This window comes from Bdellovibrionota bacterium, from assembly GCA_035292885.1.
In the GTDB taxonomy this organism is placed as follows: Bacteria; Bdellovibrionota_G; JALEGL01; order JALEGL01; family DATDPG01; genus DATDPG01.
In genome coordinates this window covers 1-51,855 of sequence record DATDPG010000021.1, presented here as the reverse complement: position 1 = coordinate 51,855, position 51,855 = coordinate 1, and the positions used below count along the sequence as shown (strand labels likewise).

Genomic DNA, 51,855 nt, shown 5'->3' with positions numbered 1-51,855 from the left:
CTGTTGAGAATTCTTGGCCCGGTCCTGCGCTGCCACGAGGAAATTTCTGAGTTTTTGCGCCTGGGAGTTCAATTTCTGCCGCGGTATGTACCCCGTCATGACACTAATCCCCAGCCAGAGAATAATTCCCGCGATCGTCAGGGAAACCATCAGCTCGAGCAACGTTACGGCTGCTAGAGTGATTGTCCGCCGAGCTTCTTTCGTATGCAGTCGTCCCATGGGTCGGTAGCTACCGTGTAAGGTGGATAAGGATCGTGCGGCGCGCAATTGAACGGCTCATGACTGAGGGCGTTTGTAGAACTGACTCCAGACGGAGGCATCAACATGCCGTAGATTCCGAGATCGTCCGGTTGGCGGCTCATCGTGGTTAGAGCCGCCTGATTCATGAGGGAGGCTGTTTTTACGGGGGCGAGCGCCATCACAAAACGGGGGACCGATCCCATCGGTTCGTGGGTGAATTTGCCGATCTTACTGGTCGCGGCGGGATCGGGAGACGAAACCTCAGAATAATAAAGTTCAGCGTAGGCTTGCCCCACGGGGGTCGGTTTCCGGATACCAAGCCCTTGGACACCGCGCAAAACATAACTCGTGAGTCCGGACTCCTCGCTTAAATTATCCGCCCCCACATTGTATTCCGTGGCCCATCCGCCCCCAGCCCCGGGGTTCATAGAGAGGAGGCGAGTGATGACAGTGGTGCCATTCGCAACAGCGGTAACAATGGCATCGATATGACTTTGCGAGAAAACGTAAAAATTGAATTTGCTAGTAAAAATGAGCCGGTTCGTGCTGTCGACATCCATTCCGGTGCACGTTCCGTCCTGAGCGTAAAATTCTGCGTAGCTCCCCAGTTTAGCGTATTCGGGGGGCGATCCTTTGTCGTCTTGAAACGTCGATGTCAATGGGTTACCGGAATAGAGTGCCCCCTTCAAATCTGTCCAACTATTGGCCCAGGTCGGGTAATCCCAATCGTAACATTTATAAAGATGGTCCCCCGAAGCGTTGATGGCCATGGCCGACAATAGTTTTCCGGACAGATAATTCAAATTCGCGAGCGGCCACATGTCGGGAAATTCGTCGATAATCGAATACGTCGCCGAAACGGTCGGTGCACTCGTTGGGTTAACGACCGTCGTTTGATAGACCTGGGATCGATTAAAGAAATCATCTAAAAGGATGGCCGCGGTTCTTGTATAGCTCCCGAAATAGATCGTGTTACCGGTAACCGCAACGTTGCTCGTATCGGCCATGTAATAGAGGTGCTGTCCGGAGCGAGCGGGGGCATTGACAGCCGGGGGCTGTGTCGCGTTTTCGTCACCAAGAACTTGATACGTAGGGGTAGCGCTCCAATTGATTTTGTTGTTTGGATCGAAACCTTCTCGGGGAATGTGAAAAAGAATGGCTCTGCGTGTTCGTCCCGCGTCCATGTCTCTCGCGTAACCGCCGATGACGATGCCGGAGGAGGCCACTGTAGCTTTCATGGGAATAAAGTTAAGCGGGTTTCCTGGGTTGCTGACGGAGTTCCATTTCAGAATCCAATCCTTCTTCACCGAGCCGTCCGTAGAATCGATCACCGTAATATGACCGATTGAACTTTCGATCGGATTGGCGAGTGCCGACCATTCGACCGTCGGCACGTAAAGATAAACATTCCCTCCTTTGTCATCGACCGCAAGCTGGCCGACACCACGCCCGGAAATGGTCGCGAGATTCGGGGTCAAGAGGTTGGTATCGGTCGGAAAGGCGTCCGTATTGCTGCGCGAATCGAATTTCACTTTGAACTTAAACGGAACGTCGACCACCTTTCGTTTTCCGTCGGTGGTGCGGGTTTCCACGGCCCCTCCGACGTTAATGTTGATGGCCGTAACGTCTCGTTTATCCTTATCCGTGGTAAGACTCGCCTTTTCAGTCCCGGCGACATCGAACGTGAAACTCAACGTCCGGGCCGGGAGGGAGGAGGAGGTGTCCACACCTAACGTCGCGGACGAACTCACGTATGTGTAAATCGAGCCGATATCGGATGCGACGGGGGCAAGGCCGCCAATTCCGGATAATGGAAAAACCAACCCGACCGCTCGGCTGGTGAGTTGACGGCCAATCAGCGCGTTTGCGGGGATGTAACGCGTTCGCCCGTCGTTCGGTGACTGAGCAGGCAACGATACAATATTTCCCCCATCGGTCTTTCCAGTCACAGAATCGGTGTGGCAGCTCGTCAGGTTGCTGTAGTAGTTGAGGCTTAAGCCGGGGGCCCAGAGGATTGTCCAGTTCGGATAAGTTGTGCCTGGGACATAGGAAAATAGGTCCGTCGCATCGACCAGTGGCGAGATCGGCACGCACCAGCCCACGCCACCCAAAAAAGGAGGGGTCGGACTGAGAGGATTTAATCCCGCGGCCCAGTCATACGGCTGAGTCAATGTAAATAACTTTTTGGTTCGTTCGGGAAACCAAACGCTCAGGCGCTGGTTTGGAGTGTACGGAATATTTGGACTGGTGGAGTAATTAAGGACGGAGATGGAAGGAAAACCGGATTTTATAAGGCTGATGTCCGCGAACTTGATGTCGCGTCGAATGCCCTCCAGGGCTTCCGCCGCCGTTCCTTGATATGTGGAAAGGTCTTTTTGACTGACTTGGACCGATAGCGTGCTGGTAAATACCTTGTACGCAAAGGCGCCAAGAATCGCCGAAAGCGTAATCCCGACAAGGAGTTCGATGAACGAGAACCCTTGTGGACCGAAATGCATTTTTATTACCATGATGACACTCTATCGTTTCGAGGGAATTGAAGGAGATTCCGGAGATCGTTTCCATCTCTGGGGTGGGGCGTGCTTGAGGTAAATTGAATTTAAATCAGCTTGCGAGGCGTTTCTCTGGAGCGCTTCAGCCTCGAGTCGGCCTAACTTCTGAGCGAGTTCGCGTGGAAGGTAGGGTGCCAATCCTTCGCCGGGTATGTCTGCACCCTGCTTGAGTTTAACGCGCACTCCTGTCTTAGGGTCATACGTAACGTCGTCGATGTCCGCTATCCTTACGGGGAACATGAACGGCCCATCGATCAACATAACCTCTTCGGGATGCTCGGCCCCCGCTTCAGCCGCCGTTTCCGAAGGGGCGGATGGCGCAGTTGATTTCCGCCCCGCGGCGAGGCTGTCCAGATCCACAACGATCGGCTGTGGTGTTCGCCGATAGTAGAGAATCGTAAGACCGATAAATATAATCGAAATGGTCGTCATGATAATGGCGGAAGTGGGAGAGAGGAACGGAACGGGATGCGAAGACTGAGGTTCCAGGTCCTGTAACATGTCATCCGCAATTTGCTCGGCGGCGCTCGTGCGATCCGGTGGCTGCTGATTTCGCAGAACATCGACCATGACGGTTTCGAGTTCCGCGCGAATTTTATCCGGGTCCAAGAATTGAACACTGATGCCTGTGTCGGTGGCCCGAACCACGGTCCCGAGAAAACTGGGGGGGTTGGGAATTTTCTCGGCCAACGATGTTCCCGAAAGATCGAGAACGAATCGAATCACTTCCCCCTTGTCGATGGGAGGAACCCCCGGCATGAAAAGACCGCCGGAGCTCAAGTTGTAGAGGTATTCACGGATGAACAAGAGATCGCTTCCGTACGACACGGAAAGCGTATACTTCGGCGCCGGACCTTCTTCCCTGGGAGCGGACTCTTTGCGGAATTTCGCGGCGACTTCCGCGGTCCACGCCGATAGCCGTGCTTGGTCCCCTTTCTGCATATCCATAAAGGCGACGATCATCCCGTCGGGTGTAATCCGCGCGACACGGCCATGGAAATCGAAACCTTCGTTCAAGCTTTTGAACTGATGGGATTTTTGAATTTGGAGAAGAACAGCGGAATCAATCGGCAAAATGTTTTCCGTGAGGACGTAACTTCCCGAGACGCTAATATCCTTGAGTCGAACTTTCTCGAGAAGGGGCTGCACGACGCCCTCGATATTAAACTCGTGGATGTTATAGCGTGGATAGGTGAGGCGCCGCATTCGGCGCTTCGTGAGAGCGTCGACCAGTTTTTTCATCGATTCTCGGAAGGGCGGATTTTCGGAAAACTCGATGCTGAACCCGCGCGGCTGCGTGCTTTTCACGATTCCGTTCCACGAGAGCCCCTGCGCGAATGAGGCCCAATCGAGCGATTCGAGGATTTCAAATCGAAACTCGATCTTTTCTCCCGCGCTAACGGTAAGATCGGAAACCACGCGCATACCGCCGAGGCTGATGTCGAACATCTTCCCCTTTCCGCTGTTTTTTCCCGTTAACCAAACGCCGATATTGAATTCCGGGGCCATAACACGCGGATGAACGCGCGCCATTTGCCCCATGCGCTCTTGCAGATGTTTGAGAAGCTGGGTCCATCGGTTTTGTTCGGAGAGTTCAAATTCCTCAATGCGGAGGACGAGCCCGGTGATCTCGCTCTGCTCGACGGTCACCGGGACTGAAAGATCCCGGGTTAAATGCTCGAGCTCAAAGTCCTGCGGAAGGGAGAAGGTCACCTTTCCGCCGTTCCCTTCGCTCAAGGTGAAGAGAGGGGCGAGAACGATCTGATCTTCTTCCCCCCCGAACCAGTCGAGTTCGGTCGATTTCGCTCCAGGGGAAGCGATGGTAGCTTTGAGGCGAAGAGGGCTTAGGTCCATAGTTATCTATTCGTAGCGCGCGAGAAGAACAGATACGATGTTATCGCCTCGATCCGCGGTGGCGAAATCAATTTCTTGGTCCCCATTGAAGTCAGCCAGAGCGATTGACTCCGGATAGTTCCCCGTTAAAAGCTCACGACGGATTCATGCCCGAGCGTTCGTGTGTCGTCAACATCTCTCCGTCGAATTCCGGACCCGGGTCTTTCATCAAAGCCCTCCGCTTCGCCTGCTCCACGACCCGTACGGAGCCTTTGTGCGGGCGTATCCGACGCCGTGTGACCTTCATGGCTAGCACCCACCGCAGGTTGGAATATCCCCCCTTTCATTTCCGGATCGCACCCGGAAGCGATAGGATAATCGGCTGCATGACTCCCGCCGGCTCTGCAAAGCTAAATGCCTTGTTTTTTCTGTGCGGCGTGGTCGCCGCCCTCAGCGTCGCGTTATACCTACGTCTCCCCTCCCGGACGCCGAGGGAGCCACAGGTCGCCAGATTGGATGCCGTCCAACAAGTCAAAAACATTCTAAAACTCGGTGTCATTGAAGCGCGGGTTTCGCAAATTTACGAAGTCCGCAGAGAAAATTTGAAAATCCAACAGCTCCCGGTCCCGTGGACCGGACAGCGAAGCGTCATCGCCACCAAGGGTACTGCCCAAATTGGCTACAATCTTGAAAAGGCCGAAATCATCTCCGATTTGGCGTCAAAAAAGGTAGAGGCAAAGCTGCCGGAGCCGGAAATCTTGTCGATCGACCTCGACTTCCACTTTCTTCAAGAGGAAGACACCTTTTTGCGTCGCCTTACACCCGGCGACCGAAATAAGATTCTGGAGGCGGTGAAGATTGAGGTTCGACGCGACCTGTTGAGTCCGGAATTGAAATCGGGCGTCGAGAAGCGAGCGCAGGAACTCATGACCGACTTCGCGACCGTGTACGGCCTGCAGATTCAATTGAAAAAGCTCACACCGCCTTCGTAGGCCGGGCAAGGAGCCTCTCACGGAAAATAGAATTTCATCCCGCCGCTGATAAAGTTCGCGCTGTCGTGAAGATCGATCCCGCCTTCCAGAAGGAGATGGAAGGGTCCGCTTACCGTAAACTCCGCCCCAAACACCACCTCCACCGGAAAAGCGACATCGTTGCCGCTCGGGTTGTCGACGAACACCACGGCGTCGTCGATCCCGCCGTAGAGCGTGACTCTCCCGAAGTCATTGTGAACGATCAAATGACTATCGATCGCCCCCTCTCCCAGCGTGCTTCCCCCCACGGCGACATAGAGGCCGGGATATCCTCGCCCGTCCCGGACGAGAGGAATATCGAGCATTCCCCCGAAATAGACGTCGTCGTCGTTAAACTGGCTGCGTCCGAACCCGATCTTTACGTGAAGTCCATATCCGCGGCCGACGCCAAAGCCACCATGAAGGAAAAACGAAGCGTCCGTGTCGCCGTTGAATGCAATTTCAGGTTCCATCCCAAGCGAAAACTTTCCACCGTTCAGAGGTGCGCTCCGGAATACTTCCGCCTGCGCGGTTCCAGCGAAAAGCGCCAAAATCCCTGCGCACACGTATGTTGTTGTCGGCGAATGCACGCCGGTACCTCCCTTACCTAAGGATGTTGATACGTCGGAAGTTTTGCGCTTACGCGTTTCGCATCATCTCATAACCTCGAATTGCTTACTCCTTGAAGCCACGATTGACAAGCCGTTCGAAACATAGATTCCCCCGATGGAATCCAGCGGTATCGCTTTCCCCGCTGATCGAGGAAGAAGGCGTGTCGAGGCCCACGGGGCCCCGTCGAACTTTCCGATGATGGTACTTAAGGTCCGCTGGTCCATGGCGTCAAATCCTTCTTGATCGAATTCAAGCATCACAAGACCCTTTTGGTCGGGAAACTTTTTGCGTACCGTGGAAAAGATTCGTCCGAGGTTTGCGAAGCCTCAACGCTGTTACAACTCCGCATGATCTGAGGGCATTCGCAGGTCGGACGTGTAGAATCCGGTACGGCGATCGATGGAAGAATTTCTGGGCGTCAGCCATGAAGCGATACTTTTTGCTTCTACCATAACCGTTGCGGCGGGAATGCTCTGGTTTGTGGCTCGGAGAATGGTACGCCAAAAGCGCGACACGCAGACATATGAAGAATCGGTCCGGCAACAGTTGCACATCGCCCCTACCCTCCATCCGGTGATCGATCCGAACACGTGCATCGGCAGCCTATCTTGCATCAAAGTCTGCCCCGAGGGAGACATCCTGGGAATCGTCGAAGGAAAAGCCGCTCTCATTGAAGCGTCCAACTGCATCGGCCACGGGCGCTGCGAACTCGAATGCCCCGTGGACGCGATCCGCCTGGTCTTTGGTTCGAGCGAACGCGGCGTGGACCTTCCGGAAATCGACCAATTCTTCGAAACCAGTCGGGCCGGCGTTCATGTCGTCGGTGAATTGGGTGGAATGGGACTTATCAAGAACGCCATCACCCAAGGATTACAGGTTGCAGCGCATTTCAAGAAGATCCTGGGTCGGTCGAACGAGGAAGGTACGACGGACGTGGCCATCATCGGGGCCGGCCCAGCCGGAATGGCGACGGCACTGGCGTGCAAGGAAGCGGGGCTCAAGTTCCGACTTCTGGAAAAGGAAGAAAAATTCGGAGGCACGATCGCGAATTATCCCCGCCAGAAGTTGGTCATGACGGAAAAGGTGAAACTTCCCTACTTGGGATGGTTTGGCCGGCCGGAAATTTCAAAAGAAGATTTGCTCTCGACTTGGAATAAGGCATTGCGTGCCGGCGAGGTTCAGGCCCATACCGGCATCGCGGTGACCGGCATTCAAGGTCAGGACGGAGCCTTTAAGGTCGTCACGAACAAAGGGGCTCTTCGGGCACGAAAGGTGGTGCTGGCCATCGGCCGAATGGGCACGCCGCGCAAGTTGGATGTGCCTGGCGAGGAGCTTGAAAAAGTGACCTACCGCCTCATCGACCCGGAACAATACAACGGGGCGAACGTTCTCGTGGTCGGAGGAGGAGATTCGGCGCTCGAGTGCGCGATCATGTTGGCCGAACAATCGAGCGCGAAGGTATCCGTCTCGTACCGCGGTCCAGCGTTCGGGCGCTGTCGGCCGGCGAACAAAGAAAAGATGGATGCCTTGATCGCGCGAGGAAAAATCCGCGCATTGATGAGTTCCAATGTGAAAGCGGTCCGCCCGAAAGCGGTCACATTGGATGTCCGGGGATCTTCGGTCGAGCTTCCCAACGATTTCGTGATCGTCCAGGCGGGAGGGATTGTCCCCACCGAGTACCTCAAGCAATTGGGAATCGAAATCAAGCGATATTTCGGAACCGAGCGAATACCGACGGCGCGAAGACCGTCCGGCTCCTCGCTCGATCTTTCGCGGGTCACCCAAGAAGTGGTCTTGGAAGAGAAGAAGAGGCGGTCAATGATCGTCGGCCTAACCGTCTTCGGCATTCTCATTGTCGGGTATCTCACCTACGTCGGGTTGAACTACTATCGCCTCCCGATCGCGGAGAGGGTCCGCTCTCCGCTCCATGAATCGTTGCGACCCGGAGGAAACTGGGGGCATGGAGTCGGTATCGTCGCCACGCTCGTCATGCTTTCTAATTTTCTCTATCCCATTCGCAAACATGCGCGATGGATGAAGGGAAAGAAATCGATCCGGAACTGGCTGACGTTTCACATGTTTGTCGGCTTAATGAGCCCGATCGTGATTTTGTTTCACGCGGCGTTTCAATCCAACAACATGGTGGCCACGCTTTCCTATGTCTCCGTACTCCTGGTGGTCAGCTCGGGAATCGTCGGTCGATTCATCTATGGCCTGATTCCGGTGGAGGGCGGAAGATATTTGGAAGCTGCCGAACTTCGATCGAGGATGGAGCAGCTCGCAAACCACCTCAATCCCTACTTGGAGCAAATGGGGAAACCCAAACTCGTCCACGAACTCCTGCAATCAGCTACCGCGCCTATTCCCGCGTCAGCCTCGTTTTTCGGAACGCTTGTCTCCGGACCGTTCGAAAATCTCACCTTGCGGAGACATCTCCATTCCTGCCGACGCCTATTTGCCGACAGGCTGGCATTCAACGATTTCAAGAATACGGTTCGGCGCCTCTCCAAAATGCGGCGCCAGCAGTTCTTCTTTCGCAAAGTTAAGGGATTCCTCTCGTGGTGGCGAGCCATTCACGTCGTATTGGCGGTTTTTCTCGTGGTCGTGATCGCGCTTCATATTTATACTTCAACACGGTTGGGGTATCGGTGGATTTTCTAAACTGGCGATACGCGCTTCTCTTTCTAATCGTATTCGGATTGTTGCCGACAAAAACTTTTGCGGAGTTCAACCTCATCTCGCCGGGTCCTTTGGCCCAACCGCACGCGTTTGTCGAAGGAGAGGGGAACTGCCTGAAATGCCACCAAGAGGGAAAACAGGTCGTGGGCGGCGAATGCCTGACCTGCCATACCGAGCTGCAAGAAAGAATCCGCCAGACAAAGGGCTACCACGGGCGGTTAGACCAGGTCGCCGACCGATGTGGAAAGTGCCATCCCGACCATGCGGGACGCACGTTCAAATTGATTCATTGGGAAAAAGGAAAAGAGAATTTCAGCCATGAAGATACCGGATATTCGCTTCGAGGAGGGCACGCGAAGGTTCCGTGCGCCGGGTGCCACGATATCCGGCGAATTAAAGATTCGATCGTGAGGGAGATCCTTGCCAAAAATCCCGGGAAGGAAACCTATCTCGGTCTGACTACGGCCTGTGCTTCGTGTCATTTCGATGAGCATCGAGGCCAACTGTCCGCCACATGCGAGAGCTGTCACGACGAAAATGAATGGAAGAAAGCCCAGAAATTCAACCACCGGACGACCCGGTTCCCTCTAGTGGGCAAGCATCGGCCCGTCCCTTGCGAAAAATGCCATCCATGGCAAAAGGACACGACAACGCCGGCGAAGTCCTTTCCCACACCGCTTCGGAAACAATTCTTAGAACTGAATGGAATGCCGTTTTCCAGTTGCGAGAGCTGCCACCGGGACGTGCATGAAGGAAAATTCGGCAAGACTTGTGAAACCTGCCACACGCCAAACGACTGGCACGAACTGATCAATAAAAAGGTGAAAGGGCGAGAGTTTCACGAGAAAACTCGTTTCCCGTTGCGCGGCGCGCACGCGTCGGTCGAATGTCGCTCGTGCCACGGCCCCTTCGGAAAGACGCCGGCGAAATTCAAGGGGCTCAAGTTTGAAAGATGTTCGGATTGTCATATCGATGCCCATGTGGGCCAGCTCACAGCTGCTCTCTGGAAAGATTGCAGCGATTGCCACAACGTAAATTCCTTTTTGCCGGTGGAATTCGATCTACCGGATCATATGAGAACGCGATATCCGTTGGAAGGTGGACATCGAGCGATCGCGTGTCCTCTTTGCCACGCTCAAAAGAAAGAATTGGCTCGAATGGTTCCTGAGACCGCAAAAAGGTCCCTAAAGAACCAAGGCCGGCCACTGAAGGTAAGCCTTGCCCTGTTCCATTACACAAAATCGTTACAAGTTTGCGAAACCTGTCACGTCGATCCGCACAAAGGACAATTCTTTCAAACCAATCCGGTAAAACGGTGCGATCAATGCCATCAAGTGACCTCGTTTAAAGAGCTCCGATTCGACCACAATCGGGACAGCCGCTATCCGTTGACCGGAAAGCATGCAAAGATCGCCTGCGCCGGTTGCCATCCCTCCGAAAAGCAGGGAGCGAGATATCGGCCCATCGCGTTCGCGTGTGAAACCTGCCACCGCGACGTTCATTTGGGGCAATTCAAGGCGCAAACTTCTTCCGCGGGAGTTTGCGAACGCTGCCACACGACTGAGGATTTTAAGAAGAAACTTCTCTTTGATCATAACGACAAGCGTTTCACGACGTTTGCCCTAGAAGGAAAACATTCGTCTGTTAAATGCGAGAAGTGTCACTTCTCCGTGACCGTCGCCACGAATGTAAGAGCGGTTAAATACAAACCGTTCCCGCGGATTTGCGAGGGATGTCATGTCGATCCGCATAAGGGAGCGTTCAAGGATTTTCTCCCGTGAGGACCACGTTTAAATATCTTGTTCTCTGTCTTGGACTCATGGGTTCGCGCGCGCTCGCGCAGACTTCTTCGGTTGAACCGTGCGAAAAATGCCATAGCTCTTCGGCCTGGGAATTCGCCGCGTTCAATCATTCGAAAACCGGTTTTCTCCTCAAAGGGAAACATCAGGCCGTTTTGTGCCGGCGATGTCATGAAAGCGGTGCCTACGAAAAACGCATTGATCAGACGTGCCGTGCGTGTCATCAGGATATTCATGCCGGCCAGCTCGGAATGAACTGCGAGAAATGCCATGATGAGAACAGCTGGATTGGCAACTTCGGGCCCGAAGCGCACCGAAGAACCAATTTCCCTCTCACCGGCCGGCACGCACTAATTCCGTGTGAGGAATGTCATATGGAAAAGCGTGAAAAAACATTCTCGCGCGCGGCGCTTGAATGTTACGCCTGCCACCAGACGGACTACTTAGCTACCGCCTCCCGCAGTCTTGACCATGTGGCGTTTGGTTTTGGAACGAATTGCCGCGACTGCCACCACCCCACGCGATGGAGGCCGGCCACGTTCCCGGGGCACAACAGTTGCTTCCCAATCACGCGCGGTCCGCACTCGAAATTTGCTTGTCTTGAATGCCATAGCTCACTGGCGGGTATCACCGTCTCAGGAGCCTGTTCAACCGGGACGTTTTTCTGCGGAAATTGCCATACGAGCGCGCATTCTCAATCGAAAATGGACGACAAACATAAAAGCGTGGCGGGATATCAATATAAGGATCAGAAATGTTATTCCTGCCACCACGCTAACAATTGAATTTATTGAATCTAAAGTCGGCCGGAGAATTCGAGACCGGCGATGACACCGAACGGTCCGCTGCCATCCCGAAGGTCGGCGTAAATGCGGCCGGAAAGCCACGAAAGCAGAGAGAGATCGAATGCCGAGTAGGCACCCCATTCGTCCGTAACTTGATCCGCTTCCGCTTCCTGGGAATACGAGGCGCGGCCCATCCAACGAAATTCCTTCGTAAATTCTTTTTGAGGGGAGAGATAGAACATTCTTCCACGCAGCCACCCAAATTCTTCCTGAACCCCGAGCGTAACCTGGCTTCTTGATCCCATCACGTTGGAAAAACGGCCTTCCGGCCCTGCATAATAACGATCGAGCGAATCCCCTCCTTTCTCACTCGCGTACCCACCCATCAGTCCCAGGGTCATCCACGAATAAAGATCGTATAAAATGGTCCCGTCTGTGTGCCGTGAGCCTTCAGCGACCGGCGCACCCACCTCGACGGTTTGCCGTTGCAAGAGACGGCCGTCCAACAATATACGGAGCGGATCGATCGGACGAAAGCCGATGTCGACCCGTAACGCATCGAATGTCGGTCCGCCAAGATCCCCGCCAGTTAGACCGGCCTTTGCGTCGACTCCAAAATCGACCCAGCGTTTCCATGAGGCGGTCCATAACGTTTGCAGTTCCACGCGATTGCCGAAATCGTCCGACTTCGCAAGACCGACACGAAAATCCTCTTTCACAAGGAGGTCCTTGGTCATGACGATATCCTGTTGATAGTAGGCGCCAGCGAGCCAAGGGTTCTTTTGTGGATAAAGCGTGGTGATATCGGGAAGTAATCCTCCGTAGATTCCCACTTCAGCTCCACGGTGAATCCGATATCCACTCTGGATCCCGTCAAACATGACTATTCCGGGTAGCGCGTACGGCCGCATCCGGCCGGCGGCGACACGGAACGGATCCGTCGTCGGTCGATGCTCGACCAACGCTTGCCACAAATAAAGCTGAACCGAATCGCCCGGGCGGAAGCGACGCGTATCCGGCCGTTGGCTCCAGAACCACGTGGACAGATCCACGGATGCGTCCCAGCCTTTGCCGAGAGAAGCGCTAAAGACCGAAATGTTCGCCTGCTCCCGTTGATAAGACGTTGAGCCGGTCGAATACCAGGTGTCGTGGCCTACCGACCCACTGACCGGGATCGGAACGAACTTTCCCGCCAGCACTTCCCTGTGGACGTACGTGATTTTTTGAAAAACCGCCGAACTGATTTGGTTTCTCCGCCGGATTTCCTCCGAGCTTTCGATGGGGAGCGTTGTGGAGCGTTCCACGGTTTCCGGAATGGGGACTTCCCCCCACCCCTGAAGGCGATCGCCAACACGAGGAAGAAAACCGACACACATAGCGGAACGGTCGGACACTTGGGACACACGGCACGGTGCGGGCGCGGCGCGACCCGAAAGGGCTCTCAACTCAACTCCCGTCACGACGCCGTCCAAGCTCCCGACATCGATATAGGCTTCATGAATCGTTACATAGACCACCCTTGCTTCGATGGCCTTTCGCGTCCTTTTGGGTGTGAAAATTGTCTTTTGGTCTTGAATATTCTCTTTCTGGCCGGAAATTAATGCCTTAGTCGGGACCCACGCTTCGAATTTCATACCTCCAAAATTCACCCTGATTCTGGACCAGGGGCCTCGAGTCTCGAGACGATCCACCATCTGGTTCTTCTGCAATCGTAGCAACACTTCGCTTTTGGAATTGGGTTCGGCGAATACCGGCAAATTGTTGACGGTGACGGTCCTCGGCTCCGTTCTCGCTGAATTTGGAAGAAAGAGTGCCAAAACCAAGAAAGAAAGTGGGAACGTCCGCATGGTGCCCATCAATTATTGCGACGGTTTCTCGGTTAGTCCATCATTGTTGACGTGAGAGTCACACTCTCTCGGGTCGTCTGCATTTTGCTGGTGAGCAGTTGTTCGGATTCGAACGACGGATCCACCCCCACTCCGACTCCGACACCCACCGAACCTGTGACTTTTTCCACGATCCAATCCGAAATCTTCACTCCATCTTGTACCCAGTCGACCTGCCACGATTCCTCCGCGGGTGGCGGGCTGGATCTTACGTCCGCAGCGGTTTCGTACGCTCAGTTGATCAATGTCCCGGCTCAGCAAGTAAATGCCGCGGCTCGTGGAAAGGTCCGTGTCGTTCCGGGAGATCCGGTCAACAGTTTTCTCGTTCAAAAGTTGGACTCTACTCTCGAGCCGGACGAGGGGGAGGTGATGCCGAGGAATACATCCGGTCTCGCGAATTCTAGGATCGATCAAATTCGAACCTGGATCAACGACAGCGCTCCAAACAATTAGGGCCTCCATCCGGTTTCGTGACAACCTGACTGAGTGCAGGTGGCGGCGACATTGTTATAGCTTTGGGTATGGCCGCTATTGTGGCAAGGGAGACAAGAGTAAACATTAAAATCGGTCGCTTCGAACGGTTTGCTTGCCTGGCTGCTGTTATGGCACTTCCGGCATTCTCGATTGTAGTGCTTGGGCGTGCTTCCGGGTTTGCTGGCGGAAGTTTTCTGAATTTCAAAAGGGAGATGGGTGCTTACTCGCGCGACGTTCGAATCGGGATGACAGTCGAGGCAATCCGGCGTCAAGAAAGCATAGTCTTTAACCGAAAGCAGGATATTCGGATTCACGTGTTGGAGGTCGGTTTCGGGCTTGCTATGTTCCGTCGAACCATCCGACATGTGGCAATCCACACATGCAACAACTTGACGATTCGCCGGATCGACGTGGCAGTTCGAACAACTCGCCACAACGTGCGTTGTTCCAGGCGCGATGGGAAAAATCAGAGCGTGATTGACTGTGGACGAGGCGTCGGCCGTGCCTTTTGGGTGGCATCCGTAGCAGGATGAGCCATCATACGAATAGCCCGATATCGCCGTATGATCTCCGTCCGTCGTTGCCTTTGGATGGCACACTTCGGTCGCGCATCCGAGAACCGATCGTTTGGTGGCATCCAAGTGACAGGTGGAGCAATCGATTCCCGCATGTATGGTACCCGCACTAATCGGAAAAAACGTTTCGTGGTTGATGGCCGCGGAGGTACCGTCGGGGTGGCAGCTGTAACAAGCATTGCTATCGTATGTGAATCCGGAAATCCCCGAGTGTTTGGACGTTGTCGAAAGCTGTTCATGCTCGTGGCAATCGATACATGAAAACTGTAAAAAAGTGTCAAAGTTCCCGTGGCAGTCGTTGCATGTCGTCGAAGCGTGGACGCTGGCCGCATTGACAGGGAATCGAGAATGGTTGTCGGTCGAAGCCGCACCATTCGTAAGTTCTGAGTCTCTGTTGGAAGAAGACGAGAGAGAACATCCCGAAAAAATCAGGCCGAGTCCGGCTATAAGAATCCGGCAATGTACTCGTTTAGTCATAATCCGAGTCGCCTTTACGTTCTCTTCATCTGGGTACCCCTGGTCCATCCGAAGGTTTTGGTTTCTTTTGCAAGAAACAGACAAGCTACTCGCATATAATATGCTTGAAATTATAGAGTATTCCACCCAGAAACCAGAGTTCCGTCCGCAAGAAGGTTTTAGGACTCCGCAACTTTTTCGCAAGCGTAATTGCCCTGGACTTGCTGAATGAATCCGGCCACGACATTCTCGTTCCCGTGAAACGCTCCGGGGCCGAAACTTTAAAGGAATACGGCCTTTCCATCGGCTTTGACCGCATTGGCATCACAACGGCGGACCCTCCCGCGGACTTTCGCCGTTACCTCGACTGGATAGAACGAGGCGGCGCAGGCGATCTTTGGTATCTGACCGAACCTTCCCGAGTCGAAAAACGGAGGGACCTTCAGCGAGTCCTGCCCGGCGTCCGGACCGTAATTGTCGGCGCCATTTCATATGCGCCGCAAAGCAACCACCAACCTACAAACGCCAAGTTCGCTCGTTATGCTTGGGGACTCGATTATCACAAGGTCGTTCTTGAAAAATTGGAACAGCTCGCCGCTTGGCTGTCAGAACAAGTCGATGCGCCGTTTCGATATCGGACGTACGTGGATACCGGGCCGATTCTCGAACGAAGCCTGGCCGAGCGGGCGGGAATCGGATGGATCGGCAAGAACACCTGCCTGATGAGTGAAGAGACCGGCTCTTATCTTTATTTGGGTGAACTTCTGTCGACGCTCGATCTTCCGACGGACGCGCCGGCGCTCAACCGGTGCGGGACGTGTACGCGTTGTCTGGACGCCTGTCCGACCCAAGCGTTGGAAGCGCCGTATCAACTTCGATCCGACCGCTGCATCTCCTACCAGACGGTCGAGAATCGAAACGGCGAGATTCCTGAACCGATCGCTCAGCGACTAAACGGCTGGGTTGCCGGCTGCGACATCTGCCAGGAGGTCTGCCCCTGGAATCACGAACCGTTTCCGATGCGATTGGAAGCCCTGCGTCCTCTGCCGCATCTCCGTCTTTCCCTTCAGGAACTTTGTACGCTGTCAGAAGACGATTTTCACAGACACTTTGACTCCACGAGTTTTCGAAGAATCGGCAGATCCGCCCTCGCCCGGAACGCAAAAGCGGCCCTTCGAGATTGCGGCTCATTTGCTGAAATGCGGAGCTCGGGCAGGCGGGATTGCGCTCCGGCACGGTGAGCGTATAGTTTTCGCCGAAAAAACGGGATTTCTACGACAAAAACACCGGAAAAACTGCTGCATAACTACCTGATTCGCCAACTGAATTTGGCGCCAGGGGTGGTGGCGCGGGAGGACGCACCCCTCGAAGAAGTGGTGGAATCGATGCGGAAGGAAAAGGTCGGTTCAGTGGTCGTCATCTCCCGAGGAAACGCCGCGAACAAGGTCGTTGGGATCTTTACGGAACGGGATCTATTGATTCGCGTGATGAATGAAGCGATCACCTGGAACGAACCGGTCCGGAAGTTTGCGACCTCCCCCGCAACACTCATGAAAGCCGACGAACCGCTTCGAAAAGCAATTTACGTCATGCGGAAGAAAAACATTCGACACATACCGATCTTCGAACAGGATGATTCGCTGCTCGGCGTGTTGTCGGTACGAAATATCATTCGACTCCTGGCGGAACATTTTCCCGCCGAAGTCATGAATCTTCCGCCCAGATTGAACCAAAAAATGCTGACCCCCGAAGGAGGATGAATCGAATTATGTCGGACCCAGGCCAAGCCAAGGACGTGAAGGCCGCACAGGCGCGTTCGTCGAAAAAGACGGTTACTCAAGAACTTGATTCCGTGACGATCCGATTCGCCGGTGATTCCGGCGACGGGATGCAAATCACGGGAACTCAGTTCACGCAGACCTCGGCGATCATCGGAAACGACATCGCCACGTTTCCGGATTTCCCCGCGGAAATCCGCGCACCCGCCGGTTCGCTCCCCGGTGTAAGCGGATTTCAGCTCAACTTTTCGAGCCATGATATTCGAACGCCGGGCGATCAGCCGAACGTCCTGGTCGCGATGAATCCGGCCGCACTCAAAGTTCATCTCCGCGATCTGGAGAAGGGCGGAATTTTGATCGTCAACACCGACAGCTTCACGGAACTAAATCTCAAAAAAGTGGGGTACGACAAGAACCCCATGGCGGATGAGTCGCTCTCCGGCTACCGGGTCTTTGAAATCCCGATGAACAAGCTGACCGAGGAGTCGCTCAAAGACTTGGGTCTCTCCAAAAAAGAACAGGACCGCTGTAAGAATTTTTTCGCACTCGGACTCATGTTCTGGCTCTACGATCGAACGATGGAGCCGACGCTGCGGTGGATCGACGACAAATTCTCCAAAGTTCCCGCGATCGCCGAAGCGAACCGCCGGGCATTGAAGGCGGGCTACTATTACGGCGAGACCGCCGAGGCCTTCGGCACGCATTACCGCGTTCCCGAGGCGCCATTGGCCCCCGGCCTTTATCGCCAAATTACGGGAAACGAAGCGACCGCGCTCGGAATGATTGCGGCCGCTCAGCTGTCGGGAAAGCCGATTTTTTACGGCAGCTATCCGATTACGCCGGCCAGCGACATCCTGCATGAACTCTCCAAACAGAAGCATTTCGACATCCGAACGTTTCAAGCGGAAGATGAAATCTCGGCGATCGGCGCCGCGATCGGTGCTTCGTTCGGCGGGCACCTCGGTGTGACCGGAACGAGCGGACCGGGCGTCGCTCTCAAGTCGGAAGCGATCGGCCTCGCCGTCATGACGGAACTTCCTTTGGTTATTATCAACGTTCAGCGAGGAGGACCCAGTACCGGCCTTCCGACGAAGACCGAACAGGCGGACCTTCTGCAAGCGTTGTACGGGCGGAACAGCGAATGCCCCGTTGCGGTCGTCGCTCCGGGAACTCCCGGCGAATGCTTTTCGTTCGTCACCGAGGCGTTTCGGATCGCCACCAAGTACATGACGCCGGTATTCTTTCTCTCGGACGGTTATCTCGCCAATGGCGCCGAGCCATGGAAAGTCCCCTCGGTTGAGTCGCTCAAGAAGTTTGAGATCAAACATCTGGTGGATGCGAAAAATTTCCAACCCTACCAACGGGATGAGAAGACCCTGGCACGGCCCTGGGTAGTGCCCGGGACAAAGGGGTTGGAACACCGGATCGGCGGCTTGGAAAAGCAGGACATCACCGGAAACGTCAGCTACGACCCGATCAACCACGACAAGATGGTCCGTCTACGGGCGGCCAAGATCGAGCGAATCGCACAGGACATTCCCGACATCGAAATCTACGGGAAGCCATCGGGAAAAGTATTGGTGGTCGGATGGGGCAGTACGTACGGCGCGATCACGACGGCCGTTGAGGCCCTTCAGCAAGAAGGGAAAGCGGTCTCCAGTATTCACATCCGTTATTTGAATCCAATGCCCAAGAACCTGGGCGAAGTCCTAAAGCGCTTCGAAAAGATACTCGTTCCCGAGCTGAACCTAGGGCAGTTGAAACTCGTGCTTCGACACAAATTCCTGGTCGATGCGATCGGACTGAACAAGGTCCAGGGACAGCCGTTTAAAATTGCGGAAGTGAAAGAGGCGGTGGAAAAACTAATATGACTGAACCTCTAAATTTGACCCGAGACGATTTCGTCTCCGATCAAGAAGTCCGATGGTGCCCCGGGTGCGGCGACTACGCTGTTTTGGCGTCGATCCAGCGTCTGATGCCGACGTTGAACATTCCGAAAGAAAACCACGTGTTCATCTCAGGGATCGGGTGTTCCAGCCGTTTCCCTTATTATATGAAGACGTACGGCTTCCACAGCATTCACGGGCGGGCGATGACTCTTGCCACGGGACTAAAAGTATCCCGGCCGGAATTAACGGTATGGGTGGTCACCGGAGACGGCGACGCACTTTCCATCGGCGGGAATCATTTCATCCATTGCCTGCGGAGAAACGTCGGCCTCAACATCCTTCTGTTCAACAACCGGATCTACGGCTTGACGAAAGGCCAGTATTCCCCCACCTCGGAGAAGGGGAAGAAGACCAAATCATCTCCGTACGGATCGATCGATTACCCCATCAACGCGCTTTCTCTGGCCCTGGCTGCCGAGGCTACGTTCATCGCGCGAACGATCGACGTCCATACCCAACATCTCACCGAGACGGTTCGCAGAGCGGCGGGCCACGAAGGGGTATCGTTCGTCGAGATTTACCAGAACTGCAATATTTTCAACGACGGCGCCTTCAAGAACCTCACCGAACGTGAATTTCGTGACGATCGGTTGTTGGCATTGGAGCATGGAAAGCCGATGCTTTTCGGAGCGGATCGGAAAAAAGGAATCCGCCTGAAGGACAACCGACCGGAAATTGTGACGATCGGGGAGAACGGCGTGACGGAAGCCGACATCCTCGTTCATGACGAACATGCCGAGAACCCGACGATCGCCTATATGCTGACGCGGATGGACTACCCGAATTATCCGGTGCCGATCGGCGTCGTGCGGAGCGTCCAAAAGCCGACGTACGAGGAAATGCTCCACGGCCAGATCGCAGAAGTGAAAACCATGAAGGGCAAGGGCGATCTCGGCAAGCTCCTCCGCGGTTCCGAAACCTGGGAGGTTAAGTAACATGCTCTGTTCCTTCTGCGGGTACGAGAATCTGGAGGGGGCCGATCATTGCGATGAATGCCAAGCCTCGCTCACGCATGAAGGGGGAATGCCGAACCCGACGGAGGGATGGCAGAAAAAGATCATGAAAGACACGATTCGGAAGGTCGGTGTCCGTGAACCTCTGATCACCAAACCGAGCGGCACGGTCAAGCAGGTCGTTCAGAAGATGAAAGAAACGGGGAACGGCTGCGTCTTGGTCATGGAGGACGGAAAACTGGCCGGCATCTTCACCGAGCGGGATCTTCTTCATAAATTGGGCCGCCCCGGTGTCGATCTATCGGATTATGCGGTCGAACAAATGATGACGGCTTCCCCGGAAGTGCTGAGCGAGGACGACACGATCGCATACGCATTGAACAAAATGGCGATGGGGAATTTTCGACATGTGCCGATTGAAAAATCGGACGGTTCGTTCTACACGCTTTCCGTCCACGATGTCTTGCGTTATGTCTTTTGAAGAGAACACCGTGAAGAAAAAATTGGGCTCTATATTTATGTTCGCACTTATCTCGGCCTGTCTCGAGATGCCGGCTCCGCCGTCCCGAGCGGAAGAGATGGGGCCATGCCAAAAAGACGCCGACACGCTTTGCAAGGGAGTCGAACCGGGCGGAGGCCGAATACTTCAATGTTTGAAAAAGCAGGAGACGCTTTCGGACTCCTGCAAAGTCGCGCTTAAAGGCGACTGATTCTACCGTTGCGGGTTACGTTGCGAAGGGGCGCAGTTTTTCCCAAATGAACCGTGCGTCTCCCAGCGCTCGCTCGGCGTCCGCCTTCTTATAGAACTCGCTCGGCGTTAGATCTTCCGATCCGTAAAACGCGAGTTCTCGATCTCGCCTCATCTGCCGTGAAATCTCGGCAAAGCGTTCAAGATGGGGTTGAACATCTTTAGAAAATCGCTGCCGATTTTCGAGAAGGATATCCCCCACGTCGTGAATTCTTGGAATCTCAATCCGTCCCGTTCGAAGGAGGGCTTTGAGCATCAGCTCCACGGCTTCCTGTGCCTCTCGAACAACATCGGCGAATGCGCCACGCGAAAAGAGGAGGTCCACCGCCGCCAAGCGATGCTCGGCCCGGATTAAATAATCTTTGGTGAGGGACCGGTTTTTCATTCGGTCCTCACCCAATACGGATGCCCGTGAGACCATTTCCGAAGGAGCTTTTGTTCCGCCATCTGTCCTCGAAGATCCATGAGCAGCTTTCCTGTCCTTTCGGAGCGGTCCCAAAGGACGACCCCTTCAAGAGCGGCTTCGAACCAGAGGCTTCCGACCTTTTGAACATCGAGGGGGAGGGCGGCAAAATGGGGAGATAACCGGCGATCTGAAGGTTGTGAAAAGGCATGTGCCCAACGGTGGTAGAGGTCGGAAGTTAAATTTTTCCCAGCCGATAACACGATGAGAAGATCAACGTCGGAAAGTGCTGACTCTTCTCTTCGGGCCGCCGAACCAAAGAGAACGATCGCTTCCAGATCGTCACCGAGCGAGTGGCGTATACGTCGTACGAGTTCATTATTAGGTTGATCGACTTCCGAAGCGTGCGTCGGAATCGAAGTTCCGCGTGCAATGATCCGGTTTAGTAGTCCATTCAGGGAGATTTCTTCCCGGCGGGAGGCGTCTCGAAGCTTGCCGTGGAGCTCCCCTGGGATTCGAAGAAGAATCCGTCCGTTTCTTTGAGCGGCCATGATTGATATCATGATATCACTTAGAAACTAGACTTACAATACCTTGATATGGGAGCGAAATTTTACGTCTAACGATAAGATTCAGTTCCAAGCGACCTTCTACGCGTGCGTAGGAAGCTCGGTGCGCATCGATCGATTCTTGATGTCACGAATATCGTCGCCGCGGAGTTCTTTAAATGCACCCGACACAAAGAAACGGACCATTTTCTTTCTCCAGGCCAATTCGAAATCGGTATTGTCCATCGGCTTAGAAGGTTTGAAGCACGATTCGGATACGGCGGCGATCGCATCATCCGTCAGTTTTTTCCCTCGAAGTATTTCTCCGGCCTCTTTCTGCCAAAGCGGGCTTGATGCCACCGAGCCGAGAACGATTCGAGCCTCCTCCACGATTCCTTTCGACACCTTGACCGCAGCGGCCACGGATAGAACTGGAAAATCGAACGATCCGCGTCGCCGGAGCTTCCAATACGTGCTCTTCCAGCCGCTGGAATCCGGAATCGACACATTGGCAAGAAGCTCGCCCGGCTTTCTCGTCAAATAGCTCATACCATCATCCGCGTAGAACTGATCCAGATCGATCGTCCGTTCCCCTTGTCTCGAGACCAGCGTGACTTTCGCGCGCAAAGTGATGAGTGCGGGCGCCGTGTCGGTGGACGAAACGGCCCAGCAGCGGGGACTGGAGGGTGCGACCCAACAGATCTTTCCGTCTTTTTTCATACAAAAGTCGATCGCTTTCCTCCATTCGTATCCTTGATCGTAATAATTACAGCGCGTGTCCAGGCAAAGATTGCCCCCCAGCGTCCCCATGTTCCGAAGTTGGGGTGTAGAGACCTGAACCGCTGATTTGTAAAGCGCTCCATAAGCTTCTCGAACGCCATGGTTGTCAACCACATCGGTCAAACTCAGCATCGGCCCGAGCTGAATTCCGCTCCGATCCACCTTGGTTCGAAAGAGCGATTCAATTCCGCGTAACCCGACGACTACTTTGGGTGTCTGCTGCCGCCGCTTCATGTTGGGAAAGAGATCGGTCCCGCCCGCCAGAGGCATCGCGTCGGGACCTTCGCTCTGAAGAATATGCGCAGCTTCTTCGATGGTTTTCGGACCAACGTACCGAAATTTCGGAAGGCGCATCATTTTCGTTTCTCCTGCCCCACGGCCCGGCCGTCTCCGCCCTCCCAGGGAAGCGTCACATGTAACGGTTTCGGCCACGGTACCGACGGAATCGATTTTGGCCCGTAGCGCCCTGCGTTTCCCTTCGCCTTCTGTTCGAGAGCTTTAAGAATCTTTTCCGGTGTGACCGGGATTTCATCGATTCGCACACCGACAGCGTCATACACGGCGTTCGCCACGGCCGGTGGCACGGGAAGGAGCGGCCCCTGGCCCACTTCCTTGGCGCCGAAGGGCCCCCGGCTGTCTCCCTCTTCAATCAAATACGTCACCACCTCCGGCATTTCGTAAAACGTCGGGCTTTTGTATTCCAGCATCGAAGGGTTCTTATGTACGAGTGCCTTGGAAAGATGGTTGGGCAGACGCCTGAACACCTGTTCTTCCATCAACGCCTCACCTAGCCCCATGTATACGCTGCCTTCAACTTGACCACGGGCCAACGTGGGATTGATCGATTGGCCGATATCGTGAGCGATCCATACTTTAGGGATATGAATCCAACCGGAATCGACATCGACTTCCACATCCACGACGCAAGCACTATACGAATACGTGGGGGACGGCCCCACTCCCGCTCCCTTATATTTGGCGGCAGAATCGGGCGGACGATACGAACCGACCGTCCCGATCGTCCCGAATTTCGATTCCGCCAAAATCACCGCTTCGGCGAAATCCACGCCGCTTTCCGGACGTTCGAGATCGAATACGCGCCGCTTTTCGAAATGAAGACGCGAAAGCGGGACATTCAGTTTTTCCGATACGGCTTGCGCTAGCATTTCCCGGGCACGGTCCGCGGCCTGAATCGCGGCATTTCCCATCATCAGTGTCACGCGGCTCGAATAGGAACCGAGATCCACCGGCGTCAGGTCGGTATCTCCCGTGACGAGACGGATGTCGTACGGATCCACGCCCAGGACTTCGGCCACGCACGCGGCCAGAACGTCGTCCGAACCTTGTCCGATCTCCGTCGCTCCGCACAATGCCGTCACTCCGCCCCCGCGATCCAATTTGAGCTGGACGCCCGAATGCGGCATCGCGTTCCAATAGATCGGGAGCCCGGCGCCGCTCAAATACGAGGAGCAGGCGAGCCCGAGTCCCCTCCCCTTCGGCAATTTTCGAAATTTCTCTTTCCAACGAGAACCTTCGACCACCTTTTCGATACAACTTTTAAGACCGATCGTATTCACATAAAGATAGTTCGCCGTCAGCGAATCCGGTTCCACCAGTTGGCGAAGGCGAAGTTCGGCCGGGTCCATTTTCAGTGCCTCAGCGATCTTGTCGATTTGAACTTCTTGTCCGAACCTCGGTTGCGGTGTGCCGTGACCTCTCTTCGGACCACACGGCGGCTTGTTCGTAAACACGCGACACCCTTCGAATTGATACCTCGGGATTTTATACGTCACGGTTTGGAGAGCCCCGGTGTAAAACGTGCTCGCCACGCCGTAGGAGCCGTACGCACCCCCGTCGATCACCGTTCGAAGCTTCATCGCCGTAATCGAACCATCCTTTTTGACGCCCGTTTTAAATTGCATGAGGACCGGATGGCGCCCCCGGTGGCAATAGAACACTTCCTCGCGGGTCAGGCAGATCTTCACCGGTCGGCCGGTCAAGAGCGCGGCTTTGGCGACGACAATTTCATGATTGAACGGGTCGCTCTTTCCCCCGAATCCGCCGCCGTTGGGCGTCGCGATGACGCGAATATGGGCAGCCGGCATAGCCAACGCCTTCGCAAGAGCGCGATGGACGTAATGAGGCGTCTGCGTGCTCGACCAGACGACCAGTTTTCCGTCCGGATCGAGGGCAGCAACCGAAGCGTGCTGTTCGATCGCGAGATGCGTGTTCCCTTCATAGAAAAAACAGTCCTCGAACAGGTGATCCGCTTCTTCAAATCCCTTGTCGACGTCGCCGAATTGAAGCGAGACCAATTTATGGATGTTTCCTTCGTCACCGTAGTCATGAATGCGCGGTTCCGGATGAGACAAGGCATCCTCCGGATCCGATATCGTCATGAGCGGTTCGTATTCCACCCTGATGCGATCCAGAGCTTCCGTGGCCGTGTCTTCATCGAGAGCGATCGCCGCGGCTACAGGATCGCCGACAAAACGGACCCTCTCCCGGCAAAGGGCATGTTCGTCCTGGCTCACCGGCAGGATGCCGTACGCGATCGGAAAATCCTCGCCCGTCAGGACGAGTTTGACGCCGTCGACCTTTTTGGCATTAGAAACATCGATATACACGATACGACCGTGAGGAACTTCGGAACGTAAAAGCCGGCAATAAAGCATCCGGGGAAGAAAGATGTCGTCGGCGAATCGGGTCTGGCCCGTCACTTTCGCGCGCGCGTCGACGCGCCGGCGGGCCCGGCCGATGATTTTAAACTTGTTTTTCATCGCTTTTGGGCGATTTTCTGGACGGCCGCCTGCACGGCTTCAAGAATCTGCAAGTACCCCGTACAACGACAGAGATTTCCCGATAACGCTTCCCGAATGTCTCCCGGCGAGGGATGAGAATTCTTGTCCAGCAGTGCCTTGGCCGTGCAGAGAATTCCGGGCGTGCAATATCCGCATTGGGCCGCCCCAAGATCGGCAAAGGCTTCCTGCAGAGGATGCAGGTTTGCGTCTGCGGCCAATCCTTCGACGGTCGTAATTTCTTTGTCCTGAAATTCCAAAGCCAGGGCGAGACAAGAGAGGATAGATTTACCATCGACGAGTACGGCACAAGCACCGCATTCGCCCAATTCACATCCATGTTTCGTACCTGTGAGCCCAAGATCCTCGCGCAGGAGTTCCAGGAGCGTCTTGTGGGGCGCAAACGCGATTTCCGCCCGTTCTCCATTGACGTTGAACATGCCGTGGACGCGCTCGCGCACCTTGCTCGTAGCTTTGAAAGACATCGGGGGCCCGTAAATTCACACGCCGTTCGATTGACGTCAAATTCAATTTCGGCGGATTTTTTTCAGTAAATTTTCCCAACCATTCCTACGTCTATTGAAAACCAGCGCTGCCTCCCTTGCTCCGCTGAGAGATCTCTACTGAACGTCGGGAATTTCTTATCGTTCAATGGTTCCCTGAAGACCGTACGGCTCGTCCCTTAACAATCACCGCTTGAAAGCTTACTTCGATGCTGTCTCGAAATCATACGGGTCCCCTGGCGGTTCAATGCACCATCGCCTCTGATCCATCACAAAACGATTTTTCGAACGGACCTCTAAGTCGTTGAAAATACAAGACTCGAAAAAAAACCGAACGGGAACAAATCGAGTCGTTGACCCGGTGAGGTGACATGAATATGGTCCGCCTCGACAGGCGAGAGATCGCCGGAAGAGGGGCCGGAAACAGGCCACTATCTCCCGAAAGGAGAGAAGGGGCTGGCCGCTAAGAGGAGATGCTGAGGGATTGAAAGATTCTTCGGTCCTCCGAGGTGAAAAAATAGTCCGCGGCGAGTTACCTTTTCGAAGAGATGGCGGTGACAGTCGGCCGAAAAGGCCAGGCAGGTCGGCGCCCCGTAAGGGGAAAGCCAATCTTCGTGGTACGTAAACCCCTGAGATCCACGAATCTCTCCACTGCGAGGTGGAGAGAGAATAAGGATGCGAGGGGAGTTCAGAGAGGGAGATGATCTTTGAACCGTCCGCGGAGAGAGAGCACCTGGAAGGCTGCAAAGCCCAAGAGAGCATACGATCCCGACCTGGACTAACCCTCCGGGTAGCAACAAGGGGTTCGGCTTTTTGGGTGGGATGAACGCGCTGAAGCGCCGATGCGTGGCCGACGAGGTTATGCAGAAAAGCGCAAGAGCGAATAGAGATGACGGAAACGTCGTTTCGACCACCAAGAGAGGGGTTAAAGCTCTGAAGGGCGAAACCCACGAGCGTTGGGAGCTGAAAGAGGCTTCCAAGGATGGAGAGACAAAGTCCGCTGTGAGGGTAGCCAAACCCTGCGAGCGGGGCTTCCTGCGGGAAGGGCAAAACCTGCAGGACGTCTTCTCAAAAGGAAGATGAACAAAAGAGCTTCTTCATCCGGATATGCTGTAGGGTCAAAAAGCTTATGCGAGGTGCTTCCGAAGGCGGATCACGGTCGACGTGGGACGTCGGTAGAAAAGCAGCGAGCGTAGGGGTAAAACGCCGAGGTGGCGTCGAAGCGCAGAAGAGGACAAACTGAAGCTGAGCGATAAGGCTTCAGGCCGGCTTCTGGTTGAGTGCCCTAGGGCTCAGGGAAACCGAAGAGCGTAAGGGTTGGAAGCAAGCCATAAGCTTCCTAGACCGGCAGTCGTTAAATCTCTATAGCGCACGAAAACCACGAGGGCGGAAGATGGGGCCTGGCAACAGGACTTTATCGACCTTACGTGTAGCTCACTCCTCGAAAAGCGAAACCTCTTTACGTGCGTTCTGTCGCTTGTCGCTTTTTTTTTGCCCATATATCCGCTGCAACCCTCGGTAACCCTCTTCCGTATCGAATTCCAGAGTCGCGCCGGCGTCCTCTACCTTCAAATCCACGCACCGACCGGGCTTGAAAAATACGTCTCGTGCCGATTTTTCTCGGGGATCCAGTCGAAGCAATTCATCGAAGAATAACCGGGGAAAAAGCGCCGGATGCCCCCCCTTTCTACCCACCACCGGTCGATAAACTTTGGAGGGGTCCGATTTATAGCTGCGAATCAATTGCTTGATCGTCTCTTCCGGTACGAGCGGGTGATCGACCAGAAACATCGCGACCGCCTGTACAGACGAAGAAAGAGCGCGCAGACCGGCCTGCAGCGACGAAAGCTGACCCCACTTCCACTCGTCATTCACGACGGCGCGCACGCCCAAAGATCGACATTCCTCCCGAATGTCTTCCGCATGATGCCCGACGATCACAAAAAGAGGATCGAGTTTCGCGGCTCGAGCCGCGCCAACCAAAAGAGATAGCGCCGTTTGGGAGCCGAATTGCGCAAGGGCTTTAGGGCGACCGAACCGCTTGGATTCGCCGGCGGCCAGAATCAATCCGGCGATGATCGGTCGAAACCGCTTTTTACGTACGCCGGCCACCCTTGGCGGAAGCGATCAGTTCAAGCTCCTCGCTGATGACCGTTTGGTCCTTTCGCATCGCTTGGATTTCGCCTTCAATCAAACGGATCTTCCGATGTACGAGCGATATCGCGTAGAGGATGGTCAGAACCGAAATCGCCAGAGAGACCAAGAAGATAACGTCCCCCACTTCCCACTGCTCGGAAAGGGAGGCAAAGAAACTCGGCACCAAATTAGCATACCTCCTATTGTCAAGTACGGCCATTTCAGGATATCGAGCAAAACTCCGCATGCCTACCGAGCTGACCATTAACGAGATCTATTCGTCGATTCAGGGGGAATCCACGTGGGCAGGGCTTCCCTGCGTCTTCGTCCGCCTCACCGGATGCGATCTTCGATGCACGTACTGCGATACGGAGTACGCGTTCTACCAAGGGAAAAGCATGTCGCTGGAGGAAATCCTCCGGACAGTAAATAAATGCGGGACGCCGCTGGTCGAGATTACGGGAGGAGAACCGCTGCTTCAGAAGAACGTCCACGTCCTACTCAAACAGCTCGCAGACGAGGGGAAGACCGTTTTGCTGGAAACGTCCGGGGCGCATGACATATCTCGATGCGATCCCCGCGTGATTCGTATCGTCGATATAAAATGCCCATCGAGTCGAATGGCCCGGCACAACCGCTGGGAAAACATCGAGCACCTTCGATCCAAAGATGAGGTGAAATTCGTGATCGGAAATCGGGAGGACTTCGATTGGTCCGTGGAGGTCGTGCAACGATATGAGCTCACCCGTCGTTGCCCCGTTCTTTTTTCCGCCGTATCGGAGGTACTTCCCCTCGTTACACTGGCGGAGTGGGTGCGAAGTTGCGGACTAGCGGTGCGGCTGCAGCCCCAGCTTCATAAAATCCTCTGGGGAACTAGCGTTTCCATTTAATAAAGCTCGTTTCTTTTTCCTTTTCCATTCGGCGTTCGATCAGACGCAGCTCGGACGCCGCTTCCAAGAAATTCGGCTTCACGGCGAGCGTTTTTCGGAATGCCGCCAGCGCTTTTTCGTAGTTCTTTTCCAGCGCGAAGATTCGCCCCACGAGGTAGTGCGTTTCCGCATCGTTGGGAGATAGCTGCGTGCCTCGGATCATCGCTTTCTTGGCCCTCTCCTTTTCCGTGTTGTCCACGGTTTCACCGGCTGCCGCTGCGCGGAGCACGCTATACCCCAAATACGTGCACGGAAGTCCCTCGTCGGGGAAAAAATTCACGGCGTCGGTGAACACTTGGCGAGCGCGCTTAAAATCCTTCTTCTCCAGATACTTCTTCCCGATGTCGATCAATTCGCGGGGAGCAAAACTGTCTCGTCCTTCAGGGGGAAGTTTTTCTCCTTTTTCGTACAACCGTATGAAATAGTCACGACGCCCTTGCGCCGTTGCAATCGCAGCATAGGCCTCGCGCAACTCGCGCGTCCGGGCCGACCGAGCGGGGTCGTCTCCAACCTCGTTGACTTTGGCCTCAAAGGCCCTGCGGACTTCCTCATCGGATGCTTCCGCGGAGATGCCCAGCAGTTCAAACGGCGTGGACGGACGAGGTTCGGCTGCGGGGGGGTGCTCAACCTTCGTCGCCCCCCCTTCAAACTCGATCATTCCGAGCATGAAAAACGTGTAGACCAAATGGTAAACGTCCAGATCCCGAGCCAGCCGCGCCTGGAGAATTTGTTTTACCGTCTTTCCGTGGCGAAGTTGTTGGACAATCTTGGTATCCCAGGTCGCCAATTTAAATTCATCGGTTTGATAAGGGGTCCCTTTTGGAATCTTAGCGGCTCGGTCGAGACAGCCCGCCAATTCCTGTTGGAGGCCGGCGAGACTGTAATGCTCCTTGACTCCCCGTAGACAGAGCTGAGGCACGGAAAGATCGACCGGCGTTAATTCCTTTCGAAAGACACGCCCCGGTACATACAAGTACGTCCCCTCTCGCCAAGCAAAAATCTCACAGAATTTTTCACGGGCCTGTTGCTTAAGGGTCTCCTCCAGTTCAAACGGCTCCAACAAACCCATCTGAATCAGCGTTTCACCCTGACGCTTCTTCATCTTGGACATCATCTCGATGGATCGCTGGCACTCTTCTGTCGTCAAACGCCCCTTTTTGACCAAGAGTTGCCCCAGGCACTCGCGCTCGAGATTCGAAACGACGAGTTTCGGTTCGCCATTTTCAAACGTGACCAGTTTTTTCGTTGAGCCCTGTTCCAGACGGAGGGTGCCGGTATCGTGCGACGTGTGAAGAACAAATACAATTCGGATGAACGGGACATCTTGAATCGAACCCTTGTGATCGAAAGGCCGGGATCTAAGTTCTTGGACGGTTTTTGCCGGCTGTAGCGCCGATTTTGCGTCGAGTGCTCGGACCCGTTCCGCCAAGACTTCCGGCCTAAACGGCTTCGCCAACACATCACCGATGCCCGCTTCTCGAAGCTGAGGACGAAATTTCACCCCGCTGTAAACAGCGGACACCATCAGGATACCGACGTTTACGCCGGCGGGTGTGGATCGAATGGCTTTGGCGAGGTCCACGCCGTTCAATTTGGGAATGAGCCCCTCCAATACTACGACCCGCGGAGAAAGCTCCTGAAACTTCTTAAGCCCCTCTTCGCCGTCACGGGCCACGGCCACCCGGAAACCTTCCGTCGTCAAAATCGTATGCATCGCTTGAGCGAGCGTCGCATCCGAATCGACTACCAGTACCTCGATGTTTTCAGGCGACGACATTTCTCCGGTCCCTACGGATAAATCTCAATCCTCTTCGGAGTGTGAATTGCGTGCAAAACACATTGGGTCGTCGCATCCACGGCGACGTGTCCATGCCAGTCCACGCCGATAGCGGCGCCTCGTCCCTTCATGGCTCGGAGCTCGCGAAATGTCTTTTGAAACGCTGCGGTAAGCGTGCGGCCGTCGTCCACACGGGTCACGATACGCGCGGCGAGCGCCGCCTCGACGATCTCCTCGCCGACGCCCGTGGTCGAAACCGCCGCTTTTCTCGAGGCATAGTTTCCCGCCACGGTGGCGGAATCGCTGACACGGCCCACGACCTCCATTCCCTTTCCACCGGTCGAAGTGGCCGCGGCAACATGGCCCCGGCGGTCGACGGCTACAGCCCCCACGGTTCCGAATCGTTCCTCGGAAGTGAAGTGCCGTCCTTCGACACTTGATCTCCACTCTTTCAATGTCTTCTCCGTCGCCGGATTGTACGCGCCGAATTTCCGCGTGCGGGCATATTTCCGCGCTCCTTCGGCGCATAGGACTCGATCTTGCTCTTTCAGAAGCGCGCGAGCCACCAGGATCGGATTTTTCACTTTTTCCACATTGATCACGCCCGAACACTTGCGGCTCTCCCCGTCGCTGATCCCGGCCGTCAGACGCGCTACGCCATCACGCTGTAACGCGCCTCCGGTCCCGGCGTTGAACTGCGGATCGTCCTCAAGTTGCGTCACGGCCCAGACCACACAATCGAGGGCGCTCTGGGTCCGAAGACGATGGAACGTTTCCGTAACGATTCGATGGAGTGATTCTCGCACCCTTTCTTCGCGAAGGACCAAAGCTAGCTTCCTGCCCGCTCCCCCGTGAATCACCAGGGCCGGCAAATTCGAACCTCGCCCGGGCATCTTAATATCCAAATCCGTTCTTCCGAATATGCACCCAAGCTTCTCCGTCGTTCAGGATACGGCCCGACTCAATATCGGCGATGATCAGTCGATGATCGCCACATTCCACATGATCTCGAACCCTGCATTCGAGCACCGCCAGGGCGTCGATCAAAATCGGAATGCCCGACGCGCCCTCCTTCACGTTCAGGCCCTTAAAGGGCTTTTCCCCCACTGGAACGCCCTTTACGAAGCGTTGATAAAGATCGCGATTGTCCTTCGAGAGGACGTGAACGGCAAAATGCGCCTTTCGGCCGAGGAAGGATCCGATTGAACGATTCTTGTGAACGGCCACCGTCAACGTCGGCGGCTGGAAAGACGCCTGTTGAACCCATGACGCCAGCAGGACGGACTCCTCCGGCCCTATTTTAGTCGTCACAACAAAGATACCGCTTGCGACTTTACCCAGCGCCGCTGCGAGCTCTGCGTCATGTCCGGCCACGCGGAGCTTATACCATGTCATGCGCCACGTGGCGAGCGAGCTTCTCGCCCTTTACACCTTTCCCATGCGTTGATACACAGCTCACCATCCGTGAGCGAAGCTCGAAAGGTCGATGCCCGTACGCTCTTTGCCAAGGCGTACGAATACCAGATGCAGGGACAGCTGGATGAAGCGGTCGCCATGTACAAACGTTCGATCGAACTCGACCCCACTGCAGAAGCGCACACGTTTTTAGGCTGGGCTTACAGTTTTTTGGGACGATACGAGGAAGCGATCGCGGAGTGCAAGCGGGCCATTGCGATCGATCCTGAATTTGGAAACCCGTGGAACGACATCGGCGCGTACCTCATTGAAATGGGAAGGGACGACGAGGCGATTCCCTATTTGGAGCGCGCCACACAAGCGCGACGATACGAAAGCCCCTGTTTTCCACACTTCAATCTCAGCCGCATTTACACCAAGAAGGGAATGCTTCACAAAGCAGGGGACGAGCTGAAGAAAGCATTGGTCGCCAACCCTGAATATACGGTCGCGCAAGAAGCCCTAGATAACCTCGAAACCCAGCTTCAATAATTAGAACCGGTCTCATAAATGGATTCGTCGCGAGACCGGGCGAAAAGCCCGTGATCAAGGCCGCAGGGTCAAAATGCCCGGAAGCGTACTTGAATAGGTACGTTGAGGACGTTTTGACCCGAGAACAAAGAGCACGGGCTTTGCAGCCGGTCGCAGCAGAAAACATTTATGAGACCGGTTCTACTTATTCAAATAGCGAAGGAACGGTGTTCTCTCGAAGAAACTATCCCGGGGACTTAAAATAATTCTTGTTCTTCGCGATGTCGTCTTTCCACTTATCGGGGACTTCTTCTTCGATAAAGATCGCGGTGACGGGACAAACCGGCTCGCATGCGCCGCAGTCGATACATTCATCCGGGTTGATGTAGAGCTGTTTGTCCTCTTCTTTCCCTTTGATGCAATCGACCGGGCAGACTTCCACGCACGCCTTGTCTTTCACGCCCACGCAGGGCTGGCAGATGATGTACGCCATAGACGCTTTCAAATTATCAGGATTCCTCCACCCATTCAAATCGACCCCGGCGGGCGAAGGCCGCAAAACTTGGGGCCGGGGCTTGGCATGATATGATAATTTTTTTGTGAAAATCTACACGAAAGCCGGAGATCGCGGAGATACAGGGCTCCTAGGAGACACTCGGGTTCCCAAGGACCATGGGCTCCTCGAAGCGTATGGAACGATCGATGAACTGAACGCGAGTCTCGGTTTATTGAGCAGCGAAGATATCGACGCCTCCCTTCGAAAAGCCCTCACGCGAATTCAGAACGAGCTTTTTGGCGTCGGGACCGATTTGGCCGCGCCCTACGACTCGGGGGGCAATTCCCTTTCTGGAAAAATCGTCCGATTCTCGGATGAACCCACGCAACGATTGGAACAGGAAATTGACACCGCCGAAGCGAAACTTAAACCGCTCCGTCAGTTCATCTTGCCGCGCGGAAGCCGCGCGTCCGGACTTCTTCATTTGAGCCGCACGATTTGCCGGCGTGCGGAGCGGCGGATCGCCCCGTTAGTGCGCGAAGGAAAAGCGAATCCGGCTATTCTGGTTTTTGTGAATCGGCTGTCGGACTGGCTCTTTGTGATGGCGCGTTCGGCGAACCATCGAGCCGGAATATCGGACGTACCGTGGGAACCCAATTGAGCCTTGTCCGACGACAACATTCGCACGCGCATTCGTCTGAGAACGGTACGGCGCTGGTGATCCTGATGATTATTATCGTCGTGGCTGCCTTGGTTGGGATCTGGGGGCTTTCTTCCTCTCGCCAAGGGATCCTAAAGGCCGGCCTCTACCGAGCGTCGGTGGCCACCCAGTACGGCGCGGAGACCGGAATTCAGAAGACCATTCAACGTGTGCAGGAGATCGTCGATCCGGGACTTACCGATTCATTGAAGAGCCTGTATTCCCCGGGTCAGGAGAAGGACATCAATTTTCTGGTTCGAAGCATGTGCATACCGGAGGATCCCGGTTCCACCTGCGACACAGGCGGTAAACCCGCCTGTACGTGCAATTCGGGGGGTTACCCCGCTTGCTGCGGCTCGAGCTCGACCTGGGATCCTCCATGCCCGAGTTCATTCGATCCATCGAGCGATCTCGATGCGATCCTTAGCAGCAAGAACGTCATCTGTAACTTCATGGGGTCGGCGCTTCCCAACACCCAAGTGGTTCTCGTACGAAGGAGCGATTTCGTCTCCGGCACAGGTCGCGCAGGAATGTTGTTGGTCAACGCGATTTCAACCGACGCCGGCGGCCGCCGGAAAATTGTCCAAGGCGTGATCGTCGTCCCCTATCAGCCGGACCCTGCAAACAGCGGTTACTTCCTTCCGATCGATACGGAGAAGCCCTACTTGGCCACGTCGCTTAAAGGCTCTGGCGGTTAACGCCTCTCCCAGTGTCCCGAACCCGAGATAGCTTGATAACAAAGGACGCCGCTGCGCCCGGATGGCAAGGCGTGACGACGAAGGCGTACTTGCAAGGCTGCACGCCGACGAGGAACAACGCAGCCAGCCGGGATTCAGCGGCGGCCGTCTATCAAGATATGTCGGGCTCGGGACACTAAAGCATGAATCGTGGCATTTCCTGGATGCTCGTGGCTGTATTCCTGTTCGCGTGCATGGGCGCGTGCGCAAAGGCCGCCTCGGGCGCGGCATCCACCGGCCAAATCCTGTTCTTTCGAAGCGTCGTGGGTTTGCCCATTCTTGTCTTGCTGGCTCGGCGTTGGAAAGCACCGCTGTTGGGATCGCGGTCTCCATTACTGGTGACTCGCGGGATCATCGGTTTTTTCTCGCTCGCGCTCTATTTCTTCAGCCTGGTGAGAATTCCATATGGAAACGCCGCCGTTCTACAGGCCACTTCGCCGATCTTTGTGGCCTTTCTGGCCTTTCCGATCGTGGGCGAGCGAGTGTCCCGAAAGATTTTTTGGTTGCTCCCTTTTTTCATCACCGGAATCGCACTCATCGTCAGACCCCAGGCCCATCGCGATCTCTTGCCCCACCTGGCGGCGATCGGAGCCGGCTTCCTGGGAAGCCTTGCCTATCTGTCGGTCCGAAAACTGAGCGAGAGGGACCGGGGGATCACGATCGTCTTTTATTTTCATCTCATCGCCACCCTCGCGTCGCTTCCCTTGGCCTGGATCGGTTGGCGTCCTTTCAACTACCGCACGGCGATTTTGCTTCTCGGCGGCGGGTTCTTTGGGACTTTGGCGCAACTGACGATGACACGGGCTTACAAGTTGGAGAGAGCCAGCGTAATCAGTTTATTTTTTTACGGCATCCCGTTCTTGGCATTCATCTTCGGGGTCCTCTTTTTCGGGGAACGGCCGGATGCCGTCTCTTTGGCAGGCGCCGTTCTCATCATATCTTGCGGCCTGGTGGCCACTCAGATTCCGCGATTCGATAAACCGGCGGAGGCGGAAATGTAGAAACGGCTTAATCCGTGACCAAGCTCTTTAGAACAAAGAAAATATTTTCCTTTCGCTCGCGAAGTCGGCGAACGAAATAAGGAAGCCAGTGCGTCCCAAAAGGGACGTACGAGCGAACCGCATAACCTTGGGAGGCCAACTCTCGAGCTCTTTTGCGCCGCAAGCCGTAGAGCATTTGAAACTCAAACTGGGAGCGAGGAACATTTTCCTTACCCGTCCATTCAACGACCCATCGTAACAATCGTTCATCATGCGTCGCGATCCCCACGTGGGAACCCCCTTTTAAGAGAACCTCGACCATCGATCGGTAACTTCGCCGAATGTCGTCCATGTCCTGATAGGCGATCGACGTCGGTTCTTTATAGGCTCCTTTGCAAACACGAACCGGCGCGCGGAGCAAGGCCATTTTTCGGGCGTCTTCCTCGCTTCGGTGCAAATAGGACTGGAGAACGATGCCTACGCCATTCGGAAACTTCGAATACAGCTCTTGAAATAGGTGCAGGGTGCGCTCCGTGTAAGCCGACCCTTCCATATCGATCCGAACGAAATTGTTGTGCTGCATCGCCTCCGCGACAATTCTGCGCATAACGCCAAGGCAATAGTCTTCCCCGATGTCGAGGCCCATTTGGGTCAACTTCAGAGAAACGTTCGATTGAATCTTTGCCCGGCCGATGGCCCGTAGGAGCTCAATGTAGGATGCCGCCGCCGCCTCAACTTCGCGCTCGTTTGAAACATTCTCCCCCAGAACATCCAATGTGGCCATCACGCCGCCGACATTCAGAGTTCGTACGGCGTCGATACCCTCTTCCAGAGTCTCCCCCGCGACAAACCGGCGCGCTAGAAAGGAAAGCGTCCCCATCAGACCCCCTGCATCACCAAGGCCAGAAGGAGCAGCGCAATTCCCAAAAGAAGCAGATTGTTTATGGCCGTAACACGAGGATCGATACCGGAGGACGACATGCGGCTGCCACATTCCGTACAGAAACGAGCCCCTTCGGCACACTCCGCTCCACATTTTGCACAACGAATTCCCGACACCGAAAACCTCTCCGCTTGAATTTGCGCCGTACTTTACCCATTCCACGGCCGGAACGAAACTTCTAAAAACCGTTCTCACTGGACGTCGCACCATCAACTTGGGCATACTGATCTTGGGTATGTGGTGGGTAGACCGGCTCCGCTTGGAGTGGAAGAAAATTCGAAACGAGCGCCTCTACCGGCGCATTCTCATCGATATCCCCGTGAAAGTTTACCAGCGGGGCAATTCCCCACCTCTTCTCGAAAAAATCGGCGACTGGAGCCCGGGCGGCGTATTCGTGTTGACCGGTACGTTGCTACCGATCGGTACAATGGTCGATTTGGAGTTCTCCCTCGGCGACGCCACCGGTTCCCATCTGAAACTCCGGGGCCAGGTCATCCGCCATCAGACCGGACGTTCCGCGGATAATCGGGCCGGCATCGGAATCATGTTTACCGATTTCACGCAGAGCGGCCTGAATGTCCTGCGAGAGGTCCTGACGCGCGTTTATCCCGAAGGAAGAGTGAGCCGCGCTTCCGCTTGATTAGAGTCGTACTCGGGACGCCAGGACCTACTCCAAACAAATTTCGATGATTTCCAATTCCCGGGAGCCGCCCGGCGTCTGAACCGTGACCTCGTCTCCCGCTTCTTTTCCGATCAAGGCTTTTGCAATGGGTGACGAAATCGAGATCAGCCCCTTTGAAATATCCGCTTCCAATTCCCCCACGATTTTGTAACGCAATTCTTTTTCCGCGTCCGTGTCATAGAGTCGGACCGTCACGCCGAAAACCACTTTCGATCCGTCGATTTTAGAGAGATCCACCACTTCCGCACGGCCGACCACGTCTTCGAGCATCCGAATTCTGGTTTCAATATGACCCTGCTTCTCTTTGGCGGCGTGATATTCCGCATTTTCGCTCAGGTCCCCGTGGCCGCGCGCCTCTTCGATTTCTTTAACAACCTTCGGCCGTTCCACGGCCTTCAGACGGGTTAATTCTTCGACAAGCTTGATCTTGCCCGAGGCCGTCATAGGTACGCGTTTACTCACGCGCGATCCTTGGCCGGAGTTCAACATCGTTTAGTCCACGATATTTTCGCCGCCGTCGACGCCGAGAACATTCCCATTCAGCCAATCCGTGAGCGGCAAAGAAAAGGCGACGATCGCTTGAGCCACATCCTCGGGCGTGGTCAAACGTTTTCCCGGGTTCTTGGCGGTTGCGATTTCAATCATCTTTTCATTTCCCGGAATCTTTCGGAGTGCCGGCGTATCGGTGACGCCCGCCCGAACGGCGTTGGCGGTGATCCCTTTCGGAGCCAATTCAAGCGCGAGCTGCCGAATGTGCGACTCGAGAGCCGCCTTTGCGGCGGAAACGGCTCCGTACGTCGGCCACACCCGCTCTCCCCCGGCGCTCGTCATCGCGTAAATCCGGCTCCCCTTCCCCATAAGATTTCGCATCAGCAAATCCTGCACCCAGTAAACCAACGAGTGCGCCATCACATCGAGCGTCATCTCCATTTGAGTCTTGTTGATCATTTCGCCTTCGGGTCCGATGAACGGTTTCAGCGTACCGAACGCGAGCGAGTGAAGAAGCACCGATACCTGCCCGTTCTTTCCGAGCTTCGGCGCCAGGGCGTCCAAAACTTCTTTCCGCTTGGCTTCGTCCGACGCGTTGACGTTGAAAAAAAGCGCTTCCCGACCGGCTTCCTGGATTCCGTTGACCACGCGGTCCACATTTTCCATCGTCGCCTTTCGGTCGAGATGCACACCGCAAATGTGCATCCCCGCTCGCGCGAGGGCGAGCGAAGTCGCTCCGCCGAATCCGCTCGAGGCCCCCAAGATCAACGCCCATTTTCCGTCCAAGTCCTTGAAATTATTAACCATGCTTCTCCTGTCCGAGGCTATCTCTAACCGCGCCCAAACCGGCTGTCAAAAGGTTGAAATCGGCGATGCTAACCTCGTGAGCCCATAGATCAAGCGGTAAGTTTCAGCGACGCGACCACTTTCTGCTACATTGCCGGCTATGCGGATCGATCGAAACAGCGTCGTCATCATTACGGGAGCCTCGCGCGGCATCGGCCGAGCCGCTGCCATCGAGTTCGCAAAACGAGGGGCCAAAGTCGTCGTCGCGTCTCGAGACGAGGCGAAGATGAAAGAGGTGGCGGATCGTGTCCGGGAAGCGGGTGGAGAGCCTATGGTCGTCGCTTGCGACGTGGCGGTCGAGAAAAGCTGCCAGGAACTCGCGAAAAGGACACTCGCACGTTTTAGCCGGATCGATATTTTGATCAATAACGCCGGTTTCGGCTATTACTCGCCGGTCGAAGACCTCTCGACCGAAAAGCTGGATCAGATCTTTCGGACGAACCTTTACGGCACGATCTGGTGTACGCAGGCCGTCCTCCCGCAGATGAAAAAACAGAATCGGGGTCATATCGTTAACGTCTCGACGATCATTTCAGGGCGGTCGATCCCGTTTATGTCGGCGTACTGCATGACCAAGTTTGCGATGCGGGCATTCGATGAAAGTCTACGCCTGGAAGTCCGATCGCACGGCATCGGCGTTTCTCACGTCTGCCCAGGTTTGACGACGACCGATTTCCAAACCAACGCCGTCCGCGTGGAGGGTTCCGGCCCGCCGGTCCCCAATCAGATGGGGATGTCGCCGGAGAAAGTCGGGCGAGCGATTTTCCGCGCTGTGGAACGGAACAAACGTGAGGTTACGCTGACGATGAACGGCAAAATCATGCTCACGCTTCAGAGAATTTCACCCAGACTCACCGACGCCATCATCGCCCTGTACATGCGTCGCAAAATGCATGGAACGCAAGCGGCTTCGGGAACGAATTAGAAACAACTATTGTCGACTCAGGGTTTGAGCTCTATTGCGCCATTTTCTTGCCTGCGCCTCGTCACCCAGTTCTCCGACATGTTGCGCCCGTGCCTCAAACGCTTTGGCCAAGAACGCGTCGAGACCCGACCGAATCGCATTTTCTTCGCATCGGTCGATGTCCGAAGCCGCTCGTGTGGTTTCACCGGCTGCTCGATAAAGCATCGCTCTCATACGAAGGGGACGATCGGCTAACAAATTTGCCGAAAGCTGTAGCCACCCCCTCTCCCCTTCCAACAAATCGTCGAGACAACGAATAGCCTCCGTAGCGCCGTCCGCCCCGAGAGTCTGGTCGGCCAGTCTCAGCGCGACCTCCCCGAACCCCACCCATTCGCCACGGTTCTTCATTTCACGAAAAAGATTCTGCAGGTCACGAAAACCTCTTGGCGGTTCGGCCAAACCGAGTTTCACCGTTGTGGGTCCGCTCATCTGGATCTTCATTTCAAGTTGTTGTGCGAGATTTTCCACGGCTGCACGTAACTCCACCGGAATACCACGGCGCTCGTGAACAAGTTCCATATACGTAAGAAAGAAATCGTTCGGAGACAGTCGCAAAAAGTCTCCCCACACACGAATCGAATTATCCTTCTCCTCATTCATCACGGCCGAAAGCGGCATCGCAGCGATTGCGGCAGGGATAGGAACCTCCCCCAGAGGACTCGTAACGTTCGACCGAGCCGTTCCAGGCTCAAACTTCATGTCACTCAAAGCATCCGGCGAAGAAAATAAGACCGAACGATCCGCACTTCGCCACAACTCCGGCGCGATCCGCCGAAACTGCGCCGCCACGTCGAAACGCTCGATCCAAAGAAGCGTCCACGTGGCCGCCCGCCGAAACGTCCCTTGTTGGAACTGAAGGCGGCGGAAAAGTTCATCGCCGAGAGATTCAAACAGTGAATCCAAACCATTCAGCAAGAACAGTTTAGTGTTGAAATGCGCTCCTTGATGCCGAAGATAAGGACCGGGAAACAACTGCATCGCGGAAAGTTCTCCCGCAATGACATCGGCTCCCAATTCGTTCAGGCACTTGCAGAGTTCATCTCGAGCGACGGAATCTCCAACACCGATAAAAAGGCGTTGCATGGCTCCGGCACCGATCGCCGATTGCCAAAGCCGCTCAGCCGCTCGCGCGACATCTCTCCTCATCTTTGCCTCTCCCCAGCCAAACCGGTAGCTTAATGGGCCCGGGTATGAACTCAAGACGCACGAAAATCGTCGCTACGCTCGGTCCGGCCACATCCTCGCCGAAAATGATCGAGCGCCTGATAAAAGCGGGCGCGGACGTGGTTCGGCTCAATTTTTCCCACGGGACGTTGAACGAACATACGCGCTCCATTCAAACCGTTCGAGCCCTTTCACAAAAACTTGGAAAGTCGATCGGCGTTCTGGCGGATTTGCCCGGCCCCAAAATGAGAACCGGGGAATTGGTGGGCGGAGGACCGGTCTATTTGCGCCGTGGAACCGCCTGCACATTGACGACCCGTCCGATCCAAGGAACGGTCGGCATGGTGGCGGTCAAATTCCCGGGATTCCCCCGACTGGTCAGCAAAGGCGACCGCGTTCTTTTGGCCGATGGTCTACTCGAGTTAAAAGTTTTGCGTGTGCGCGACCGCGACGTGGCTTGCCAAGTGATCGTAGGAGGCGAACTCAAGGAACACAAAGGGATCAACCTTCCGGGTCGGAGGCTTCGAACGCCGGCATTAAGCCCCCGGGACAAAGAGTTGATTGCGTTCGCCGTGAGGATGCGCGTCGATTTTCTCGGCCTCTCCTTTGTGCGGCGCCCCTCCGACATCGAAATGGCTCGGCGCTGGATGCACCGTCAAGGCGCCAAACGAGCCGACCAGATTTCCGTGATCGCCAAAATCGAAAATCGCGAAGCGCTCGACAACATCGACGCGATTCTGCGGCGCGCCGACGGAATGATGATCGCGCGTGGGGATTTGGGAGTTGAAGTTCCCACCGCCGAGGTGCCGGTGGCGCAGAAGCAATTAATTCATTTAGCCGCGCAAATGTCCGCACCGGTCATCACGGCAACTCAGATGCTGGAATCAATGATCAACACGCCTCGCCCGACGCGGGCCGAAGCCTCCGATGTCGCCAACGCAATCTGGGACGGCACGGATGCCGTCATGCTCTCCGGAGAAACCGCGACCGGCCGGTATCCGGTCGAAACCGTCAAAACGATGGCCCGAATTATCGAAGAGGCGGAATCGCGCCCCGATTTTCAATGGATGGCGCCGGAGGCCCGCGATGCCCGTTCCGATGCGGAAACGGTCCTACAGGCGGCCGTACGAGCCTGTAATCCCACCCGCCATCGGGCGATCGTCACGTATACACACACGGGATCGACGGCGATTCGTCTATCCAAACTCCGTCCAAGATTGCGGATCTTGGCGTTGACTCCACAGCCCCGCACGTATCGCCTATTAAGCCTTATTTGGGGCGTCCAGCCGTTCATCAGTCCGCAAGGGAAATCGGTCGATGACATGATCCACCGTGGAGATCGCATTTTGCTCCGGCACACCGGGCTGCGCCTCAACGATCGCGTCGTCGTCGTGGCCGGCACGCGGCTGACGTCGGGAGCCACAAACATTCTTAAAATCCATCAGATCGGTGAATCTCTTTAACCGATTTTCGACGGAGCTTTCGCCATGATTCGTTTCAATAACGTCTCGAAGGTCTACGAAGGAGGCGCAGAACCTGTTCGCGCACTGCAAAATGTTTCCCTGCATGTCCGTGAGGGCGAATTCGTCGTCGTCGCTGGGCCGTCCGGCTCCGGAAAATCGACGCTTCTCCACCTGATGGGCACGCTCGACGAGGCGACTTCGGGCGAAATCGAGATTGCGGGCGCGTCCCTCTCCGCACTCAACGACGACCAGCGAACCCTTTTGCGCCGGCACAAAATCGGCTTTGTCTTTCAGTTTTTTCATCTTCTTCCAACGCTCACGGCATTAGAAAACGTGATCTTCCCCGCCCTGTTGGACGGGACATCCACCCAAAAGGCGCGTTTGCGTGGACATGAGCTGCTTGCCCGGATGGGCCTGGAAAGACGGACCGCGCATACTCCGGATCAACTCTCCGGCGGAGAAATGCAACGCGTGGCTATCGCGCGCGCTCTCATCCACGATCCGCCGATCTTATTGGCCGACGAACCGACCGGGAACCTGGACTCGCAAAAGGGCAAAGAAATTCTCACGCTCCTTCAGACGCTCAATCGAGAGCAAAAAAAGACGATCGTCATGGTCACGCACGACCGCGAAGCCGCTCTATTCGGCCGGCGATTCCTGGAACTCCGCGACGGAAATATCTTTACGGATCGATCCAACTCCACGGCGACCGCATGGGCCTAGAACCGGACTCATATATGTATTCTGCAGCGACCGGCTGCAAAGCCCGTGCTCTTTGTTCTCGGGTCAAAATGTCCTCAACGTACCTATTAAGTACGCTTCCGGGCATTTTGACTCTGCGGCCTCGATCACGGGCTTTTCGCTCGGTCTCGCGACGAATCCATTTATGAGCCCGGTTCTAATCCGATATCTCAGTTTCCGGCACGCCCGAAAACATTTCCCTCGAACGTTGTTGACCGTCAGCGGCGTGGCGCTCGGCGTGGCGGTCGTCATCGCGATACAAGCCGTGAACTATTCTATTCTGGAGAGCTTTCGAAAAATGGTCGACTCCATTTCCGGCAGAGCCAATTTGGAAGTCACCGCCGGTGCCGCCGGAGTCCCGGAAGAATTATGGGAACGTTTGGAAAAGCTCCCCCATGTTCAATACGTAACGCCCATTCTCCAGCAGACTCTTCGGATCCCGCAATTGGGAAACGAGACGATTCTCTTGATGGGAATCGATTTCACGGGGGATGAGAAGTTTCGTGACTACACCTTCTCGAAGGAGGGAGCCCGCGTCGACGATCCCCTCGCCTTTCTGAACGATCCGGACGCCATTCTCATTTCGGAGCGGCTCTCCAAGCGATACTACGTGAAGGAAGGAGACACACTTTCAGTCCTTGCGGCCGACGCCCGGAGATCCCTTCGGGTGCGCGGCCTGTTACGGGAAGAAGGCCCGGCCAAGGCATTCGGCGGGAGCTTGGCCGTCATGGATATTTACGCCTCGCAAGCTTTTTGGGGACGCGATGGCAAATTTGACCGCTTCGATCTGATCGTCGAGGAAAAACCGAATATTCAATCGGTCAAAACGGAAATTCGACAGGCGCTGGGGAACGACTTTACCGTCGACCTACCCCGCGCGCGAGGAGAGAACGCGACGAAACTCCTCACTTCTTTTCAGGTCGGCTTGAGCGTGGGAGGTTTTGTCGCGTTATTGGTCGGCCTCTTTCTCATATACAACACGATGCAGATCGCCGTGGCTCAACGCCAAAAGGAGATCGGAATCGCCCGCGCTCTCGGCGCCCGGCGGCGGGACATGATTTTTCTCTTCATCGGCGAATCGCTGACGTTGGGGATCCTCGGTTCCGCGATCGGTGTGGGGGTCGGTTTGTGGTTGGCGCGCGGGCTTCTCGCCACCGTGAGTGGCGCCGTCTCGATGCATTTTCTTAAAGTAAATCCCGACGAGGTGTACGTGACGCCGGCGATTTTGGGTCTTGGCTTCCTCGCGGGCGTCGCTTCGGCGGTGATCGCAGCGCTGGGACCCGCTCGCCGCGCTGCTTCCGTCACACCGGTGGAAGGAATTCGAGTGGAAAGCCGGGCACGTCACTTCCGGCCGACGTTTTTCACGATCAACGCACGAATCTCGTACGGACTGGCCGCTCTCGCGCTCGTTCTTCGCTGGATCGCGCCCGACAGACAGAGCCTCTACTGGGGTTACGGAGCCCAGCTGGCGATGATCTTCGCCTTTGCATTCTTGGCTCCAACGCTCTTGGTTTCCGTTGGGAGACTCTTGCGCCCTGTGGTCCATCGACTTTCAGGCCCGGCAGAGCGCCTCGCGTTCGACCAGATCCAGCGGCAAGTTTCCAGATCCGCCGTCACGATCGCCGCCATCATGATCGGATTCGGAATGGTGGTAGAGATCGCCAATTATATTGGCAGCCTGAAGCACACCGTTCAGCGCTGGGTGGCGCAGTCGATTCCAGCCGATATTTTCGTGACGTCCGGGACGAAGTTGGCCTATCGCCAGAACACGCCGATCCGAGAAACTCTCGCCGACGACCTTTTGCAATGGCCGGAGGTCGAAGCCGTTGACCGTGTACGAACGATCGACGTGCGAGTCGGGGATACCGATGTGCCGCTCATTGCGAACATCCCCGAAGTCTATTTGACGCACGTCCAGCGGGATTTCATTCTGGGAACCAAGGCGGAGGCTTTGGCCCGAATGAACAAGGACCTCGTCGCTGTCGTGGCCGACAATTTTTTGCGCCGCTTCCACAAGAAACTGGGCGATACCGTCCCGATACAAACGCCTCGGGGAATCGTATCTTTTGAAATCATCGGCGCGATTGAGGATTATACCTCCGACCGGGGCCTCGTGGCGATCAGCCGCAACCAATTCATCGCCCACTTCGACGACCGGTTGGTGGATTCCTTCGATGTGTATGTCCGGGATAAATCCAAGATTGAATCGGTCCGTCAGCGCATCCTGAACAAATATTCCGCCGAACTGACGCTCTTTGCACTGACGAACCAAGAAATGAAAACGGAGATCTTTCGGATCATTGACGAAACGTACAAAGTGATCCGTGTACTGGAAATCATCGCCGTCTTGGTTTCTTTGCTCGGAATCGTCAATACGCTTCTGGCGTCGATCCTCGAACGAACTCGGGAACTCGGAGTTTTGCGGGCGATCGGTGCGACGCGCCGGCAGATCGGCCGCATGGTGATCGCCGAAGGAGCGTACCTGACTTTGGGAGGCATGTTCCTCGGCTTTCTGCTCGGTGTGGGCCTGACGGAAGTCATCTTTTCGGTGATTCTCCCGCAATCGACCGGCTGGTACCTAACCCTCTCGATCCCTTGGCTCCGCATTTCCGTTGTAGCGTCGATTGGACTCGTGCTTTCGATGTTCGCGGCTTATTATCCCGCCCGCCAAGCGGCCCGATTGAACCTCGTAAGAGCGATTGAATATGAATAGGAATCCGGGACGACTTTTCTTCCTTTCTGCAATGCTTCTCTTCCCTTGGCCTGCTTCGCCGGCCGACCTTTCGGCCAAGGATATCCTCTACAAATCGTTGCACCTGGACGGCAACCGCTCCGTTCGAAGCGAAATTACGATTCAGGTCGTTGAAAACGAAAAGGAGGTCCGAACGCGGGAAATGTCGTACCGCCGAAAAGTGCTGTCGGGGCTCGATCGCGTCCGGATCGAATTTCTCGCGCCGCCCGACGTGAAGGGCATGGCCCTACTGATTTTGGATCGCCCCAACGGCGGAACGGATCAACATCTTTACACGCCCGCGCTCCGAAGGGTCCGCAGAATCCGCGGAAGTTTAAAGAGTCAGGAGTTCGCCGACACCGACTTCAGTTATGAGGACATGGAACGGCGGAAACTCGACGACGCTGACCATGACCTCGAACGCGAGGAGACGATCAACGACCGCCTGTGTTACAAAATTATTTCGACAACGAAAAAAGGGGTGCGATCGCAGTATGGAAAAACCGTTGCCTGGATCGACAAAGAAACTTTCCTCCTCCATCTCATGGATCTTTACGCCCGCGACGGACGGAAGATAAAGACGCTGCAATCCGAAAAAGCGGAGCAGATTCAAGGAATCTGGACGCAGATCCGGATGGAAATGAAAAACACCACATCGAATCGAAAAACGCTCTACGAAGCCAGCCGAGTGGAATACGACGTTCCGTTGGACGAAAACCTTTTCCAAACGTCCGCGCTCGGTCAGTGAAACCGATCCTCGTTTTCACTCTCTTCGCTTTCCTACCTAGCGCTTATTCCATGGACGCTTCCGTCCGAGGCAACGCCCGAGGCATATTCGCCGCCGACACGGAAAAGGACGACGATGTTGAACATCTCTACCAGCAAGAGCTTCGGTTGTTTGCCGAGGGGCGTGCCTCGGCAGAGGAGTGGAGCGGTACGATATCGTTCCTGCTCCGTCACCAGCTGGCGGATCCGAACGACACCAAGCAATCGTACGACGCCGATCTCTACGAAGCTTACGTTCGTTGGGCATCTCACACTTTCTCGATCGAAGCGGGGCAACGTGTCGTTCGATGGGGAGTGATGGAATACGTGAGTCCCACGGACGCCATCAATCCCCGGGACCTCCGGCTGCTGATCGACCCCGAAGTCGAAGACACCTATCTTCCGGTGCTCCTATTTCGATCGATCGTAAACAGCGGTTCGGTCACGTTCGAAGGAATCTACCAACCGTTTTTTCGCTCCTCGCGTTTCTTTTTGTTTGGATGGGACGCCGCGATCTATCGCCCTTCTCTTGCCGGACTGTTCGGAATCCCTTTTGTCGACGCCGGCGCCCAAATCGACGACGGATCGGAGGAAGACGTGCAGAATAACGCTCTCAATCTTCAATATCCCGACGATAATCCTCTGACAGGAGAAGGCGGTCTCCGGATCGGCTGGAGTTGCAACAAGATCGATGTCGGCGTCCTATATTTGAACAAGCGCGAGACTCTCCCTTCCACCGATTTCCCGGGCGGGCTTTCCGGCCTCATTCCAGCCTCCACGGCATCGCCTTCGAGCTCAAGCGTGATTTCCACGTTTCCTCGGGATCATTTGGTCGGCGCAACGGTTCGCGCCGTTCTCGACAATGGATTCACTCTAAAGGGGGAGGCCTTGTACCAGCACGAAGCCACCTACTATGACTCCCAGCTCAACCGACTGCGCGACTCATCCCTCATTTGGTCCGCCGGCGTCGACTACGATTGGGAGCTCAGGCAGCTATTCACGTTGGAATTTTCTCAGGACCGCGTTCTAGGGGATTCATCGCCCGACTTTTTTCTCCGCGATCGGAGCCAGTACATGCTTTCGCCCGCCGCCGTTCTTAATTTCGACGCCCGTACTTGGACGATTGAACTGAAGGGAACGACCGTTCTCAATCAGGCGGCCTACCTGATCCGACCTCGGTTGATCTACCGCCCAACCGCCACCTGGGAGCTGGCTCTGGGAGGAAACGTCTGGGGCGGGGACGCCGATTCCCTCTTCGGCCTCGTTTCGAACGACGATCAAGTCTTTGTTGCGGCGAAGGTTTTGTTCTGACAAATTGGGCGTCGCATGGAGCTGATCGCATACCAAAACGGTGAACTGGGCCTTCACCTCGATAACTCGCCGGAGACGCGGTACACGCGCGTAAACGCGAACCAGCTTATTTTGTGCGCGCGAATGAACGACTGGGGTCGATTCACGGCCATGTGGAAGCGAAAAACCGACCCGGCGACTTGGGCAAGAATTGAATCGAACGTGAATCAACTGGACTCCCAACAACAGTGGAAATTGAAGGAGGCTTTCGCTCGTTTGGCCGCCGTAGATGACGAAACTTCCGCTGAAAAAGATGCGGTTGCGTCCCGTTCGACTCTGCCGTCTCCTTCCGCCCCATCGGTATGATCGATCACGGTCGAGAGGTAAAGCGAATCCTCTGGATCGCTCTCTTTATGAACATCGTCGTTTCCGCCGCTAAAGCCACGTACGGCTTGATGACCGGAACGTTGTCGATGATCGCCGATGGGGCCCATTCGCTGACGGATGCCGGCTCCAGCATCATGGGCCTCGTTTCCGTCCATTTCGCCGTCCGTCCTTCGGACAACGACCATCACTACGGACATCACAAATACGAGACGCTCGCGGCGTTGGGAATCGGCGGTTTCATTGCCCTAACCAGCTGGGAGATTCTGAAGAACGCAATTCATCGACTCACCGATTTGGAGCACCCCGAGTTTCACCCGTCCGGCCTCGGGATCATGCTCGTAACCATGGCCGTCAATTTGGGCCTGTCGAAATACGAACGGAAAAAAGGAAGAGAATACCGCAGTAGCATATTGACGGCGGACGCGTATCACACGGCCAGTGATTTTTGGGTTTCTCTCTCCGTCGTCGTCACGCTGATCGCCGTCAGATTCGACTGGGCATGGGTCGACCCTGTGGTTTCGTTGGGAATCGCCATTTATTTTGCATATATCGCCTACAAGGTCGTCAGCGACAATGTTCTCGATCTTTCGGACGCAGCGTTCGTCGATCCGCGGGAGATCGAACGGCTGGTCTTGGATGTCCCCGGGATTTTGAGCTGCCATCGAGTCCGAACTCGCGGACGACACGGAAATATCTTCGTGGATTTACACGTTCAGATCGAGCCCGAGACCACCACGGCCGCCGCCCACGCCATCGTCCACAATGCGGAAATGCGAATCAAATCGCACATCGACGGCATTCGCGATGTCATCATTCACACGGAACCCTATCCGGACGACGATACGAATCCCCGGATCATACTCCCAAAATCGTAATTATTTGCGGCTGGTCGCGAGTGTTTCGCGCGGATGCAAAATCAATTGGAGAATGGACCGTACATGCGGGTCGACGTTGTACGCTGCATTCAAAGACGGATCCGCGGTTTCGCTCTGGAATCGAAGCGACGCCAGCGAATTCACACCGGGAGTATCGATTCCTGCGTTCGCCGCTTTGGCCAGCTCGGCCCGGACGATGCTCCTCGCGTTCGAGTCTATTGGTTTCTTGTCGATCAGGCTGAAATGCGCCGAGTACGAAATCAAAATGGCGATTCCGAGTAATGACGCCCAAACCCGGGCGGGAAGAGTTTTCAATTGTCTTTCGATCAAGTTTTCACTTCTCATAACAACACTCTCTGGGCGTAGTGGAGCAAGTATCGTGCCTTGCTTGATAAGAACGCTATATTAATAATTTCAGGAACTTATCTTAATTTGGATCCAGCCGTTCTTCGGCAGGTGCAACCTGGGTTCCGCGGAAGGCGTATCCCAAGTTACACTCTCTGGAAATTGAGATCGCGAGCGAACGCTCAGACAAAAAACCCTTGAAGTCGGCCGCCGCTCGTTTCTCGCTCGCGATACCCGGCTTCGAAATTCTTAAAGTCTCTTGTCTTTTGGTACGTGGCCGGAAGAACCTTTCGAAGATATTCTAGATATTGATCCGCTTTGATCGGTGCCCCACGCTCCGTCAGAAGCTCTCCTAAAACGTCGTACGGTCTGAACGTGTATTCCTCCAAACCGCGGCGGCGGAAAAATTTTGGGCTCGGTACGTGCAAAATGTCCTCGGGGCGAATGCCTTGAAGAGCATTACCATGGGCCGCCACTTCACGGACGATTCGGCGCGCCTCCTCGCGATCGGTGGAATCGAGCTTCAGGCACACGACAGCGACGTTAATGTCTTCGAAGATCCCTTTCACTTCGTCGATGTATTCCGCTTGGGCCTGCGCATTCGGCTTGTCTTTGAATCCAAAATGAACCGCCGTATAGCCGCCGATTTCGCTTCCAAACATTTCCAAACCCCGGGCGAACCACTGATTAAGCGTTTTCTGGAGATCTTCGAGGGAATGCTCCCCCGTCCCCGCCGCCGCCTTTAACGCGAATTCTTTAACGACGTTTCGGCCCGAGGCCATGTGGAAGTTCTCTTCCACCAGCATCGGTACCATGCTCTGCGCCATCGGCGCATAGCTGAAAATCCGCTGCATTTCGAGCTGATATTTTCCGACCAAATCGATGATCGTGGCGAATACGGAGTTGTCCAAGAACGTTTTGAATTCAATGTTAAAGGCATCGAGGACGTGGCTCCCGGTCTCCATCAACAGCAGCTCCTCCATCGTTTCCTTCGCGGAATTGCTGTGCCCGCGCTTGTTCCACGAGGCGTCGTGGTCCAACACCCAAAACATTTGGTACGCGTGGCGAAGTTCCTCCGCCATGATTCTCAGGACGGCGTACTTGGCTTCGTCCGAGATGGCCGCATCCAGCGTCAACCGGTGCTGTTGAATCGACCCCAACTCGGTCGAACATTGCGCGCGAATGATATCGCGGGCGGAATAGAACATGTTGCCGACCATTTCTCCCGCATTTACATATTTGGGCCGGCCCCGCAGTTCGCCTAACTCAATATCATCGTTCTTGAGCTTCGCCACTTTGGCGGCCAGACGAAACTGAACCTGGTTTCCGAAATGCTTCGACCAGTTCTTCTCCAATAACGCAAATTCCGGGAAGTTTTTCTCCCTCCAGGCGACCATCGCCTGATGGTAATCGGGGCGGAGTTCGAGGTACTCAAAGTTCGCCATATGGGCGCGCTATATAACAGAAGCCTCTGGGGTCGTCACGCGGGGCGGCGTTAACTTAGAATAGCAAGCGAAAATCAAAAATGACCTGGAAGTCGATCGTGTCCTTATCCGGGGATCGAAATGGAGCGGCGATGTGGGAGCCGAGCGAAAGCTCGTGGTCCTGATATCGAATCCCGGGGCCGGCGAAAAACTGGTTGCGAAAGTTGTCGTACGTCACCCGCGAATAGCCCCCGAATTCCACAGTGGTCCAAATATTCTCGTACACAGCCATCGCCACGGCGGCGTCGTAAAAGATCACGTCTTCGAAATCACCCGCCCCCGCAGGCGCCGTCGAATAAATCTGGAAATCGGTCCCCGCGTCCACCGACAGCGTCAGCCGGTCTCGAGTAAAACTCACCGCGGCATACGGAGAAATTGCGAATTGATCGTCCACGAAGTAGGAGTAAGGCCGGGTAAAAATTCCAATGGCTGCGCTCGATTGCGCGGTGGGTAGCGCGATGTCCATTCCCAACGCAAAGCGGAGCCGTTCCATCGGAATGACAACCTTGCCTCCCAAAACGATATTGCCGATTCCATAATCGTCGGCCCCGGACGAGAGCGATCCGGCCAAAGGAAGCCCGATCGACATGCCGAAATTCGGCAGAAAGGCATATGCGGCGCCGAAAAAGTCCGTGATCGGCGTCCCCCGTCCCCCGGTAAAGCCCGGATCATCCAGCAGCCCGAAGCCCATTTGAGCTTCGAAAAAGGTTTCGACGGTGGTTTCCTTCGTCCACAAATATTCCGCGTTCGTCCCCCCCTCCTCTGCATACGAAACGCCGGTCCACAAAGTCACCGCCAGCAAGATCGATGCTAACCGCCGTGTCATTCTTGCTCTCCTTTGTTGACGTAAAGTCTTTTCAATTCCTGGGTCAAGTAATCGAAAGCTTGTTGGGGGGTGTCGCATATGCGGAACAGGTCCAAATCCTCCGGGCTCAGGGTTCCCCACTCCACCATTTTATGGAAGTTGATGACCTTGTTCCAATACTCGGAGCCGTAGATCACGATCGGGATCTTCTTTCGAATCTTTCCGGTCTGAATCAGCGTAAGCACTTCGGCCAATTCGTCCAGGGTCCCGAACCCTCCCGGGAAAATGACCAGCGCCTTGGCCATATAAGCGAACCAATATTTGCGGATGAAAAAGTAGTGAAACTCGAAGTTGAGTTCCGGGGAAATATAGGGATTCGGCATCTGCTCGAACGGAATCGAAATATTAAACCCGATCGACAGCCCTTTTCCCTCGATGGCGCCGCGATTGGCCGCCTCCATGATTCCCGGGCCTCCGCCGGAACAGATAATGAAACGCCGCTGCCCTTTGCCGAGTCCCTTCGACCAAATCGTCATCATGCGGGCCAGCTCGACGGCCTCGTCGTAGTAACGGGCCATCTGAACCATGCGCTCGGCATGTTTAAAGCGTTCCCCGTGAACCCGGCTCTCCCCCGACTCTCCCTTTGCGCGCTCCAAATCCCCCTTCGCCTTATCCGACGGCACCACGCGAGCCGAACCGAAGAAAACGATCGTGTCGGTCACGTGATACTTCCTAAAACGGACTTGAGGTTCCAAGAATTCCGCCAGGATTCGCACCGGCCGGGCTTCCGGGCTGTCGATGAAGTCCATGTTCCGGTACGCTTTGGGCGGCTTGGGAAG

At 55.2% G+C, this 51,855-nt stretch carries 50 protein-coding genes and 1 pseudogene; 25 read left to right on the top strand and 26 right to left on the bottom strand.

The genetic code is table 11. The features are described 5' to 3' along the window. Positions 1-173: 173 nt before the first annotated feature. The 3 genes from VI895_01940 to VI895_01930 all read right to left on the bottom strand — a co-directional run bounded on the left by VI895_01940 (position 174) and on the right by VI895_01930 (position 4,932). Positions 174-2,750, bottom strand: coding sequence for a type II secretion system protein (locus tag VI895_01940; protein ID HLG18561.1), 2,577 nt, complete (start codon positions 2,748-2,750; stop codon positions 174-176). A 9-nt stretch (positions 2,751-2,759) separates the two neighbouring features. Beyond that, complete coding sequence (locus VI895_01935) at positions 2,760-4,646, bottom strand: PilZ domain-containing protein (protein ID HLG18560.1); 1,887 nt, start codon at positions 4,644-4,646, stop codon at positions 2,760-2,762. 133 nt (positions 4,647-4,779) lie between these two features. Next, a complete protein-coding gene (locus tag VI895_01930; GenBank protein HLG18559.1) occupies positions 4,780-4,932 on the bottom strand; it encodes a hypothetical protein in 153 nt (50 codons plus the stop codon). A gap of 79 nt (positions 4,933-5,011) precedes the next feature. On the opposite strand from VI895_01930, the gene VI895_01925 reads away from it, so the two are divergent. Further along, positions 5,012-5,617, top strand: coding sequence for a DUF4230 domain-containing protein (locus VI895_01925; protein HLG18558.1), 606 nt, complete (start codon positions 5,012-5,014; stop codon positions 5,615-5,617). A gap of 17 nt (positions 5,618-5,634) precedes the next feature. Here the strand turns inward: VI895_01925 and VI895_01920 are convergent, their stop codons facing one another. Continuing rightward, entirely contained in the window at positions 5,635-6,225 is a 591-nt protein-coding gene (locus VI895_01920; protein ID HLG18557.1) for a hypothetical protein, read from the bottom strand. Positions 6,226-6,646: 421 nt separating this feature from the next. Here VI895_01920 and VI895_01915 point away from each other — a divergent pair, with 421 nt between their 5' ends. Continuing rightward, a complete protein-coding gene (locus VI895_01915; protein HLG18556.1) occupies positions 6,647-8,908 on the top strand; it encodes an NAD(P)-binding domain-containing protein in 2,262 nt (753 codons plus the stop codon). Further along, positions 8,896-10,707 (top strand): hypothetical protein, encoded by a 1,812-nt coding sequence (locus VI895_01910; GenBank protein ID HLG18555.1) that lies wholly within the window; start codon positions 8,896-8,898, stop codon positions 10,705-10,707. Before VI895_01915 ends, VI895_01910 begins: the two co-directional genes overlap by 13 nt. Here the strand turns inward: VI895_01910 and VI895_01905 are convergent. Together VI895_01905 and VI895_01900 are read right to left on the bottom strand one after the other, a co-directional pair. Beyond that, on the bottom strand, positions 10,662-11,072 hold the full coding sequence (locus VI895_01905; GenBank protein HLG18554.1) for a hypothetical protein: 411 nt from the start codon (positions 11,070-11,072) through the stop codon (positions 10,662-10,664). The two genes, VI895_01910 and VI895_01905, sit on opposite strands and share 46 nt — an antisense overlap. A gap of 449 nt (positions 11,073-11,521) precedes the next feature. After that, complete coding sequence (locus VI895_01900) at positions 11,522-13,144, bottom strand: hypothetical protein (protein HLG18553.1); 1,623 nt, start codon at positions 13,142-13,144, stop codon at positions 11,522-11,524. A 264-nt stretch (positions 13,145-13,408) separates the two neighbouring features. Between VI895_01900 and VI895_01895 the strand changes: the two genes are divergently transcribed. Beyond that, entirely contained in the window at positions 13,409-13,849 is a 441-nt protein-coding gene (locus VI895_01895) for a hypothetical protein (GenBank protein ID HLG18552.1), read from the top strand. On the opposite strand, the gene VI895_01890 is transcribed toward VI895_01895, so the two are convergent. Further along, on the bottom strand, positions 13,846-14,922 hold the full coding sequence (locus tag VI895_01890; GenBank protein ID HLG18551.1) for a hypothetical protein: 1,077 nt from the start codon (positions 14,920-14,922) through the stop codon (positions 13,846-13,848). The two genes, VI895_01895 and VI895_01890, sit on opposite strands and share 4 nt — an antisense overlap. A 236-nt stretch (positions 14,923-15,158) precedes the next feature. Here VI895_01890 and queG point away from each other — a divergent pair, with 236 nt between their 5' ends. The 6 genes from queG (at position 15,159) to VI895_01860 (ending at position 20,291) form a co-directional block, all read left to right on the top strand. Then, complete coding sequence (gene queG, locus VI895_01885) at positions 15,159-16,142, top strand: tRNA epoxyqueuosine(34) reductase QueG (GenBank protein ID HLG18550.1); 984 nt, start codon at positions 15,159-15,161, stop codon at positions 16,140-16,142. Between the two features lie 99 nt (positions 16,143-16,241). Next, entirely contained in the window at positions 16,242-16,661 is a 420-nt protein-coding gene (locus VI895_01880) for a CBS domain-containing protein (protein HLG18549.1), read from the top strand. Between the two features lie 8 nt (positions 16,662-16,669). Further along, entirely contained in the window at positions 16,670-18,550 is a 1,881-nt protein-coding gene (locus tag VI895_01875) for a 2-oxoacid:acceptor oxidoreductase subunit alpha (GenBank protein ID HLG18548.1), read from the top strand. Then, a complete protein-coding gene (locus VI895_01870; GenBank protein HLG18547.1) occupies positions 18,547-19,563 on the top strand; it encodes a 2-oxoacid:ferredoxin oxidoreductase subunit beta in 1,017 nt (338 codons plus the stop codon). The genes VI895_01875 and VI895_01870 overlap by 4 nt, the downstream gene beginning before the upstream one ends. A 1-nt stretch (position 19,564) precedes the next feature. Then, positions 19,565-20,062: a CBS domain-containing protein gene (locus VI895_01865; protein HLG18546.1), complete on the top strand. Its 498-nt coding sequence runs from the start codon at positions 19,565-19,567 to the stop codon at positions 20,060-20,062. A 10-nt stretch (positions 20,063-20,072) separates the two neighbouring features. Then, positions 20,073-20,291 (top strand): hypothetical protein, encoded by a 219-nt coding sequence (locus tag VI895_01860; protein ID HLG18545.1) that lies wholly within the window; start codon positions 20,073-20,075, stop codon positions 20,289-20,291. Positions 20,292-20,306: 15 nt separating this feature from the next. Here VI895_01860 and VI895_01855 read toward each other — a convergent pair whose 3' ends face one another. The 5 genes from VI895_01855 to VI895_01835 all read right to left on the bottom strand — a co-directional run bounded on the left by VI895_01855 (position 20,307) and on the right by VI895_01835 (position 25,343). Next, positions 20,307-20,714: a HEPN domain-containing protein gene (locus tag VI895_01855; protein ID HLG18544.1), complete on the bottom strand. Its 408-nt coding sequence runs from the start codon at positions 20,712-20,714 to the stop codon at positions 20,307-20,309. Beyond that, positions 20,711-21,283 carry a nucleotidyltransferase domain-containing protein gene (locus VI895_01850; GenBank protein HLG18543.1) on the bottom strand — a complete coding sequence of 191 codons (573 nt, stop codon included), beginning with the start codon at positions 21,281-21,283 and terminating at the stop codon, positions 20,711-20,713. Before VI895_01850 ends, VI895_01855 begins: the two co-directional genes overlap by 4 nt. Positions 21,284-21,382: 99 nt before the next feature. Continuing rightward, positions 21,383-22,417 (bottom strand): xanthine dehydrogenase family protein subunit M, encoded by a 1,035-nt coding sequence (locus VI895_01845; GenBank protein ID HLG18542.1) that lies wholly within the window; start codon positions 22,415-22,417, stop codon positions 21,383-21,385. After that, on the bottom strand, positions 22,414-24,840 hold the full coding sequence (locus VI895_01840) for a molybdopterin cofactor-binding domain-containing protein (protein HLG18541.1): 2,427 nt from the start codon (positions 24,838-24,840) through the stop codon (positions 22,414-22,416). Before VI895_01840 ends, VI895_01845 begins: the two co-directional genes overlap by 4 nt. Then, positions 24,837-25,343: a (2Fe-2S)-binding protein gene (locus VI895_01835; GenBank protein ID HLG18540.1), complete on the bottom strand. Its 507-nt coding sequence runs from the start codon at positions 25,341-25,343 to the stop codon at positions 24,837-24,839. Before VI895_01835 ends, VI895_01840 begins: the two co-directional genes overlap by 4 nt. Positions 25,344-26,207: 864 nt before the next feature. On the opposite strand from VI895_01835, the gene VI895_01830 reads away from it, so the two are divergent. Further along, positions 26,208-26,444 (top strand): hypothetical protein, encoded by a 237-nt coding sequence (locus VI895_01830; GenBank protein ID HLG18539.1) that lies wholly within the window; start codon positions 26,208-26,210, stop codon positions 26,442-26,444. 351 nt (positions 26,445-26,795) lie between these two features. Here the strand turns inward: VI895_01830 and VI895_01825 are convergent, their stop codons facing one another. Further along, a complete protein-coding gene (locus VI895_01825) occupies positions 26,796-27,473 on the bottom strand; it encodes a nucleotidyltransferase family protein (protein HLG18538.1) in 678 nt (225 codons plus the stop codon). Beyond that, positions 27,457-27,681: a hypothetical protein gene (locus VI895_01820; GenBank protein HLG18537.1), complete on the bottom strand. Its 225-nt coding sequence runs from the start codon at positions 27,679-27,681 to the stop codon at positions 27,457-27,459. Before VI895_01820 ends, VI895_01825 begins: the two co-directional genes overlap by 17 nt. Before the next feature lie 61 nt (positions 27,682-27,742). Here VI895_01820 and VI895_01815 point away from each other — a divergent pair, with 61 nt between their 5' ends. After that, on the top strand, positions 27,743-28,387 hold the full coding sequence (locus tag VI895_01815) for a radical SAM protein (protein ID HLG18536.1): 645 nt from the start codon (positions 27,743-27,745) through the stop codon (positions 28,385-28,387). On the opposite strand, the gene VI895_01810 is transcribed toward VI895_01815, so the two are convergent. From VI895_01810 to VI895_01800, 3 genes are read right to left on the bottom strand one after another with little or no spacing between them, the layout of a single operon-like run. Then, positions 28,371-30,203, bottom strand: coding sequence for a response regulator (locus VI895_01810; protein ID HLG18535.1), 1,833 nt, complete (start codon positions 30,201-30,203; stop codon positions 28,371-28,373). The two genes, VI895_01815 and VI895_01810, sit on opposite strands and share 17 nt — an antisense overlap. Positions 30,204-30,214: 11 nt before the next feature. After that, positions 30,215-31,096: an isoaspartyl peptidase/L-asparaginase gene (locus VI895_01805; GenBank protein ID HLG18534.1), complete on the bottom strand. Its 882-nt coding sequence runs from the start codon at positions 31,094-31,096 to the stop codon at positions 30,215-30,217. Between the two features lies 1 nt (position 31,097). After that, positions 31,098-31,598 (bottom strand): flavin reductase family protein, encoded by a 501-nt coding sequence (locus tag VI895_01800; GenBank protein ID HLG18533.1) that lies wholly within the window; start codon positions 31,596-31,598, stop codon positions 31,098-31,100. Positions 31,599-31,667: 69 nt separating this feature from the next. On the opposite strand from VI895_01800, the gene VI895_01795 reads away from it, so the two are divergent. Next, the gene (locus VI895_01795; protein HLG18532.1) at positions 31,668-32,150 is read left to right on the top strand and encodes a tetratricopeptide repeat protein; all 483 of its coding nucleotides are present in this window, start codon (positions 31,668-31,670) and stop codon (positions 32,148-32,150) included. 265 nt (positions 32,151-32,415) lie between these two features. Here the strand turns inward: VI895_01795 and VI895_01790 are convergent. Further along, positions 32,416-32,622 (bottom strand): annotated as a pseudogene (locus tag VI895_01790) (ferredoxin family protein). Positions 32,623-32,728: 106 nt separating this feature from the next. Here VI895_01790 and VI895_01785 point away from each other — a divergent pair. The 3 genes from VI895_01785 (at position 32,729) to VI895_01775 (ending at position 35,063) form a co-directional block, all read left to right on the top strand. Further along, on the top strand, positions 32,729-33,286 hold the full coding sequence (locus tag VI895_01785; GenBank protein HLG18531.1) for a cob(I)yrinic acid a,c-diamide adenosyltransferase: 558 nt from the start codon (positions 32,729-32,731) through the stop codon (positions 33,284-33,286). Beyond that, positions 33,271-34,023 (top strand): hypothetical protein, encoded by a 753-nt coding sequence (locus tag VI895_01780; protein ID HLG18530.1) that lies wholly within the window; start codon positions 33,271-33,273, stop codon positions 34,021-34,023. The genes VI895_01785 and VI895_01780 overlap by 16 nt, the downstream gene beginning before the upstream one ends. A 182-nt stretch (positions 34,024-34,205) precedes the next feature. After that, positions 34,206-35,063 carry a DMT family transporter gene (locus tag VI895_01775; GenBank protein ID HLG18529.1) on the top strand — a complete coding sequence of 286 codons (858 nt, stop codon included), beginning with the start codon at positions 34,206-34,208 and terminating at the stop codon, positions 35,061-35,063. A gap of 7 nt (positions 35,064-35,070) precedes the next feature. On the opposite strand, the gene VI895_01770 is transcribed toward VI895_01775, so the two are convergent. After that, positions 35,071-35,922 (bottom strand): proline dehydrogenase family protein, encoded by an 852-nt coding sequence (locus VI895_01770; GenBank protein ID HLG18528.1) that lies wholly within the window; start codon positions 35,920-35,922, stop codon positions 35,071-35,073. A gap of 157 nt (positions 35,923-36,079) precedes the next feature. Here VI895_01770 and VI895_01765 point away from each other — a divergent pair, with 157 nt between their 5' ends. Then, positions 36,080-36,625, top strand: a complete 546-nt coding sequence (locus VI895_01765) for a PilZ domain-containing protein (protein ID HLG18527.1) — start codon at positions 36,080-36,082, stop codon at positions 36,623-36,625. 27 nt (positions 36,626-36,652) lie between these two features. On the opposite strand, the gene greA is transcribed toward VI895_01765, so the two are convergent. After that, a complete protein-coding gene (gene greA / locus VI895_01760; protein HLG18526.1) occupies positions 36,653-37,129 on the bottom strand; it encodes a transcription elongation factor GreA in 477 nt (158 codons plus the stop codon). Positions 37,130-37,159: 30 nt separating this feature from the next. Further along, positions 37,160-37,963 (bottom strand): SDR family oxidoreductase, encoded by an 804-nt coding sequence (locus tag VI895_01755; protein ID HLG18525.1) that lies wholly within the window; start codon positions 37,961-37,963, stop codon positions 37,160-37,162. Between the two features lie 139 nt (positions 37,964-38,102). Between VI895_01755 and VI895_01750 the strand changes: the two genes are divergently transcribed. Further along, positions 38,103-38,927, top strand: a complete 825-nt coding sequence (locus VI895_01750) for an SDR family oxidoreductase (GenBank protein ID HLG18524.1) — start codon at positions 38,103-38,105, stop codon at positions 38,925-38,927. Between the two features lie 6 nt (positions 38,928-38,933). Here the strand turns inward: VI895_01750 and VI895_01745 are convergent, their stop codons facing one another. Further along, complete coding sequence (locus VI895_01745; GenBank protein HLG18523.1) at positions 38,934-40,112, bottom strand: hypothetical protein; 1,179 nt, start codon at positions 40,110-40,112, stop codon at positions 38,934-38,936. 44 nt (positions 40,113-40,156) lie between these two features. Here VI895_01745 and pyk point away from each other — a divergent pair, with 44 nt between their 5' ends. The 7 genes from pyk (at position 40,157) to VI895_01710 (ending at position 48,382) form a co-directional block, all read left to right on the top strand. Further along, entirely contained in the window at positions 40,157-41,593 is a 1,437-nt protein-coding gene (gene pyk, locus VI895_01740) for a pyruvate kinase (protein HLG18522.1), read from the top strand. Between the two features lie 24 nt (positions 41,594-41,617). Next, a complete protein-coding gene (locus VI895_01735; GenBank protein HLG18521.1) occupies positions 41,618-42,316 on the top strand; it encodes an ABC transporter ATP-binding protein in 699 nt (232 codons plus the stop codon). Positions 42,317-42,479: 163 nt separating this feature from the next. Then, positions 42,480-45,047, top strand: a complete 2,568-nt coding sequence (locus tag VI895_01730) for an FtsX-like permease family protein (protein ID HLG18520.1) — start codon at positions 42,480-42,482, stop codon at positions 45,045-45,047. Then, the gene (locus VI895_01725; protein ID HLG18519.1) at positions 45,040-45,813 is read left to right on the top strand and encodes an outer membrane lipoprotein-sorting protein; all 774 of its coding nucleotides are present in this window, start codon (positions 45,040-45,042) and stop codon (positions 45,811-45,813) included. Before VI895_01730 ends, VI895_01725 begins: the two co-directional genes overlap by 8 nt. A 50-nt stretch (positions 45,814-45,863) precedes the next feature. Next, complete coding sequence (locus tag VI895_01720) at positions 45,864-47,141, top strand: DUF1302 family protein (protein HLG18518.1); 1,278 nt, start codon at positions 45,864-45,866, stop codon at positions 47,139-47,141. Between the two features lie 15 nt (positions 47,142-47,156). After that, complete coding sequence (locus VI895_01715; protein ID HLG18517.1) at positions 47,157-47,486, top strand: hypothetical protein; 330 nt, start codon at positions 47,157-47,159, stop codon at positions 47,484-47,486. Continuing rightward, the gene (locus VI895_01710) at positions 47,483-48,382 is read left to right on the top strand and encodes a cation diffusion facilitator family transporter (protein ID HLG18516.1); all 900 of its coding nucleotides are present in this window, start codon (positions 47,483-47,485) and stop codon (positions 48,380-48,382) included. The genes VI895_01715 and VI895_01710 overlap by 4 nt, the downstream gene beginning before the upstream one ends. On the opposite strand, the gene VI895_01705 is transcribed toward VI895_01710, so the two are convergent. The 4 genes from VI895_01705 to VI895_01690 form a co-directional block, all read right to left on the bottom strand. Beyond that, positions 48,383-48,727, bottom strand: coding sequence for a hypothetical protein (locus VI895_01705; GenBank protein ID HLG18515.1), 345 nt, complete (start codon positions 48,725-48,727; stop codon positions 48,383-48,385). A gap of 182 nt (positions 48,728-48,909) precedes the next feature. Next, the gene (locus VI895_01700) at positions 48,910-50,172 is read right to left on the bottom strand and encodes a Phenylacetic acid catabolic protein (GenBank protein HLG18514.1); all 1,263 of its coding nucleotides are present in this window, start codon (positions 50,170-50,172) and stop codon (positions 48,910-48,912) included. A gap of 55 nt (positions 50,173-50,227) precedes the next feature. After that, complete coding sequence (locus tag VI895_01695; protein HLG18513.1) at positions 50,228-51,037, bottom strand: transporter; 810 nt, start codon at positions 51,035-51,037, stop codon at positions 50,228-50,230. After that, positions 51,034-51,855 (bottom strand): LOG family protein (locus VI895_01690; GenBank protein ID HLG18512.1); only part of this gene is annotated, 822 nt, incomplete at its 5' end. The genes VI895_01690 and VI895_01695, both read right to left, overlap by 4 nt.

Bases quoted from the DNA above. Each gene is read 5' to 3' on its own strand.
- VI895_01940 (HLG18561.1), bottom strand. From the start codon at position 2,750: ATGGTAATAAAAATGCATTTCGGTCCACAAGGGTTCTCGTTCATCGAA.
- VI895_01935 (HLG18560.1), bottom strand. From the start codon at position 4,646: ATGGACCTAAGCCCTCTTCGCCTCAAAGCTACCATCGCTTCCCCTGGA.
- VI895_01930 (HLG18559.1), bottom strand. From the start codon at position 4,932: ATGAAGGTCACACGGCGTCGGATACGCCCGCACAAAGGCTCCGTACGG.
- VI895_01925 (HLG18558.1), top strand. From the start codon at position 5,012: ATGACTCCCGCCGGCTCTGCAAAGCTAAATGCCTTGTTTTTTCTGTGC.
- VI895_01915 (HLG18556.1), top strand. From the start codon at position 6,647: ATGGAAGAATTTCTGGGCGTCAGCCATGAAGCGATACTTTTTGCTTCT.
- VI895_01900 (HLG18553.1), bottom strand. From the start codon at position 13,144: ATGAAATTCGAAGCGTGGGTCCCGACTAAGGCATTAATTTCCGGCCAG.
- VI895_01890 (HLG18551.1), bottom strand. From the start codon at position 14,922: ATGACTAAACGAGTACATTGCCGGATTCTTATAGCCGGACTCGGCCTG.
- VI895_01875 (HLG18548.1), top strand. From the start codon at position 16,670: ATGTCGGACCCAGGCCAAGCCAAGGACGTGAAGGCCGCACAGGCGCGT.
- VI895_01870 (HLG18547.1), top strand. From the start codon at position 18,547: ATGACTGAACCTCTAAATTTGACCCGAGACGATTTCGTCTCCGATCAA.
- VI895_01865 (HLG18546.1), top strand. From the start codon at position 19,565: ATGCTCTGTTCCTTCTGCGGGTACGAGAATCTGGAGGGGGCCGATCAT.
- VI895_01855 (HLG18544.1), bottom strand. From the start codon at position 20,714: ATGAAAAACCGGTCCCTCACCAAAGATTATTTAATCCGGGCCGAGCAT.
- VI895_01850 (HLG18543.1), bottom strand. From the start codon at position 21,283: ATGGCCGCTCAAAGAAACGGACGGATTCTTCTTCGAATCCCAGGGGAG.
- VI895_01845 (HLG18542.1), bottom strand. From the start codon at position 22,417: ATGATGCGCCTTCCGAAATTTCGGTACGTTGGTCCGAAAACCATCGAA.
- VI895_01840 (HLG18541.1), bottom strand. From the start codon at position 24,840: ATGAAAAACAAGTTTAAAATCATCGGCCGGGCCCGCCGGCGCGTCGAC.
- VI895_01835 (HLG18540.1), bottom strand. From the start codon at position 25,343: ATGTCTTTCAAAGCTACGAGCAAGGTGCGCGAGCGCGTCCACGGCATG.
- VI895_01815 (HLG18536.1), top strand. From the start codon at position 27,743: ATGCCTACCGAGCTGACCATTAACGAGATCTATTCGTCGATTCAGGGG.
- VI895_01810 (HLG18535.1), bottom strand. From the start codon at position 30,203: ATGTCGTCGCCTGAAAACATCGAGGTACTGGTAGTCGATTCGGATGCG.
- VI895_01805 (HLG18534.1), bottom strand. From the start codon at position 31,096: ATGCCCGGGCGAGGTTCGAATTTGCCGGCCCTGGTGATTCACGGGGGA.
- VI895_01800 (HLG18533.1), bottom strand. From the start codon at position 31,598: ATGACATGGTATAAGCTCCGCGTGGCCGGACATGACGCAGAGCTCGCA.
- VI895_01775 (HLG18529.1), top strand. From the start codon at position 34,206: ATGAATCGTGGCATTTCCTGGATGCTCGTGGCTGTATTCCTGTTCGCG.
- VI895_01770 (HLG18528.1), bottom strand. From the start codon at position 35,922: ATGGGGACGCTTTCCTTTCTAGCGCGCCGGTTTGTCGCGGGGGAGACT.
- VI895_01755 (HLG18525.1), bottom strand. From the start codon at position 37,963: ATGGTTAATAATTTCAAGGACTTGGACGGAAAATGGGCGTTGATCTTG.
- VI895_01750 (HLG18524.1), top strand. From the start codon at position 38,103: ATGCGGATCGATCGAAACAGCGTCGTCATCATTACGGGAGCCTCGCGC.
- VI895_01745 (HLG18523.1), bottom strand. From the start codon at position 40,112: ATGAGGAGAGATGTCGCGCGAGCGGCTGAGCGGCTTTGGCAATCGGCG.
- pyk (HLG18522.1), top strand. From the start codon at position 40,157: ATGAACTCAAGACGCACGAAAATCGTCGCTACGCTCGGTCCGGCCACA.
- VI895_01735 (HLG18521.1), top strand. From the start codon at position 41,618: ATGATTCGTTTCAATAACGTCTCGAAGGTCTACGAAGGAGGCGCAGAA.
- VI895_01730 (HLG18520.1), top strand. From the start codon at position 42,480: ATGAGCCCGGTTCTAATCCGATATCTCAGTTTCCGGCACGCCCGAAAA.
- VI895_01725 (HLG18519.1), top strand. From the start codon at position 45,040: ATGAATAGGAATCCGGGACGACTTTTCTTCCTTTCTGCAATGCTTCTC.
- VI895_01720 (HLG18518.1), top strand. From the start codon at position 45,864: ATGGACGCTTCCGTCCGAGGCAACGCCCGAGGCATATTCGCCGCCGAC.
- VI895_01715 (HLG18517.1), top strand. From the start codon at position 47,157: ATGGAGCTGATCGCATACCAAAACGGTGAACTGGGCCTTCACCTCGAT.
- VI895_01710 (HLG18516.1), top strand. From the start codon at position 47,483: ATGATCGATCACGGTCGAGAGGTAAAGCGAATCCTCTGGATCGCTCTC.
- VI895_01705 (HLG18515.1), bottom strand. From the start codon at position 48,727: ATGAGAAGTGAAAACTTGATCGAAAGACAATTGAAAACTCTTCCCGCC.
- VI895_01700 (HLG18514.1), bottom strand. From the start codon at position 50,172: ATGGCGAACTTTGAGTACCTCGAACTCCGCCCCGATTACCATCAGGCG.
- VI895_01695 (HLG18513.1), bottom strand. From the start codon at position 51,037: ATGACACGGCGGTTAGCATCGATCTTGCTGGCGGTGACTTTGTGGACC.